This window comes from Novosphingobium sp. BL-S-34 (assembly GCF_056857015.1).
The window spans coordinates 956,914-1,014,584 of the sequence record NZ_CM166473.1; the positions used below are offsets into that span (position 1 = coordinate 956,914).

Sequence of the window (57,671 nt, forward strand, 5' to 3'; positions counted from 1 at the left end):
GCGCTCGACGAAGTGAACGGCGTCGCCACGAACTACACGCTGGACGGCTCCTGGGATCGCTTCGACCCGATGGTGAACCTTGCCTTCGACGTGACCCAGGACGTGCACGTCTACGGCAAGTGGAGCACCGGCTACAAGGCAGGCGGCGCGAACAGCCGTTCGCTTACCTATCGCAAGTTCGATCCGGAATCGGTCTCCACGTTCGAGATCGGCGCGAAGACCGAGTTCTTCGACAATCATGCCCGCTTCAACGTCGCGGCCTACACGTCCGCCTACAAGGACATGCAGATCGACTTCATCGCGCCGGTCCTGAACACCACCCGCACGACGCTGGAAACCACCAACGCCAGCGGCAATGGCCGGATCAAGGGCATCGAGGCCGACCTCACGATCACGCCGTTCCAGGGCCTGACGCTCATCGGCTCCTATGCCTATACCGACGTCCATCTGCCGCCGGCGCCGAACCCCTTCAACGGCGACGCACTGACCCGGGTCTATGCCGTCTACACGCCGAGCCATGCCGCCAGCGCCGCGATCGACTACGAACTGCCGGTGGCCGACGCCATGCTGCGCTTCCACCTCGACGGCAACTACGCCACCGGTCAGTACTCGATGGCCAGCGATCCCACCAAGACCGGATCGTCCTTCATCGTCAACGGCCGCGTCGCCCTTGCCGACATCCGCATGGCGAGCGGACCGAAGCTGGAACTCTCGGTCTGGGCGCGCAACCTGTTCAACGAGGCCTATACGTTCGTGAAGGCCAATGGCGGTTCCTCGCTCGGCTACTACGGGATCTTCAACGATCCGCGCACCGTCGGCGTCTCCGCGACCGTCAAGTACTAAGCTCAGGACATTGGAAAAGAATATGAACTGGCGTTTCTCCGCCGGCGCCCTCATCGCGCTCGGCCTGTTCGCTCAGCCGGCACTCCATGCAGCGGCGAAAGTCGCAGCGCCGGCTCCTGCCGCTGAAACGGCGCACCAGCGGCTCCTGCCGCTGGAAGGCGGCCGCAACTTCCGCGACCTCGGCGGCTATCGCACCGCCGATGGCCACACCGTGAAGTGGGGCCTGCTGTTCCGCTCGGGTTCGATGGTGGACCTGACGGCGCAGGATCTGGGCTATCTGAACAAGCTGGGCATCCGAACGATCTGCGACTACCGCGACCGGGGCGAGCGCAAGGCCGAGCCGATGCCCTGGGCCGCCGGCACCGGCCCCACCATCTTCGCCGACGACTACGACGGCATGGCGGTCGGCCTCATGCCCAAGGACATGAGCAAGATCACACCGGAAGCGGCCACGGCTGTCATGACCAGGACCTACCCGGCGATGCTCAAGACTTTCGCGCCGCAGTTCAAGCGGATGTTCGCGCAGCTCCTGGCGGGCAACGCCCCGCTGGCGTTCAACTGCTCGGCAGGCAAGGACCGCACCGGCGTATCGTCCGCTCTCCTGCTTACCGCGCTCGGCGTGCCGCGCGAAACGGTGATCCAGGACTACCTGCTTACCAACCAATATCTTCCTGCCGCGCTTGCCAAGGCCAAGACCGGCGCCAGCGCTGCCACGGGGCAGGCCTTCCTGTCGCTGCCGCCCGCCGTGCAAGCCGCTTTCATGAAAGCCGACCGGGCCTATATCGAAGCGGCGTTCAGGGCTCTCGACGCCCATCGGGGCGGCGCCATGGGCTACCTCAAGGACGAAATGGGTCTCGACAAGCCGCAGATCGCCAAGCTGCGCGCGGCCTATCTGGACTGAGCATGAAAAGGGTCGGCGCGGTCACTGCATCGCGCCGATCCTTTCCCTTACCACCTGCAAAGGCACATCGCGCGCCGCCACGGCCTCGCCGATGAGCAGCAGAGTCGGATCATCATCGCTGATCGCGGCGACAAGGAAGGCCAGCGCCGAGAGCTTGCCGCGGATCATGCGTTCGTTTGGCAGCGAGACATTGACCGCGATCATCACCGGCGTATCCGGATGGCGCCCCGCGGCGATCAGCGAGCGGCTGATCTCACCCGCCGCCGCGCGGCCCATGTAGACGCCCAGGGTACCGCCCGGCCGGGCCAGCGTTTCCCAATCGAGCTTCAGGGGCTCGCCCGCCTTGAGGTGCGCCGTCACCAGCGTCAGCCCGCGCGCCACGCCGCGCAAGGTGAGCGAGGCCAGCCCGCTCGCCGCCGCCGCGCTGGCGGTGGTGATGCCGGGACAGATGCGCACCGGAATGCCCGCTGCCATGAGATGATCCATCTCCTCGGCCGAGCGCCCGAATATCGAGGGATCGCCGCCCTTCAGCCGCACCACGCGCTTGCCGGCCTGCGCCGCTTCCAGCAGCAGATCGTTGATCGAGCCTTGCGCCTTGCTGTGCCGGCCCGATCGCTTGCCCACGCTTACCCGCTCGGTTCCGGCCGGGATCAGGTCCAGCACGCCGGGCCCGACGAGGGCGTCGACGAAGACCACGTCCGCCGCCTCGATCAGCTTCTGGGCCTTGCGCGTGAGCAGGTCCGGGTCCCCCGGCCCGGCCCCGACGAGCCAGACCTCGCCCCGCTCGATCAGATGGGGCCTGATGGGATTGCCCCCCATGGGATCGCCCGCCATCAGGCCGCCACCCGCAAGCTTTCCGGGTGCGCGATCAGGATGCGCTCGCCTTCAAGGCGCACGGCAATCGTCGGCGTGCAGCCCTTGTCCTCGCCCTGGGCCTCTCCGCTGGCGAGCGCGATGTTCCAGTTGTGGAGCGGGCAGGCAACCGAGTGGCCATGGACGATGCCCTGGCTGAGCGGCCCCTTCTTGTGCGGGCATTCGTTGACGAGCGCGAAGACCTTGTCGTCGCCGGTGCGGAAAACCGCGATTTCCTTTTCGCCCGCGATCTGCACGGTGCGCGCCCCGCGCAGGGGAATGTCGGACAGGGTGCCGATGTCGATCCAGTCGTTCATATGCGTTACTCCGCTGCCGCCAGTTCCTGGGGTGCCAAAGGTTCAAGGTGCTGATGCAGTTCGGCCTTGTGACCCGCCGCGCGTTCGGCCCAAGGGTCTTCCTGGCTGAAGCTCTGCGAGTAGAGGAAGCGGGCGCGCAGTTCTTCGCGGCCGGTGTCGTCCTCGACGATCCGCTGCTTGATGTATTCCACGCCGACGCGCTCGATCCACGGCGCGGTGCGTTCCAGATAACGCGCTTCCTCGCGGTAGAGCTGGGTGAAGGCGGCGCAGTAATCGAGCGCCTCCTGCTCGGTCGCGACCTTGCAGAGGAAATCGGTGGCGCGAACGTGAATGCCGCCGTTGCCGCCGACATGGAGTTCGTAGCCCGAGTCCACGCAGACCACGCCGAAGTCCTTGATCGTCGCCTCGGCGCAGTTGCGCGGGCAACCCGAGACCGCGATCTTGAACTTGTGCGGCATCCAGGATCCCCAGGTCATCCGCTCGGTCTTCACGCCCAGCCCGGTAGAGTCCTGCGTGCCGAAGCGGCACCATTCGGAGCCTACGCAGGTCTTCACCGTGCGCAGCGACTTGCCATAGGCATGGCCCGACACCATTCCGGCCGCGTTGAGATCGGCCCAGACGGCGGGCAGGTCTTCCTTCTTGATGCCGAAGATGTCGAGCCGCTGGCCGCCGGTCACTTTCACCATCGGCGCGTCGTACTTCTCCACCACGTCGGCAATCGCGCGCAGTTCGCGCGGGTTGGTAAGGCCGCCCCACATGCGCGGGACCACCGAATAGGTGCCGTCCTTCTGGATATTGGCGTGCATGCGCTCGTTGACGAAGCGGCTCTGCTGGTCGTCCACATATTCGCCGGGCAGCGCGCAGAGCAGGTAGTAGTTGAGCGCCGGACGGCAGGAAGAGCAGCCGTCGGGCGTCGACCAGTGGAGCTTGTGCATCACTTCGGGGATCGACTTCATGTGCTGCGCCACGATCTCGCGCCGAACGTCGTCATGAGTGAAGCTGGTGCACTTGCACATCGTCTTCGGGCCGGACTTGACCTCTTCGCCCAGTGTCAGCGCCAGCAGGCTCTCGACAAGGCCGGTGCAGGAACCGCAGCTGGCCGAGGCCTTGCAAGTGCCGCGCACGGCATCGAGACTGCATGCGCCCGCCGCGATCGAGGCCACGACCTGCCCCTTGGACACGCCGTTGCAGCCGCAGATCTCGGCATCGTCAGGCAGCGCCGCGACCGCCGCCAGCGGGTCGGCGCTGCCGCCCGAAGCGAAGGCCTGGCCAAGAATGAGGAGGTCGCGGATTTCCGAGACGTCCTCGCCCTTCCTGAGCAGATCGAAGTACCAGTTTCCATCCGCCGTATCGCCGTAGAGCACCGCGCCCACGACCTTACCGTCCTTCACGACCACGCGCTTGTAGACCCCGCGCGAGGCGTCGCGCAGCACGATGTCCTCGCAGCCCTCGCCGCCCGAGAAGTCGCCCGCCGAGAAGACGTCGAGCCCGGCGACCTTCAGCTTGGTCGACGTTACCGAGCCGCGATAGCCGCTGTGCCGGTCGGTCAGGCCGTCAGCCAAGCTGCGGCACATGTCCCAGAGCGGCGCGACGAGGCCGTAGACGTTGCCGTCATGCTCCACGCATTCGCCCACGGCCAGGACGTGCGGGTCGCTGGTGACCATGTGGTCATCGACCTTGATCCCCCTGCCCACGTCGAGGCCCGCCTCGCGCGCCAGCGCCGTGGAGGGACGGATGCCCACCGCCATGACGACGAGGCTGGCCGGGATCTCACGCCCGTCCTTCAGACGCACGCCTTCGACTTTGCCCTCGCCCATGATCTCGGCAGTGTCCGCGCCGGTCAGGATGGTCTGCCCGCGCGCTTCGAGCGCGCTCTTGAGCAACCAGCCCGCCGCTTCGTCGAGCTGCCGCTCCATCAGCGTGGGCATGAGGTGGATGACGGTGACTTTCATGCCCCGCAGGGTCAGGCCGTGCGCGGCCTCAAGGCCGAGCAGCCCCCCGCCGATCACCACCGCGTCGCCGCCGTCCGCCGCGGCTTCGAGCATGGTGTCCACGTCTTTCATGTCGCGGAAGGAGATGACGCCGGGCAGGTCCTTGCCGGGAACCGGGATGATGAACGGATCGGAGCCGGTGGCGATCAGCAGCCGGTCGTAGCGAACCTTGCGGCCCGACTGCGCGGTGACGGTCCGCCCCGGACGGTCGATGGTGACGACGGGATCGGACGTGACCAGTTCGATGCCGTTCTCGTCATACCATTCGCGCGTGTTGATGACGATCTGGTCGAAGGTCTTCTCGCCCGCCAGCACCGGCGAGAGCATGATGCGGTTGTAGTTCACATGCGGCTCGGCGCCGAAGATGGTGACGCGGTAGCGCCCCGCGTCGCGCGCCAGCAGTTCCTCCACCGCGCGGCACCCGGCCATGCCGTTTCCGACCACCACCAGATGTTCGCGCACATCGGCCGAAGGCACGATAAGCGCGGCCTCATAGTCCGTCGAACGCTCGATCCCGTCCTGAAATTCCATCCCCGTGACTCCAGAAAACTGAGGGAGAAAAAGAAAAAGGCCGCCATCCGGACCCTCGGTTCGAAAACCGAAAGTCTGGATGGCGGCCTTGCCATCATTCGCGCTTCTGCGGCCCGTCAGTGGATCGCATCGGCTATGGTTTGGAAGGACAGCGTCGTCCTTTGCACTGCACCATACGGCTAAACGGCATGGTGCTCAAGCGATTCCGTCGCGCCTGACGTCAATAGGCCCAATCGAGCTGAATCCAGTACTTATCCGTGTCTGTTGCCATTTCCCGCGCGTCGTAATGGGCATAGCGCAAGGAAACGGCCGTCTTGCGCACCTTCGCAGATGCGAGAAGATCGATCTCGTTGCCGTAATGCTGGTCCAGTCGATCGCTGTCGAAACGGTGCCAGGTCGCCTGAACCGACAGGCCGGAGAGCGGCCCCGCCTGTTTCCAGCCATAGCCACCGCCGAAATAGAGATCGCGCAAGCCATTCGCCGGAGTCGTCAGGAACTTGTCCGCCCACCCCTGGAACTTGAAGTTGGTGCCGAGCGGCGTCTGGAAACTGGTGAAAGGCAAGCCCTTGCTGGCGCCCAGCACCTCGTAACCGGCATTGAGCTTCCAGCCCTTCACATCGAGCAGGCCGTCCGCAAGCCAATAGTCCGCCGCGTAATCGTTGGGGTTTCGGTGATAGTCGGACTGCCGGGCGTAGCTGGCCTGATAGGCAAGCTTCACCGCCGGGCCGAACGCATGGCTTCCCGCGAGCCGTGCTCCGTAGGTCTGGCTGGACTGCCGGAATGCCTGCACGGCCGCCTCGTCCTGATCGACGAGATAGGCAAAGCCGGTCAAGGTGCCGAGCGGCGTGACGTAGGAGAAATTGCCGAGGACGTTGTCGCCTCCGACTGCCTGCTGACGTGCGCCCGCGCCGTCGATACCCCAGATCGTGCGCACGCTCCAGGCGTAGGAGATATCCAGCTTCAGTCCCCTGATAGGGGTGATCTCGGCGCGCACCGCATCGAAAGTCTGCGCATTGTCGCGAAAACCGACATTGCCGATGAAGCGCTCGTCATCGAGCGTGATCTTCTGACGTCCCGCCGTAAGGCTCAGCGCCTTCGTGCGATATTGCAGCTGCGCGACATAGAGCGCCACGTTCTGCGGATCCGCGACCAGCGGCCGCGTCGCCGCGCCGTTCAAACCGTCGTAGTAGTGATCCACCGCAGCCAGCGTGCCCTGGCCGATGACGGTCGCGCTGATCGCGCCGCTGGCGGCAGTTACGCCGCCTCGCACCCGCAAGGTCAGGGCGTCGGCTGCCTGGGAAAGCCCGTCCTGATCGACATGTTCGTAGCGCGCCCGGGCTTCGGCCACGGGCTTCAACGTCATTTCCTGGGCGCAAGCCGGCCCCGCGGCGGCCAATGCGGCCGCCGTTCCGATGAGATATCGCATGAAGTTGACGTCCCCCCTTCGAGACGAACGGGGCGGCGGCCTTGCCCGGCCGCCGCCGCCTCTCCGATCAGATGCGTGCTGCGGTGTTCCAGCGCGCTCTCCAGCGGCCCTTGACCGCGGCCACGCTCGCCAGTGCCATCACGGCCAGTCCTGCGAAGATCAGGAAGCCGGGCGCGAAGCTGCCGGTCATCTGCTTGGCAAGGCCGAGCGAGCTGGCGAGATAGAACCCTCCGATACCGCCCGCCATGCCGACAAGCCCGGTCATCACGCCGATCTCGGCCTGGAAGCGCTGCGGGACCAGCTGGAAGACCGCACCATTGCCCGTGCCCAGTGCCAGCATGGCCAGCACGAACATGCCCAGTGCGCCCGGCAGGCTCACGGCGTTGGCCACGCCCGCCAGGGCCACAGCGGCAACGAAGTAGACCGCCATCAGCGCCTTCACCCCGCCGATGCGGTCGGCCAGCGCGCCGCCCATCGGCCGCACGAGCGAACCTGCAAAGACGCAGGCAGCCGTGCAGTAACCCGCCACGATCGGCGTAAGGCCGAACTGGTCGGTGAAATAGATGGGCAGCGAGGCGGCAAGGCCCACGAAACCCCCGAAAGTCACGGCATAGAAGGCCATGAGCCACCAGGCGTCGGCCTGCTTGAGCGGTTCGAAATAGTCGACCAGCTTTCGCGGCGCCGGCTGGTTGGGCGAATCCTTTGCCATGAGCATGTAGACGACGAAGACCAGTGACAGCGGGATGCAGGCAAGGCCCAGCACGGCATTCCAGCCAAACATCTTGGCAAGCATCGGCGCGAAAAGCGAAGCGAGCACGGTGCCCGAATTGCCCATGCCGGCAAGGCCCATCGCCTTGCCCTGGTGCTCGGCCGGATACCAGCGGCTCGCCAGCGGAAGCGCGATCGCGAAGCTCGCCCCTGCAAAGCCCAGGATCACGCCGAGCGCCAGAGTTCCCGCGAAGCTGTTCACGCCCATGAACCAGGCGAAGAACAGACCGGCAATGACGATAAGCTGGCTGATCGCGCCTGAACGCTTGGGTCCGATACGGTCGACCAGCAGCCCGTTGACCACCCGCAGCAAGGCGCCGGCGAGTGTTGGCGTGGCGACCATCAGTCCCTTTTCGGCCGAAGTCAGCCCCAGCGTCCTGGCGATTTCCGGCGCCAGCGGGCCGAGCAAGACCCAGACCATGAAGGCAAGGTCGAAATAGAGGAAGGCTGCGATCAAGGTCGGCGCGTGACCGGCCTTCCAGAAGCTGGTCCCGGCTTCCGATGCGCCGCCGAGATCGGCCGATGCGTTGTCGGCCTGTCGGCCCTCTGCGTCACGTTTCCAGTAAGCGGTTGCCATCGTCGGTTCCCCATAGAGCGGGCACGAAAAAAGCCGCAGGCCGGACGTCACCCTTGGGTGAGCCCGGTCAGCGGCTTTGCTGCGAATATCGGTGAGGATGGCGCCCCGCCCTTGGAGCAGCGCATCCGGTAGTCACGCGTCTTCGCGTGAGGCCCTCATCATCATGCGATTCGCGTCATGTTGCAAGGCACAAAATTCGGCGCCTGGTCAAAGGATGCCTGACCAGCGTTGCCCAGGCAGCGAATCCGCCACTTTCCACTGCCTTCGGTAAGGCGATCAACGCAGTTGCACAAAACCCGCAAGGTAATCGTCGATACGCTCGGGATCAAATACGCGCCCGTCGAAGAACCTGTCCGGCCCCAATGTCAGGTCGCCCTTGCGCGATCCCACGGCCAGCGGCGAATGGACGGCGCCTTCCAGTTTCATGCTCGCACCCGGCATGGGCACATCGCTTCCAGCCAGGGCGCGGCGGAAAACATCGGGACGGAACACCGCTCCGGCGCGCGCGGCGCTGTCGGCCGAGTGCTCTACCATGCCCCAACGCACCAGTTGCGAATAGATCCAGAGCGCCTGGCTGCGCCAGGGAAACGGCGTGGCCTCGCGCGAGAACAGCATGAAGTCGGGATTGGGGATCGCCGGTTCGCCTGCCCGGTTCACCATTTCACCGGCCAGGGCGCGGCGGATCAGGTCCGCGGGCTGATCCACATAGCGCGGCGCGGCGAGCAGATCCGCCAGCGCGCTGTGATTGTCCGGCTCGTCGCACCAGGCTGCCGCGCGGACCAGCGCCCGCAGGAGCCGATCGACGGTCTCGGGGTTCTCCTCCATCCAGTTCTGGCGGAAGGCGAGCACTTTCTCCACGCCGCGCCGCCAGATCCGCTCGCCCACGGCGACGGTTTCGGCAAGCCCGGCCTCTACCGCCGCGCTGCCCCAGGGTTCGCCTGCGATGAAGCCGTCGATCTCCCCGGCGTGGAGCGCCTCGACCGTCAGCGACGGCGGCAGCACCCGCAAGACGACATCGCGGTCGGGATCGACACCGGCGCTGGCCAGCCAGTAGCGCAGCATCAAGGCATGGCTCGAAAAACGATGGACCACGCCGATCACCGGCTTGCGCCGCCAGAGGCCGATCGCAGCGGCAAAATCGTGCGCCGTGCCCAGCGGATCGGCCAGACGTCCGGCAAGGTCCGGGTCCAGCGCGGCCGCGAAGTCCTTGGCCATGACCAGCATGTTGCCGTTCACGTTCAGCTTGTAAGGGGCGGCCAGCGCGGCGGGTTGCTGGCTGAGGCCCAGCGTCACCGCCACGGCCAGCGGCGCCAGCATGTGCGCGGCCTGCACCTGGCCATAGACCAGACGATCGCGCAGGGTCGCCCAACTGGTCGTGCGAACGAGGTCGAGCGAAAGCCCCTCTTCCTCGGCAAAGCCCCGCTCCTGCGCCACGGCGAGCACCGCCACGTCGGTGAGCGGCAGGAAGGCGATGCGCAAGTTCGTCGTCATAGTCCCCCTCCCAGAAGGTCGCTGGCGGTAATCAGGGCCTGCGCCACGTCCACGATCTTCTTCCCCTGGTTCATCGCGCTCGACCGCAGGAGCGTATAGGCGTCCTGTTCCGACAGGTTGCGCTGCGCCATCAGGATGGACTTGGCGCGATCGATCACCTTGCGGTCCGAAAGCGCATTGCGCGCCTCGTCCAATTCGGCCTGGATCCGGGCGAAAGCATTGAAGCGCCGCACCGCCAGTTCAAGCACCGGCTTCACCCGCTCCTTGCGCAACCCGTCGACGACATAGGCCGAGACACCCGCATCGATGGCCGCACCGATCATCGCCTCGTCGGACTTGTCCACGAACATCGCGATGGGCCGCGCGAGCGCACGGCTGACGCTGAGCATTTCCTCCAGAGTGTCGCGGCTGGGACTGCCAAGGTCCATGAGCACCACGTCGGGCGCCATCCGTTCGAGGCGGGCCACGAAGGCGCCGCGCGGCGGGACGATATGGATATCGTCATACCCGGCCTCGCGCAGGCCCTCTTCGAGAACCGTCGCGCGCAATCCGCTGTCGTCGATGATGACGATTCTCATCGAGTGCCCAAATTCCATCGAAGTGAAGCCCGTCTTTCGCGCCGCACATTGCCGAGGCGGCTTGCCACGTCAACGACAGAGCAGAAATAGCGGCGAACAGTCTTCCCGTTAAAAAGCCGTCCCGCAATATGTAAAAACATTTGTCTTTTTCCCGGAAGCCGTGTTTCTTGGTCAAACAAGGCCGAAGCGGCATAGAGGGGCAGGGGATGATGAAACGGACGAAGCGTTCTGCGCAAGCAGTTCTGGGCATGGCATGCGCGGTTTCCTGGCTGGCGGTGTCCGCTTCGGCAGGGGCGCAAGTGGCCGGCCCCTTCGATCTCCAGCTTATTCCCGCGGCGCCGACGTGGTCCAGCGACCTCTCTTTGCCCGCGGGCGATTGGACGCTCTCTTTCCGCGCCGCGCTTGAAGCCGGCAGCGAAGGCACTCTGGTCGCGTTGGGAGACGAGACGGCGGCGCAGCTTTCGCTCTCCATCGCGGCGGGACGGCCCGTTCTTTCCGCCGGCGGGCAGACTGCGCGGGGCGGCGCCCTGAGCAAAGCGGACGCCTGGCACCACTACGCCATCGTCTCCGCAGGCGGCAGCCAGCGCCTCTTCGTGGACGGACGCCTGGCTGCGACCCTGACGCAGCCGCTTGCGGGAGCACCCGGCAAGCTGCTGGTGGCGCCATCGACCCAGCCCTCCGGCGGCATTGCCGCGCGCCTCGTCGGGCTCCGTATCGATGCCGGAGTGATGTCGCCTGCCGACTTGCGCAAGGCCGCCGCAGAGGGCCGCGATCCGGCTCTGGTCCAGTTCACCGAAACGAGTGCCCGCTGGCCGCTTCAGGTGAAACAGATGCAGGGGCAATTGACGCCCCAGCCCCCCGCCACACTCCCGCGCAGCGCGGCCGCGCCGGACAAGCCCATCGCGAAGCCCGTCGCGCCAACGTCCGCGCTCGTCGCCAAAGGCGATGCCGCGTGGACGCTGCAGAAATGGACGCTCGCCGAAGCGCCGGCCGTGTCCGGTGACGGCAGCACGATCTCGCGCCCCGGCTTCACCAGCGGCAAGTGGTACGCCGCAACCGTTCCCGGGACGGTGCTGACCACGCTGGTCGATCGCGGCGTCTATCCCGACCCGGCCCATGGCCTGAACAACCTCGTCATTCCCGAGAAGCTGGCACGGCAGGACTACTGGTACCGCACCGAGTTCGAACTGCCCTCAGAAACATCGGGCAAGCATCTGGAATTGTTGCTGAACGGTGTGAACTTCAGTTCGCAGGTATGGGTCAACGGCATCGAGGTCGGCACGACCCGAGGCGCTTTCGTGCGCGGCCGCTTCGATGTTTCGGCCTACCTCAAACCCGGCCGCAATGCCGTGGCGATCCGCGTTTCGCCGCCGCCCCATCCGGGCCACGCCCATGAGGAATCGCTGACGTCCGGCGTGGGCGAGAACGGCGGCGCCATGATGCTGGACGGCCCGACTTTCGGCGCTTCCGAAGGCTGGGACTGGATCCCCACCATTCGCGACCGACAGACAGGTCTCTGGCAGGACGTGCAACTGCGCGCCTCGGGAGACGTCCAGATCGGCGATCCGCAAGTCGTCACCACCCTGCCCCGCGCCGACAATTCCGTGGCGAATGTCGAGATCACGGTTCCTGTCGAGAACTTGTCCGACCAGCCCCGCACCGCAACCGTGCGCGCCGCTTTCGATGACGTGGCGGTCGAGCGGTCGATCACCATTCCCGCGCATCAGTCCGCGGCGGTGCGCTTCTCGCCAGACAGCGATGCGGCCCTTGCGGTACGCAATCCGAAGCTCTGGTGGCCGAACGGCTACGGCGACCCGGCGCTGCACACGCTGCATCTGACCGCTTCGGTGGACGGCGCCAGGTCCGACGCGAAGGACCTGCGTTTCGGCATGCGGCAGGTGACGTACGAGATGTCGCTGGTGGACGATGCCGGCAACCTCGACCGGGTCGTCATAGACTTCGAAAAGGCCCGCGCGCTCGGCCAGCAGATCGTCGACGAGCGACACGAGGCGATCCGGCAGGTGCGCGGCGGCTGGGCCTATTCCTTCGCTCCCGGCGCCGACAAGTCCCCAGCCGTCACGCCGATCCAGGGCGACGAAGCGCTCTCGCCCTTCCTCGTCCTGCGCGTCAACGGCGTGCGGATCGCCGCGCGCGGCGGCTCGATCGGCATGGACGATTTCATGAAGCGGGTCGACCGCCAGCGGCTGGAGCCGTTCTTCAAGCTCCACAAGGACGCCCACGTCAACGTCATCCGCAACTGGGTGGGCCAGAACACCCAGGCCAGCTTCTTCGACCTGGCGGACGAATACGGCCTGATGGTCATGAGCGATTTCTGGGAATCGACGCAGGACTACAACATCGAGGCCGAGGACGCCGGGCTGTTCCTCCGCAATGCCACGGACGTGGTCCAGCGCTTCCGCAACCACCCTTCGATCATCCTGTGGTTCGGCCGCAACGAAGGCGTGCCGCAGCCGATCCTCAACGAGGGCCTGGATGCCATGCTGCGCCAGGAAGACGGCACCCGGCTCTACATGGCCTCTTCCAATCGCATCAACCTGCACGATTCCGGGCCCTATAACTGGCGCGCGCCCGAAAAGTATTTCACCGAATATTCCAAGGGCTTCGCGGTCGAAGTTGGCACGCCTTCCTTCCCGACGCTGGAATCCTGGGAACGCGCCATCCCGGCAAGCGAGCGCTGGCCGATCAGCGATACCTGGGCCTATCACGACTGGCATCAGACCGGGAACGGCGCGGTGAAGAGCTTCACCGATGCCATGGACCGTGAATTCGGCAAGGCCACCAGCCTGCCGGACTTCGAGCGCAAGGCACAAATGCTGGAGTACGAAAGCTACCGCGCGATCTTCGAGGGCATGAATGCCGGACTCTGGACCGAGAATTCGGGACGCATGCTCTGGATGACGCAGCCCGCATGGCCAAGTTCGGCCTGGCAGATCCTGTCTTCCGACTATGACACCCATGGCGCATTCTACGGGATGAAGAAGGCCTCCGAGCCGGTCCACGTCCAGATGAACCTGCCGGACCACAAGGTGATCCTGGTGAACAACCGGATGACGGGACTGAGCGGCGTGACGGTGCGCGCGGTGATCCAGGCGCTTGATGGCCGGCAGCTCGCGGCGCAGGAAAAGAAGCTCGACCTCGTCGGCGGCAAAGTCGGCGATGCCTTCACGCTCGACCTGGCGCCATTGACGGCATCCGGGCCGGTCCTGATCCGCCTCGAAGCGCTCGACACAACGGGAACACGCCTTTCCGACAATTTCTACTGGCAGGCCGCCAGCGACGAGGCGCTTCAGGCCCTCGGCACCATGGCCCCCGTCCCGCTCACGGCGCAAGCGCGGGCCGCGCAAGCTGGCGACGAAGCGAAAATCGAGGTCACCTTGAGCAATCCGGGCAAGACGGCTGCAATCCAGACCAAGCTGACCTTGTTCGACGCTGCCGGCAAACAGGTCCTTCCGGCCTATTTTTCAGACAATTACATCTCGCTCCTGCCAGGCGAGACGCGTAACGTGACGATCACTGCCCCCAGGGATGCAGCCGGAAGTTCACCTTCCGTCAAGCTCCGCGGTTGGAACGTCGCACCCCGGACCATCGCCACAGGAAAATGACCTTGCGACTAAAGACCCTGCCCGCTTTTTCCGTTGCCGTCGCCGCCCTTGCCATCGCGCCGCCCGCCCTGGCCCAGGCCCCGGCCGTTTCGACCCTGCCGGTCCAGACCGCCGCGCAGGCCGCGGACCTGCGTTTGCGTACGGACTGGGCCTGGAGCGCGCGCTACCGCGAGGCGAATGCCACCGATGTCGTGGGCACCGTGAAGCCTCGTATCGTCCTGATGGGCGATTCCATCACGCAGGGCTGGTACGATCTCGATCGCGCCTTCTTCACGCCCGGCAGGATTGGGCGCGGCATCGGCGGGCAGACCACCTCCCAGATGCTGCTGCGCTTCCGGCAGGACGTGATCGACCTCAATCCACAAGTCGTCCAGATCATGGCCGGGACCAACGACATCGCCGGAAATACCGGACCGATGACCGACGAGCAGATCCAGGCCAACTTCCGCTCCATGGTGGAAATGGCCCAGGCCCACGGCATCCGCGTGATCCTGGCCTCCATCCCGCCCGCCGATCTGTTCCCCTGGCGCCCCGGCCTGGATACGGGTCCGCGTATCCAGCGGATCAACGCTTGGCTCAAGACTTATGCTGCCAAAACCGGATCGGTCTATGCCGATTACTGGACGGCCATGAAAGGCACCGGTCTCGGCGCACGCGAAGGGCTGACGTCGGATCACGTCCACCCGACCCCGGCCGGCTACGAAGTGATGAACAAGGTGGCCGAGGCCGCCTTCACCCAGGCGCTCGCGCTACCCGCCCCGCGGCCGCTAGCCGCCGCCCGCATACCGTGATCGCCGCAATGCTGCTCGCGGCTTCGGCTGCGAGCACCCCCGCCCCGGTCGTCGAAACCGATGCCGGGACGATCCAGGGCGAAGCGACGCCGGACGGCCGCAGCCTGTTCCGCGGTGTTCCCTTCGCCGCTCCGCCGATCGGCGACTTCCGCTGGCAGCCGCCCCAACCCGTCGCGCCGTGGCAAGGCGTGCGAGAAGCGGTGCGCTCGGCTCCGGCCTGCATGCAGGTGGACTATGGGTGGAACCACGGGGCGGCCGCAAACCAGTCGGAAGACTGCCTCTACCTGGACGTCGCCACGCCTTCCCTGAAACCGAAGGCGCCGCTGCCGGTCATGGTGTGGATCCATGGCGGTGGCAACCGCGCCGGTAGCGGCGCGGGAACGGTGGCCTCTCCCATCGTGCGCCGCGGTGTGGTGCTGGTGAGCCTGCAATACCGCCTTTCCGCGTTCGGCTTCCTCTCGCATGCCGCCTTGGGCGCGCATTCGGGCAATTATGGCCTCATGGACCAGCAGGCCGCCCTGCGCTGGGTCCGCGCGAATATCGCCCGCTTCGGCGGCGACCCGGCCAATGTCACGATCTTCGGGGAATCGGCAGGCGCTCAGGATGTCGGGCTGCAGATGCTCTCACCCGGCGCGAAGGGGCTTTTCACCAAGGCCATTGCCGAAAGCGGCACGCCGGGCTTCGGTCTGCCACCGCGAAGCCTGGCGCAGAACGAGGCGCTGGGCGAAACCATCGTGCGCGCGGCCGGAGCGCCGCCTCACGCCAGTGCCCGGCAGCTTCGCGCGCTTCCCGCCGAGGCCCTGCTCCGTGCCAGCGACGCCGCCGACGTTCCCGGCCTGGACGACAAGAGCTTCATCTGGCTGCAGGCCGTGACGGACGGCACGGTCCTGACCGAGACGCCCGCGGCCGCCCTGTCGCGCGGCGTGGGGCGAGAGATTCCTCTACTGATCGGCAACAACCTCTACGAACTCGGGCTCTACGGCGCACCGGAGCGTGCCATCGCACGGGGTTTCGGTGCCAATGCCGGCAGGGCCATGGAGACCTACGGACTTGTCCAGGGCCAGGCACCTCCGGCCGACCTCAACTTGCGGCTGGCCAACGACCTTACCTTCCGTTGCCCTTCGCTCCATGTTGCCGCGGAGCGCGGGCGATCGGGCGGCGCAACGTGGCACTACCAGTTCGACCTCGATGGGCCGGACGCCAAGCCCGTGACCCATGGCTCCGAAATCCGCTACGTGCTTGGCGATGAAGGCGCTTCCGATCAGGCCCTCGCGCCGCTGGCCGCCTATTGGGTGAACTTTGCCCGCAGCGGCGATCCCAACGGCGGCGCCTTGCCCGCATGGCCGCGCTTCTCAAACGAGGCCCGCTCAATGGAATTCACCGCCGCCGGGGCCAGGGTCGTTGAGAAGCTCTCGGCCGAAGTCTGCGCCCTTCGCACGGCGCCCTGACACGTCACGAAGGCACCGGTACTTCCTCCGGATCCCAGAGCAGCGCCGCGCCGCGCACGCCTGAGCTGTCGCCCCAGCGCGCCGGAACCACCGCTCCGGCCCACGCGCGCGAGAACGTTCGGGCCTGAACCGCTTCGGCCAATCCTTCGTAGATCTGGCCGACATTCGACATTCCGCCGCCCAGCACGATCACGTCCGGATCCATGAGGTTGGCCACCACCGACAGCCCGCGCGCCAGCCTGTCTCGGTAGCGCCGCAGCGCTTCCTGCGCCGCTGCATCGCCATCCCGCGCGGCCGCAACGATTGCGGGAGGATCGAGATCGCGCCCCGTCGCGGCCTTGAATGCGCGCTGGAACCCCGTTCCCGAGACCCAGTTCTCAAGGCATCCGCGCAGCCCGCACCAGCAGGCCGGCGCCGGCAGTTCGTCCGGGCCGGGGTCCGGCAACGGCATGTGCCCGACTTCGCCGGCCAGCCCATGCGCACCGCCAACCACCTTGCCGTCCAGCACATAACCCGCGCCGCAACCCGTGCCGACGATCAGCCCGAAAACGGAGGCTTTCCCCGCTGCCGCGCCGTCGATGGCTTCGGACAGGGCGAAACAATTGGCATCGTTGGCAAGCCGGACCTCCCGGCCCAGCGCGGCTTCGAGATCGCGCTGGAAAGGCTGACCGTTCAGGCACGCCGAATTGGCGTTGCGGATCAGTCCCGTACCCGGCGTGAGAGACCCCGGGGTGCCGATCCCGACAGTCCCCCGGCGGCCAACTTCCGCCTCCACAGCCGCCACCAGATCGCGCAGCGTCGTCAGCGCCAGATCGTACTTGTCGGGTGTCGGTATGCGGCGGCGGTGCAGGACCTCACCGTCCTTCGAGAGAGCGGCAGCCTCGATTTTCGTCCCACCGTAATCGATTCCAATCCGCATGGTCACGCAGCAGCCCGCTGCATGGGTGGGATCTTCGGCATATTCCTCTCCGGCATTGGATCATGTCATGGGACGGAGATGGAGCTGGCGCGCCGGTTCACCCGGTCATGCCCCACACCGCTTCGATGTCGCGGCATGATGGCATGGCGGATGAATAAGACAATTTCTTTTTTATAACTCTTCGGATCGACCCGCCTGCATCAGGATGGCATCCGAAGGAAGCAGTTGATCGAGGAAGGGCAGGATCGCCGCGCCGATCGCAGGGGCCTCCGCGGGCATCTGCCCGGGATGGACCGGCACCCGGTTGGGCATGGGAACCTGCGCCAGAGCCGCGTCGATCCGGGCGCTGAGCCGCTCGATCAGCGGCACCGGAAGGCGCCCCCCAATCACCACCGCATCGGGATCGAGCAGGCAGGACACCGCCACCAACGGGCCGGTCAGCGCGCGGGTGGCATCGGCGATCCATTGATCCACCGTGGTCGCCATGACCGGATCGAGCGCGAGGAGATCATCGAGCGATTTCAGCGGACGACCTTCGCGCAGAAGACGCTCCTCGATGGCGGACAACGAGACAGTATCCTGCACCACCGCCCCGGGCTCCGCGCCGCCGGCATCCGGCATGAGCCCGATCTCTCCGCTGCGCGAGCGCGCACCGCGATAGTAGCTGCCGTCGACCACCGGACCGCCGCCCAGACCAGCGCTGATGAGCAGATAGAAGAAGCTCGGCCGCTCCTGTCCGCCCACCCCTTGCGCCTCGCCCAGTGCGGCTGCCGCCGCGTCGTTGTCGACGTGGATCGGCCAGGGCAGAACCTCCTTCAAAAGCGCGGAAAAGTCGACTTGCGACCAGCTTTCGTAACCCTCCGGCTTGTGCGGCAGGACGATCCCGCCCAAGTCGTCAGGGCGCGCGACGCCGACGCCCAATATGCGTTCACGGTCGATCTTGCCCGCGGCCAGCACGCCTTCCAGCTCGGCCGAGATGATGTCCACCACGTCGGACGGCATGGCGAAACGGACTTCCCGAGTCACCCGGCTGCGGACTTCGCCGGCGAGGTCGAGCGCCACCAGGGTAATATGGTCGCGATCGACATTGAGGCCGATGGCGAAGGCGCCGTCGGGGTTGATGGCAAGGCGCAGCGCCGGCTGCCCCCGGCCGCCATGCTTGCGGCCGATATGCGCGATCAGTTCCATCTCCCCGAGGCGCGAGGTGATGTTGGCGATCGTGGGCGCCGTCAGCCCGGTCTGCTTCGCCAGGGCGATACGCGTAGTCTCTCCGCTCAGGCGAATGGCCTGGAGCACGATGCGCTGATTGTAGTCGCTGGCCCGGGCCAAATTGGTACCGGAAAGCGAAACGGCCAGTCGCTTGCCGCGGGTTTCTCCCGAATCGGGAGCGGTTACAGTGCGATCCTCTCTTTTCATGGTGCCAAGGACTACAACCGGAACAGTCCCCTAACTAACAAAAAAGAAAAAATTTAAGTTGACCGCTTTTTGCTTTGAGCGGATGTGTACCGCAACACGAGTCACAAAGAATGCTCGTACCAGGAGAGGAAAGCGGCGCTCATGACCGCTGGGTCGACGCCCCTCTCCGAACCAGCGAGGCACGCATAGCGCGTGAGAGGAGAGGAAATGAGGGGAATGAATCAGCACAGTTTCGTGCGTCGCAGTGTCCTGATGGCCGCGACGTCGATGGTCGCCCTGGGTTCGGCGCATGGCGCCTTGGCTCAGGACGCCGCGCAGCAGGGCGCGCCCGTCGTCACTGGATCGGCCACCAGGCTGGCCGTGGCGGAACAGGCCGGCAGCCCCGCCACCGCCCAACCGGGCAGCGAGCCCACGGGAAGCGACATCGTCGTCACCGGTATTCGCGCCTCGCAGGAACGCGCCGTCAACATCAAGCGCAATGCCACCTCGGTGGTCGATTCCATTTCCGCCGAAGACATCGGCAAGCTGCCCGACGTCACCATTTCCGACTCTCTCCAGCGCATTCCGGGCGTACAGATCCTGCGCAGCGCGGGCGAAGGCTCGACCATCAACATCCGCGGGTTGCCGCAGGTGACCACGCTGCTCAACGGCGAAGCCTACCTTGGCGCGCAGTCGATCACCACGATCCAGCCGAACTTCAACGACATCCCCTCGCAGCTCTTCGCCGGCGCCGATGTCATCAAGTCCGCCACGGCCGATTCGCTCAATGCCGGCATCACCGGCACGGTCAACTTGCGCACGCGGCGCCCCTTCGACCTGAAGGAGGGCGTGACGGTCGCTCTTGCCGCGGAAGGCGCCTACGGGGACAAGACCAAGCACAAGTTCGATCCGAACTTCAACGGCCTGCTGTCCTGGCACAACGACCGCTTCGGAGTGATGGTCTCGGCCGCCTATTCCGACGTGCGCCTGTCCAATTCGCACAACGGCATCCAGGAAGGCTACGGGGCCACTCTGCATGACGAAGGCACGCAGGACGCCACCTCCACGAACGGCTTCTCGCCCGCGAACCGCCCGCGCGGTACGGTGGTGGCCGGCGGCGTGGACGTCAACGGCAACGGCAATTCCAACGACGCCTTCATCGTTCCCCAGGGCTTCACCGGCTGGAACAAGATCAACCAGCGCCAGCGCCTGGGCATCAACGGGTCAGCGCAATGGATGATCAACGACGCCCTGACCCTGACGGGCGACGCCTTCTTCACCAAGCAGACCGAGCATGACCGCACGGCCGGCTTCCAGATGCAGGACGTCAACTGGCAGGCGGCGGAATTCGTGCCCGGCCAGTCGCGCGACACGGGAACGACCGTGGTGGGCAAAGACGGCCGGACCTACAATCTCAACACCACGCAGGTCTACAACTACGACCTCGGCAACTTCGATTCCTACGCCCAGACCGACCGCTACAAGTCGCAGTCGCAGAACTACAACCTGGAACTGAAGTTCGACAACGGCGGCCCCTTCAAGGGCAGCCTGCGCGGCATCTATGGCAAGGCTCACCAGTATTACGACCAGAGCTACTTGCAGTTCAGCATGTCGGACGGCCAGCAGTGGCAGCCGGGCGGCATCGGCCACTATCCGGGCGGCGACCGGGTGTTCAACCCGAACGGCTACACGGTCAATACCATCGCCGGCCTGAACTCGCTTCCGGCCGTGGTGGACTTCACCGGCAACAAGCCAGTCTTCACCCTGCCCTCGCAGCTCCTGAGCGAACTGGGCGACATCAGCAACTATGCGCTGAAGACAATGTCTTCGGAAGGCAACTATCGCCGCAACGGCGACCTCAAGGTCGTGCGCGCCGATGGCTCCTATGAAGCATCGCCCGAACTGACGGTCAGCTTCGGCGGCCGTTATTCCGAGCGTTCGGTGAACGACTACGAATTCGACCGTGCGGCACCGCTCTATGCCGGGCAGGCCAGCGATCCCAACGGCTGCCTCGTCAAGTGGAAGGCCTTCGACGTGCCGATGAGCGACAGCTCCTGCAGCGCGGGCGACGCTTCCGGCTTCTACACGGCGGGCCTGACGCGCCTTGCCAACGACCCGACCCTGGGCGGCCGCGTCAAGCTGTTCAACCCGGGCGTGGCCGGCGTGCCGAACATGTATGTGCTCGACCCGAAGGCGATGGACAACGCGCTGGCCTTCCAGAACGAGTTCTACCCCGGAAACGTCGAAGTCATGAACCCCGGCGCTTCCTTCAACGTCGGCGTCAAGCAGATCTCGGGCTACGTCCAGACCGACTTCCACGGCGATTTCTTCGGCGTGCCTTTCTCGGGTAACGGCGGCGTCAAGGTGATCAACACCCGGCTCGACATCACCCAGTACGTCACCGGCGGGCCGCAGCCCTACGGTCTGGCCAACGAGCTGGGAGGCTCGGTCGACACCAAGCGCAGCTTCACCGACATCCTTCCGGCCTTCAACGTCGCCTTCGACTTCGCGCAGAACCTGAAGTTCCGCTTCGCCTTCTCGAAGACGATGACCCTGCTGGACCTCAACCAGTGGGGCGGCGGCCTGAACCCCACTTACGCCATCGACACCAGCGTACCCGGAACGCCGATCTTCCGCGTGACCGGCGGTAGCCAGACGGGCAATCCCAACCTCGATCCCTGGCGTGCCACCAATGTGGAAGGCTCCCTCGAATACTATCTCGGCCGGGGAAGCCTGCTGAGCGTCGGCGCCTTCTACATCGACGTCGACAGCTTCATCCAGGCCGGCAACGAGAACCGTACCGACCTGCCGGACAACGACGGCGTCGTTCGCGGCCGCACGGTCTCCATCAGCACCCCGGTCCAGGGATCCGGCGGCTCGCTGAAGGGCATCGAGGCCGGCGCCAAGATCTCGTTCACCGATCTCGGCTTCGTCCCAGGGTTCCTGTCGAACTTCGGCATCGACACGAACTTCACCTTCTCGCCTTCGAACACCGGCGACAAGGACCTGGCCGGCAAGAAGATCCCGTTCCAGGACAACTCGAAGATCCAGACCAACGCTGCGCTGTTCTACCAGGACTCGCATTTCCAGGCGCGCGTGGCCTGGAACTACCGTTCGGAGCGTGCGGTCCAGTCCAACTTCGGCGGCATCACCGGGCTCGAACTGTACCAGGCGCCCACCAACTACGTCGATGCCTCGGTCAGCTACGACATCACGCCGAACATCACGATCTACGGCCAGGGTTCCAACCTGACGGGCGAGTACGAGAAGTACTACCTCACCTGGAAGGACCAGAAGGCCTACAACAATATCTTCGAACGCCGCTTCACCATGGGCGCGCGCGTCAAGTTCTAGGCTCCTCCCTTTCTCCCCCGCCCACCTCCTCCGGGCGGGGGGGATCCTTTTCCGGCTCGGCCCGACACGGTAGACCCAGCCCGGGGAGTTTCCTGCGATGACAGACAATGCGATCCGTTCCATCCTGATCGTCGGCGGCGGCACCGCCGGATGGATGACGGCCAATCTCCTGGCGACCCGGCTGCGGCGCCTCCCCGTGCAGATCACCTTGGTGGAATCTCCCGATATCCGCACCGTGGGCGTGGGCGAAGCCACGGTCCCGGCGATCCGCGATTATTTCCGCGCCATCGGCGTCAGCGAATTCGACGTGATGCGCGCGACCCAGGGCACGGTGAAGCTCGGCATCGAGTTCCGCGACTGGTCACGGCCGGGCACGAACTTCTTCCATCCCTTCGGCCGCTACGGCGTCGATGCCTTCTCGGTGCCGTTCCACCAGTTCTGGCTCAAACGGCGCATGGCCGGTGACGACACGCCGCTCTCGGCCTATTGCCTGGCGACCGAGGCAGCCATGCGCAATCTCGTGGTCCTGCCGCCCGAGCAACCCGCCAACGATCTGGGCGTGTTCGACTGGGCCATCCATTTCGACGCCGGACTTTTCGCCCGCTTTCTCTCGCAGCGCGCCCGCGAGGAACTGGGCGTCGCCCATGTCGAAGGCACCATTGCCGGCGTCCATCGCGGCGGCGAAGACGGACGCATCGCTTCCGTCACCCTGAACGGCGGCGACACCCTGAAAGCGGACCTGTTCATAGACTGCTCGGGCTTCCGCAGCCTGCTGCTGGGCCAGGCACTCGAAGTTCCTTACGACGACTGGACCCACCTGCTTCCCTGCGACCGCGCCGTGGCCGTGCCCTGCACCCATGGCGACGCACTGACGCCCTATACCCGCAGCACGGCCCTGTCCGCCGGATGGCAATGGCGCATTCCGCTCCAGCACCGCGTCGGCAATGGCTACGTCTATTCGAGCCGCCACATCTCCGACGACGAGGCCACCGCCACCTTGCTCTCGCGCCTCGAAGGCGAGCAACTGGCCGAACCCAACATGCTGCGGTTCCGCACCGGGCATCGCACCCGCGTATGGGAAAAGAACTGCGTGGCGATCGGTCTGGCGGCGGGGTTTCTCGAACCTCTGGAATCCACCTCGATCACCCTGATCCAGAGCGGGGTCGAGCGGCTGCTGGCCCACTTCCCGGACCGGGATTTCGAACCCTCGCTGGCGGACGAGTTCAACCGCATCACCAGCCTCGAATATGCGCGTATCCGCGATTTTCTGCTGCTGCACTATTGGGGCAATCGCCGGCATGGCGAACCGATGTGGGACGCATGCCGCGCGCTGGAACTGCCCGAGACCCTGGCCAGCCGCGTGCGCGCCTTCGCCGGGGGCGGGAAGCTGCCGCGCTACGAATGGGACTCCTTCCAGCCGCCGAGCTGGCTGTCGATGTACGCCGGGCTGGACATCCTGCCCCCACGCCATGATCCTCTGGCAGACCAGCTCAGCGCCGAGGAACTCGGCGCGTCTTTCGCCAAGATGCGCGAAGCCATCGGCCGGGCCACGGCGCTCGGCATTCCGCATGACGAATTCATCGCCGAACATTGCGCCATGCAGACGGACATTGCACGATCCGCGCAACCAGCGCCCGTCTCCATAATCTAGGACCACTCGATGCCTCGTACTCTTGCCGTGTTTCTTGCCCTTGGCGCTGCGAGCCTGCCGATCGCCAGCGCGCTCGCGCAGGAGGCATCGCCTGCCGCCACTGCACATCCCGAACTCTGGCCCAAGGCCAGGAGCACCGGCCTCGTCGATCCGGAAACCGAGGCGAAGATCACCCGGATGATGGCCGAGATGTCGGTGCGTGAGAAAGTCGGGCAGATGATCCAGCCCAGCATCGCCTCGATGAAGCCGGAAGAACTGCGCGAATATCCGGTCGGCTCGATCCTGGGCGGCGGCAACGATCCGCCGCTTTCGGGCAACGACCGTGGCCCCGCCAGCGACTGGATCGCAACGGCCGAAGCGTTCCGCCAGATCTCGATCGAAAAGCGCCCCGGCCATGTGCCGATCCCGGTGATCTTCGGCATGGATTCGGTCCACGGCAATTCCAACGTCTTCGGCGCCACCATCTTCCCGCACAACGTCGGCCTGGGCGCTATGCGTGACCCCGCGCTGATGGAGAAGATCGGGCAAGTAACCGCCGCCGAAAGTGCTGCCTCCGGCTTCGATTGGGCCTTCGGGCCGACCGTCACGGTGCCGCAGGACGATCGCTGGGGCCGCAGCTATGAGGGCTATTCCGAGCGGCCCGAAATCACCCGTGAATATTCCGCCGCCATGGTGCGTGGGCTTCAGGGGGTGCCCGGCAAGAGCCGCATCCAGAACGGCAATGTCGCCGCATCGATCAAGCACTTCCTCGCCGACGGCGGCACCCATGGCGGCATCGACCAGGGCGACGCGCAGATCCCCGAAAAGGACCTGATCGCGCTTCACGTACCCGGCTACGTCAGCGGTATCGATGCCGGGGCGATGACGGTCATGGCCAGCTTCTCCTCGTGGAACGGCGTCAAGAACCATGGCAACAAGACACTGCTGACCGATGTGCTGAAAGGCCGCCTCGGCTTCCAGGGCTTCACCGTCGGCGACTGGAACGCGCATGGCCAGATCCCCGGCTGCACCAACGGCAATTGCCCGCAGACCTTCAACGCCGGCCTCGACATGGCGATGGTGCCGAACGACTGGAAGGACCTGTTCAACAATACGCTGAAGCAGGTTCAGGACGGCACGATCCCGATGGTGCGCGTGGACGATGCGGTGCGCCGCATCCTGCGCGTGAAGTTCAAGCTGGGCCTGTTCGATCCCGCGCGTCCCTATGAGCAGCGCACCGAACTCGGCACACCAGAGCATCGCGCGGTGGCGCGTCAGGCTGCGGCGGAATCGCTGGTGCTGCTGAAGAACAACGGCGCGCTGCTGCCGATCAAGCCGGGCCAGAAAGTGCTCGTCACCGGCACCCATGCCGACGATATCGGCATGCAGACCGGCGGCTGGACGATGTCTTGGCAGGGCACCGGCAACACCAATGCCGACTTCCCCGGTGCCACTTCGATCTGGGGCGGGCTCAAGTCCGCGATCGAGGCTGCGGGCGGCACTGCCACGCTGAGCGCCGATGGCAAGGCGACCGGGCCGAAGCCCGACGTCGCCGTGGTCGTCTTCGGCGAGACGCCTTACGCCGAAATGGTCGGCGACATCTCCACGCTGGAATTCCAGCCGGGCGACAAGCAAGCGCTGGCGCAATTGAAGGCACTGAAGGCGGCGGGCATTCCGGTCGTCTCGGTCTTCATCTCGGGCCGCGCGCTCTGGGTGAATCCGGAAATCAACCAGTCCGACGCTTTCGTCGCCGCGTTCCTGCCCGGTTCCGAGGGCGAAGGGTTGGCCGACGTGCTGGTCGCCAGGAAGGACGGCACGCCGAACAAGGATTTCCGCGGCAAACTCAGCTACTCCTGGCCGAAGAACGCGGGCCAGTTCGCCAACAACGTGGGCCAGCCGGGTTACGATCCGCAGTTCGCCTATGGCTATGGCCTGACCTACAAGGACAAGACCGCGGTCCCGCAGCTGAGCGAAGTGGCCGGGCTTGATGCCTCGCTCTCGAACGTTTCGGTCTACTACCTGCCGGGCAAGGTGCTCGCCCCGTGGAAGCTCGCCACAGGCGGTGCGGTCGCGGTGAAGAACGTCGATGGCGGCGGCACGCAGGAAGGTGCGCGTCAGCTCACTTTCTCCGGCCCCGGCGAAGTGCGCATCGAAGGCCCCACGGTCGATCTCAATCGCCAGAGCAATGCGATGCTCAGCCTGCGCATCGACTACCGCGTCGATGCCAAGGGAGCCGCTGCGCCGAAGCTGGCGGTAGGCACCACCTTCCTCGACGGCGGCAAGGTCTTCACCGGCGCGCCCGGCCAATGGAGCAGCGTCAAGGTCTCGCTCTCCTGCTTCGCCAAGGCTGGCGCGGACATGACGAAGATCGCGCGTCCCTTCGTGCTGCAAGGCAATGCGGGCGACACGATCTCGGTCGCCACCGTCAAGCTCGATGCCGATCCCACTGGCGCGATCTGCCCCAATTAAGCCGAAAAGAGAGAACGCCTATCATGCCGCGTTTTGCGAAGTTCGCCGCGCTCGCCCTGAGCCTTGCTCCCGTGGCGCTCACCTGCCCCGCTCTGGCGGAGGAAGTCGATCAGAACCGGCTTCCGCCTTCGCAGGACCCGGCGCGCGTGGCCAATGGCTTGGTGCAGACTCCGCCGATGGGCTGGAATAGCTGGAACAAGTTCGCCTGCAATATCTCGGAAAAGACGATCCGCAATACGGCGGACGCGATCGTCGCCACCGGCATGAAGGACGCGGGCTACAACTACCTCGTCATCGACGACTGCTGGCATGGCGAGCGTGACGCCAAGGGCTTCATCACCGCCAATACCAAGGCTTTCCCCTCGGGGATCAAGGCCACGGCGGATTACGTGCATTCCAAGGGTCTGAAGTTCGGCATCTATTCGGATGCCGGCACTAAGACCTGCGGCGGCCGCCCCGGCAGCCAGGGCCACGAATATCAGGACGCGATCACTTACGCGTCGTGGGGCGTCGATTACCTGAAGTACGACTGGTGCAGTACCGGCAGCCGCAACGCGGAAGAAGCCTATGCGCTGATGTCGGACGCGCTGCGCTCCACGGGGCGCGATGTGCTCCTCTCGCTCTGCGAATGGGGCACGAACAAGCCGTGGCTCTGGGCCTCGAAGATCGGCAACATGTGGCGCACCACCGGCGACATTACCGACAAGTGGTCCGGCAAGCACGGCTATGCGCTGGGCATGCTCGATATCGTCGATCTCAACGAGCCGCTCTGGCCCTATGCCGCGCCGGGGCACTGGAACGATCCGGACATGCTGGAAGTCGGCAACGGCGGCATGACCACCACCGAATACCGCAGCCACTTCTCGCTCTGGGCCATGATGGCCTCGCCGCTGATTGCCGGCAACGACGTGGCAAACATGACCCCGGAGACGAAGGCGATCCTGCTTAACAGGGATGTCATCGCCGTCGATCAGGACAAGCTGGGCCGCCAGGGCCGCCGCATCGCCAGGGATGGGAACGGCGAAGTCTGGGTCCGCACCCTGGCGGACGGCAAGCGCGCCGCACTGCTGTTCAATCGCGGCGAGGCGCCTGTAAAGCTGACGGTGAACTGGGCGCAGCTGGACTATCCGGCCGACCAGTCGCTCAAGCTGCGGGATCTCTGGGCCCACAGGGAGCTGGGCGCGATGAAGGGCAGCTATTCTGCCACGGTCGCCCCCCACGATGTGGTGATGGTCACCTTGACGCCGTGATCGGCCGGCGCCCGCTCAATAAGTGACCGTGATCGTCACGGTATCGGTATAGGCCCCCGCGCGCACATACTGATGCGCGGGGATGCGCCCGTAAGCCGTGACGGTGGCGGCATACGTCAGCAGCCCATTGAACGGGAGGCTCACGCCGGTAGTGCCACCTGAACCGTCACCCCAGAGTGTGGTATAGTTGGAATCCGAATAGATGTTGTAGGTCAGCCTGTCCGCGCCCTGGATCAGCCTGCGGTTCGGAATGCTGTTCGATCCTCCGGGGCTCAGCGCAATATCGATCGTCCCCAGCAAGGCCGCCACGCCTGTGCAGTTGATCGAGACCGTCGCGTTGGAATCGCGCGGACTGTTCGATGTCGGATCGTAAGGACCGAAAGCAAGCCCCGGTGTCGACGCCGAACACGAGCAGAGCACGCACAAGGCCCAAGCCGAGCCTTCCGGTGCCATGACGGCAAAAAATGCTAATATCATCATAAACTTGCGCGTCATTTATGCGACTCCGTCGAATACGATCGGCAGATGACCTGCGTCGCCCTTGCCAGGGGATCCTGCACCATCGCTGCGGGAAGCACTGCACGGCAGGCGGTCACGCCGCTGCGCAGGACCACCAGCGGGGCGCCAGGCTCGAAATCGTTCAGGAACACTTCGCCGTCATAGCCCGTAACGGTCGGCTCCTCCCCCGATCCCAGGCTCACTGCCAAGCCCGGTGGCAGGGTCGAGCCGTTCTCGTCCACGAGCCGCAGCCGCGCGGGATGAACCTCGCGAGCACCGAACACGACGCGGGCAGCCTGACGCCACCCCGGCGCCACCACTTGTTCCACCCCGCCCAGTTCGCCGGTGATCGGCAAGGCTTCCGGGTCGACCGAGATCCGGTTGGCGACATAAGGCTGGAGACCGGTGACGATCGCCGGCCGGCCGCCGCCCGCTCTTGCGGCCACCGGCTGGTTCTCCAGGAAGACCGGAATGCGCTCGCCTCCCGGCACCTCGACGATCGCCAGTCCATCGTCGACACTGGGCGTCGCCATCAGCAGGCCGCCGCCGGTCGCCACGAGCGCGCCGCGCGCTTCCACGCGCGTCATGACGGCGCCGCTGCGCCGCGTCGCCGCCATGTCCAGCTGTCCGGTCGACGAACGCAGGGTCGCCGCGCCCTCGAACCATGCCCCCCTTCCCGTTTCGCGCCCGACAGCCGCTCGATAGCCCAGCCCTGTCCCCGCCGGAGCGACTTTCTCGAACGTGGCGGCCATGCGGTCGTTGTCGGCGAAGAACCCGGCATGTCGGCGCCCCCCGAGCGGCAGGGTAAGGCTGCCGAAAACGGACATGTCGGTGCCGTCCCCGCGATCGAAACGCTGCGCGCCGATGGAGAGGAACGCGCGCCCGAGATTGACCGAATAACCGGCCGAGGCGATCGAACGCCGGATCTTGCCTTCCTCACTACGCAGATAGCTTGCGTTGAACCCTCCGAACCGGCCCATCACGATGCTGCCGGATATGGCCAGTTCGCGTGTCGCCGCTCGACCCCGGCGCAGATCGCCTACCTGGCGAAAACCGGCCCCCGCCCCGCGGTAGCTCGCCGTTATCGAGTAACCCGGCGCAAGCCTTTGAAACTGCACCTGATAGAGCCTACCCCACCCCGCCTCGCCTTGCGATCCCGCCGCATCCACACGCAGTTCGCCGAGCGGCTGAATCACCCAGGTCAGGCCCGCCCCGGCCATGCGCGTGGCAGCACCGGCTTCGGCGCGCCCTTCCAGCGTCACCACCGTTGACAGCCCGCGGCGGTAAGACGCCGCCACGAAGGGCGCGCCGTAGGAAAGGCTGCTCCAGCCGTAGTCCTGTCGGAGGGCGCCGGCCTCCAGCGAGAATTCGGATATGTCGGGACGTAGGAGCGCGGTGCTCGAATAGAAGCTGCGGGTAACGGTGCGCTCGGTTCCAGCGAGATCGCGCACGATCATGGTCACCTCACCCGCCCCGGTGAAGCGCGGCCGATAGTCGAAGGCGAAGCGGCCCGGCTCGACGGACAGGGATTGGCGGGACGAGCGCGATGCCAGTTCGACGGTCGAGGGCAACAGCGCACTGCCCGCCAGCGACGGAACCGGATAAGTGATCAGCGAAGGGTCCAGCGAGAAGTCCGTGCCGAACCGGATGCCGCCGAAGCGGGCGGGCTGGCTCCAGGGCGAAGCGCGGGTGTACGTATCGCCCACGGCGAGGCGCAAGTTTCGCTCGGGGAAATCCCGGACGAAAGCCGTGTCGAGGCGGACCACGCGCGTACGCTGGCTGTCGATCAGTGCGCTGCTGCCGATCACTCCCCAGGCGCCGGAAACACCGGCATCGAGAACGGCGGATGCCTGGGTATGGCCGCGCTGGTCGGAGAAGTTGAGGTCGTAGTCGATGAACGCCACGGGAACCGCCGCGGCCACTGGCACGCCCCGTTCCTTCGCGGCAACATGCCTGCGCGGCAAATGGCGAGGATCGACGTCGAGAAGCAGCGCGGTGCCCTGCGGATCGAGCCTTGCCGACAGTCCGGCTTCCCCATCGACATCGAGATAGCGCTCACCCTCGATCAGGAGATCATCGTCGAAGACCGTTACGATGCCGAGATCCCGTAAGTCCTCGATCCGCACAAGCACGCGTCCCGCTTGCAGCACGGCCAGCGCTGGCCGCTGCATGTCACGCCCGTTCAGCACGACGTCGACCGGCAAGGGGCCGGTACTCTCCTGGGCGCGAACCGCGGGAACCGCGACGCCAAGCGCGAGGGCCGAGACCGCCAGCCCCGGCCAGAGCCGCGAAGGCAGCCGCATGCCGGCTGGCCCTCACTGGCCCGTGCCGGTCGCTTCGGCGAGCCGGGTCGGAATGAGGTTTCCTTCATCCGTCTGCACCCGGAGTTCCGCAATCGAGACGGGGAACGAAGGTGGTAGTGGAAAGGCGAGGCGGCCGCCCGCAAGGATGTAGCCGCCGCGGTCGAGACGGACTGTCTCGCCCGAAGTCGCCGTCATGGAGATGGACAGCACCCTGACGTGACGCTGGCCGCGATTGACGATCACGGCCGCAATCCCGCCACCGGGATCGTGCCGGAAAGTCCAGTCCAGCGCGGGTTCGGCGCCGCGCGGCGCCCGGAAAATCGGCACGCTGATGCGAAGAAGAGTGCGAATTTCACCCGGCCCGACGGGCGTGTCAGGCGTGGCGAGTTCGTCGAACAACAAGCGCCACGTCTGCTCCGCCGGCCCTTCGGCCACCGGCAGACTGCACCGGATCAGGCGGGTTTCCTGTCCCGCCAGGGTGACGATCGTGGGATTGATCGAAAACCCGGCCACGGGTTCTAGCAGGTCTTCGCCCTGCTCGCCGCGAGACCAGCGAAAGCCGCGCACTTGCACGCTGACGGGAAGGTCACCGTCGTTGGCCAGGGTCAGGGCGCAGAACCGCTTGTCCGGCTGCAACTCGATCCGGATCGGCGTTACCCGCAAGGCGCTGGCGACCGCGGATGAGCCCGACGCGAACAGTCCTGCCGCGAGGGCGAGCGCAGCCAGAATCCGCCGCAAGAGACGCCGGTACCGGGACGGGGCGGGGTTCATCGTCAATAATTGACCGTGACGGTAACGCTGTCGGTATAGGCCCCCGCCGGGACGTTCTGGGAGGCGCCGACACGGCCATAGACGGTGAGAATGCTCGGCACCGCGGTGGCCATGGTGGCAGTCGGCGTGTCGCCGCCAGGGGTGTTGCCCCAGTTGGTCGAATGGCTGACGTCGCTATAGAGGGCGTAGTTCAGGCGGCTGGCGCCATTGACCATCTGGCGCGTCGTGACCGTGGCGCCGCTGGTCGATCCGCCATTCAGTCCCACCGTGAAGGACGTGCCGCTGGTGCAGGTCACCGTTATCGTGCTGGTGCCGTCCTTGGCCGAACCCGATGTGGGGTCATAGGCCCCGAAGGCCAGCGGGGTGACGGCGACGATGCAGGCAGACTGCACCGTGGCCGTCACGGCCATGGGGGCCGTGGCCGTCGCCGCGAAGGCATTGGTCGAAATCGAGGAAGCGAGCACGGCCGCGAATGCTGCCGCAGCGGCGCCGGCTCCTCGGCGAAGTGAGATGCGGTCCTTGTTCATGAGGACGCATCTATTGGAAAGCCCTTGAGAATCCGTGGGGCCGGCATTTCGGCTTTTGCGGAGTTCCCGGTAGGACTTGCTTCAGATCGAAGGCGCGCGGCTCACGATCCGGCGGGCGCTGTCGCCCCCTTGGGTGTGCTTGCCCCGGGCTTCGATGCGCCGCCGGAATCCTCGCCTTCTCCGTCTTCGCCATCGTCATCGAGACCGGCACTGCTTTCGGGGCCCTTCCAGCTGGGGTCCTTGTCCAGCCGCGCGATCATTTCCGTGGCGCGCTGGGCCATGCCGCCGCCGTGCGGATTGAAGGCCACCGGCGCCAGAATGATCTTGGCATCATCAACGCGCCCCAAGCGGATCAGCGCCCAGCCCAGGTTCATGCGCAGGCCGAAATCGAAAGGCGCCAGTTCCACGGCATGGATCAACCCGTCGATGGCCAATTTCGGGGGCTGCTCCCCCTGCTCCACGAAGCTGCGATAATAATAGATCAGCGGCAAGGGATGATCGTTCTCCAGCCTGTTGAGCGCCACGAACGGCGCCCGGGCACGGCGATAGGCAAGCGCCTTGTCTCCATCCGTGTCCTGGGCCTCGCGAAACAGCGCATAGCCTTTCTGGATGTAGGCATTCGTCTGCGACGGATCGACCGCCAGGGCCGCATCGGCCGCGGCAATCGTTTCCTTGTCGTTCCCCGCGTCATATTCGGCTTCGGCGAGTTCACCCAGCACGGCGACGTCGCGCGGATATTGGGCAGCGATGGCCCGGGCCTCGGCGACCACGCTCTTGGCGCTGTCCTCGTCCACGCCGCGCTTGGACCGGATCCGCACCGGCATGATGGCGGCTTCGCCAGCAGTCAGCCTGCGTACGGTGATCGGGCCGACGATGAGCCTGTCCCCTGCTATCGGCAGAGCGCTCATCTTCGGGCGCATGAGGTAGCGCTCGACATCCTTCTCAAGCTTTTCGAAATCGCCGAAGGCCTCGGCTGCGGCTTCGCGCTGCCCCTTCCCCTGATCGAGCAGCTGAAGATAGCGCGAGAACTGGCCTTGGCGGGACGGGTCGAAGGTCAGGTAATGATAGAGCAGCCAGCTCTTGCCGTAGAATGCGTCATAGTTGCGATGAGTGCGCTTGTCGTAAGCGGTCGGATCCAGAAGATCGGCCACCTTGACGTCGGGCGCGTAGAACAGTTCCCCGGCACGGTGAAGCGCCGGGCGGCCCACCACCATGCTGCCGTCCGACGAAAAGCTGCTGGAAGAAAAGAACTCCGCCGCGCCCTCCGTAAACCACTTCGGCCGCTGCATCGCCGTGGCCGAGATCATGAAGTGGTGGGCATATTCGTGAAGCAGTGTGGTCATCGACCCGTCAGTGGTGCTTTTCGCGGCATCGACCCGGGGTATGATCGCCAGCGATCCACCGGCGCGCGGAAGATAGAAACCGCCGATGTACTTGCTGTTGGCGCCGTAGATCTTCCTGACCGCCTGCTCGCTGCCCACGACATAGACCGTGACCCGGTTCGATGGACTGGGCGGCGGCGCCTTGACGTGGAACAGCAGCGCCATCGCGGCGTGGTAGCGTTCGAGCTGGTCGGAAAACTTGCGCAAGTCGCGCTCGTTGTCCTCGGCATAAATGACGAAATGGTCGCTGGATGCTTCCAGCCATTCCGCGCGCGCCGCGCCCGGAAACAGGAACAGGGCCAGCAGACAGGCCATGATCATCGATCGCATTACTTGAATCACCCCCCGGTAATATCCGTGGGTTATTTACCGACCCGTCGAAGGCATGCAAGCGGCGATGGATCCGGTTTGAACAGCATCGGCTGCGCGGCGCCGGCTCAACTGCCGAGCGCGACCTGGCCGAGATCGTCTGCTGTGGGCTCAGGTTCGTCCAGCAGGCGAATGGCGACCTGGTCCCGGCCCTGTCGCTTCGCTTCATAGAGCGCCTCGTCCGCCAGGCGATAGAGCGAGCGAAAATCGCCGCCCGTGGAGGCTTCCGCGATGCCGATGCTGACCGTGACCTTGCGCTGGCCGATGAGATCGCCGTGCTCGCAAGCGGAGATCTCCTGGCGCAGCGTCTCGGCGAAGCGTATCAGCGCGAAACCCTCTAGCCCGGCGACCATGACCGCGAATTCCTCGCCGCCAAGGCGGGCGACCGTGCAACTGGGGCTTTCGTAAGGCGCGATGCGCCGCGCGATTGCTGCGAGCACCACGTCTCCCGCCTCATGGCCGTAGACGTCGTTGATCGACTTGAACCAGTCCACGTCGATCAGCAGCAGACCCACGACCTGCCCCTGCTCCTGCGAGGTTTCGAGCACAGTGCCGACCCGTTCGATGAAGCCGCGCCGATTGGGCAGGCCCGTCAGCGCATCCCGGCGCGCCAGTTCCTGGGCCTGGGCTTCCGCGCGGCGCGCCATGTCGCGCTCGATCCGCAGGCGGGCATGGGAGCGCGATGCCGCGATCGAGAGCCAGAGCGTCTGCCAGGCTGCGGCGAAAAGCACGAGGATCTGCGATCCGCCGCCCCAGAACATCCTGTCCGTGTCGACGAATTCGGTGGAGGCGAGCACCAGCATCGGCACCGACCAGGCGCCTGCAAAGCTGCGCGCCTCGGCGCTTCCGCGCCTCCAGGCCTGGCCGATGCAGCAGGCCACCGCAAGCAGGTTGGCCAGGATCAGCACCCCCAGCAGGCTGCCGAGTGTCTCGATCGGCCCGGAGCGCATGAGCGAGAGCGGCAGGCCCAGCGCGGCAACCCCGCCCGTCAGCCAGAGTGCGGCGCGCCGCAGCCAGCGGTTGACGCTATGGCTGTCAAGCGCGGTGACGGCGCTCAGCGTCGCCAGACAGATCGCCAGGCACGACAGGCCCGTGCAGATCTGTGAGGAAAGCGCGCCGGCCATGCGCGGAAAGAAGAACAGGTGGAGCTGCGACCAGCAGCCGCCCCAAAGGATCATGCAGGCCGCCCAGCCCGCCTGCCATGCCGAGAACTGCCGCCGCACCGCCACCGCCAGCGAGGCATTGTAGATCGCCCCCGCCAGGAGCAGCACCAGCGCGGCACCGATCGACGTGGCAAGGCCGGTAGTCTGCGTGCTCTCTTCGCCGCGTCCGACCAGGCGCATCCGCAGAAGCCCGGCGCTCGCCACTTTGTCGAAACGCATGGTCACGCCGACCAGCGGCACGTCGCGGTGCGGCGCGCGAAAGGCCAGCTGACCGCCGGCGCGCCAGTGCGTGCCGAAATCGCCGCTGCGCACATCCTGTCGCTCGATCGCGCCATCGGCATAGGAGAAGTAGACGACCAGTCGGTCGAACCGGGAGCTGTGAATGATCAGCGAAAGATCGTCGCGCTCGTCCGCCCCCGGCGGGAGGAGCGCATGAAGCCAGAGCGTGCCCTTCTGGTACCCCTCGGGCTGACCGTCGCAGGCGAAATTTTCGGGAATGGCATCGCTGCCCGGCACGGCAGGGCTCACGGCATGGCACAGGGGATGGCCGATACGAAGCACCTCGGCCGACGCCGCGCTTGTCCATCCCATGGCCGCCACGGCGCAAAGGAGGGTCAAGGTACGCATAAAAAAGCGCAAAAAGGGCGAGTCGCAAACCATTGCGCCGCGACCTATGGCACATTTGCGCCTTCAACAAGGTTACCGGATTAACCAGGTTCGGCTAATTGTCAGCCTCCGCCGATGACGCTGGACTGCTGCGTTCCGGCTTCGGAAATGACCTGGGCCCTCACCCTCCTTGCGCCATATCGCCAAGGCCGATCCGTCATGCGGCACCGCCTGCGCTTTCGAGCATTTAGCGTCTGTACCGGACGACCGGCCGAACCAAAGCGAGATAGAATGACCCTGAACCAGTGGCTTTCCGTCGCCACCCTATGCGGCATGATGATTCTCTTCATCTGGGGTCGTTTCCGCTACGACGTCACGGCGATCATAGCCCTGATGGCGGCGCTTGCGCTGGGGCTGGTGCCACCGGAAAAGGCGTTTACCGGCTTCGCGGACGATATCGTCATCATCATCGCCTCGGCGCTGGTGCTCTCGGCGGCCGTGCAGCGGACCGGGCTGGTGGAGCGTGCGGTCACGCTCGTCAGCCAATGGGTACACAAGCCGGGCTCGCAGCTGTTCGTGCTGACTTCGGCCGTCGGCGTGGCGTCGGGCCTCATCAAGAACATCGGCGCGCTGGCGATGATGATGCCTGCCGCGTCCCAGCTCGCGCGGCGCAGCAAGACCAACCCTTCGCGCTTCCTGATGCCGATGGCCTTCGCCTCGCTGCTGGGCGGCCTGACGACGATGATCGGCACTTCGCCGAACATCATCGTCAGCCGGGTGCGCGAGGAAATGACCGGCGAACCGTTCCGCATGTTCGACTATCTTCCCACCGGCCTGGGCATGCTGGTGATGGGCCTGCTGTTCCTGCGCTTCGGTTACCGCCTCGTCCCGGCCGACCGCCGCGCCGCCGCGACCATGGGCGAAGCGCTGAACATTTCCGACTACACCACCGAGGCGACCGTCTCGGAGGAATCGAAGGCCATCGGCGAGACCATCGAGGATTTCACTGCCAGTCACGACAACGAAATCGAAGTCACCGCCGTCCTGCGTTCGGGACTGCGCGGCGACGTCCATCCGGCCATGCACATAGTCGAAGGCGACGTGCTGATCCTATCCGGCGATCCAGACGCCCTGGAACGCGCCATCGCCCGCTCGCAGCTCACGCTCGACGATCACGAGGACGACGACGAACATGCCGGCGCCCGAGACGAGATCGGCGTGATCGAAGGCGTGATCATGGCGGAATCCGCCTTCGTGGGCAGCACCGCGGGACGGCTGATGCTGAAGGAGAGGATGGGCCTGCGCCTCGTGGCCATTTCCCGGCGCGGGCAAATCCTGCGCAACAAGCCGGGCAATGTCGTGATCCAGGCCGGCGATGTCATCGTGCTTCAGGGCGTGCTCAGCGAGATGCCCGGCCGCCTGCGCCAGCTCGGCGTCCTGCCGCTGGCGCAGCGGCAGATCCGGCTCGGCATGAATCGCAGCAGTTGGCTGGCCCTTGTCATCCTGGCCACGGCGATGCTCACCACGGCGCTCGGGCTTGTGCCGGTGGCCGTGGCGTTCTTCGCCGCAGCGGGCGCCGTGATCATCACCGGGGCACTGCCCGTGAACGATGCCTACGAGGCCGTAGAATGGCCGATCCTCATCATGCTGGGGGCGCTGATCCCGGTCAGCGAAACGCTGCAGACCACCGGCGCCTCGAACATTCTGGCCACCGAACTCTCGCACCTGGCACGGGATATGCCGCCCTGGGGCGCCGTGGCGATGGTGCTCGCCGCCTCGATGGCGGTGACGCCCTTCCTCAACAATGCCGCGACGGTCCTGGTCGTGGCGCCTATCGCGGCCGTCTTCGCCAAGGACCTCGGCTACCGGCCCGACGCTTTCCTGATGGCCACGGCGATCGGCGCGGGATGCGATTTCCTCACGCCGATCGGCCACCAGTGCAATACGCTGGTAATGGGGCCGGGCGGCTATCGGTTCGGCGACTATGCCCGGCTGGGGGCGCCCCTTTCGGTGCTCGTGCTCCTGCTGGGGACGCCCCTCATCATGTATTGCTGGCCGCTGTGACCGCAGCCACTCTCCTCACGCCGCGAAAGGACGGTCGATCGAGACCTGCGGCCGGGTGAACCACTGCGCGCCGGTTTCGGTGACGTACATGTGGTCTTCCAGGCGCACCCCGAACTTCTGCGGAACGACGATCATCGGCTCGTTCGAGAAGCACATGCCGGGCTCCAGCGGCGTCTTGTCGCCGCGCACGAGGTAGGCCGGCTCGTGGATCGAGAGCCCGATGCCGTGGCCGGTGCGGTGCGGCAGGCCCGGCAGGGCGTAGTCGGGGCCAAGTCCCGCCTTTTCGAGCACCAAGCGGGCGGCATAATCGACCGACTCGCAAGGCTCGCCGGGACGCACGGCGTCGAAGGCGGCCTGCTGCGCCTCCTTTTCGATATCCCATATGCGGCGGATCTCGTCGGAAACCGCGCCGAACGCGTAAGTGCGGGTGATGTCGGAATGATAGCCCTGGATGGTGCAGCCGGTATCGACCAGCACGAGCTGGCCTTCCTGAAGCTCGCGGTCGCCCGGAAGCCCGTGCGGATAGGCCGTCGCTTCACCGAACTGGACGATGCAGAAGCTGGAGCCGCTGGCGCCGAGCTTGCGGTGCGCCGCATCGATGAAGTGGACCACTTCGCTCTGCCGGATACCGGGGCGCAGGATGCGGGCTGCAGCCTGATGGACCAGCAGCGTCATGTTCTTCGCCTGCTGCATCAGCGCCAGTTCCGCGGCCGACTTGACCATGCGGCACTGCTTTATCACCGGCATGGCGTCGACCGGCCGGGCCGGGCTGCCCTGGCGGATGCGCTCGGCGAAATGGAACGGCAGTTCAGGATCGATCGCCACCGTCTTCGCGCCCAGTTCGGCCAGGACGCCGACCACCAGCGCGACCGGATCCTCGTCTTCCTGCCAGGAGCGGATGTCCACGGGGATCGCCAGATCCGCCTCCAGGGTACCGATCTCGAAATGCGGACAGATCATGATCGGCTGGCGACCGGGCGCCACGATCATGGCCACCAGGCGTTCGGTCTGCCCCCAGGGCAGCCCCGAGAAGTAGCGCAGCGAGGCGCCTGCATTGACGAGCAGTGCATCGGCGCCCAGTCGGTCGGTCAGTTCGCGGGCGCGCTCCATCCGCGCCTCGCGCTCCGGCACGGCGATGGCCGGGGCGCGGTCGGCCCAGGCCGTGAGGCCGGCCAGTTCGATGTCTGCGGTCGATCCGCCAATCATGTCATTCTTCCTTTATGCGAAACGCTGGATGTCGAAGGGCGCGAGCGGCAGTTCCGGCTGCCCGCCTGCGACCATCGCCGCGACCAGCCGCGCCGTGATCGGCGCCAGTGTAAGCCCCAGGTGCTGATGGCCGAAGGCATAGAAGAGATTGGATGCCTTCGTCGAGCGGCCGATGGCAGGAAGATAGTCCGGCAAAGTAGGGCGGCAACCCATCCAGCGACGGAACGGTCCCTCGATCGGCAGGCCCAGTTCCGAAACGTGGCGCTCCAGGCGCTCCCATTTGCGCGGATCGGCAGGGGCGTCGACCTTGCCCAGTTCCACGAAGCTCGCGGCCTGAACCGCGCCGCGATAGCGCGTGACGATCATCGAGCGCTCCTCGAAGACCACGGGCGGCAGATCCGCGGGCCAGCGGCTGGCATCGGCGCGGACATGATAACCGCGCTCGGCGATCATCGGCACCTTGTGGCCAAGGTACTCCATCAGTTCGCGTGAGCGCACGCCCGCGCAGACCAGCACCTGATCGGCATCGACCCCGCCGATCTCCACCCTCTGGCCGGCAAGGCGCAGTTCGCCGCGCTGCGCTACGAGGATACCGCCGCGATCGGTGAAGGCCTTGCGCAGGGCCTGCCGCAACTCTCCAAGATCGGCGATCTGGCCGCTTCCCGAAAAGCGGATCGCGCCGGCCGCCGGTCGATCGGTCAAGCCGGACAGCAGCGCCAGTTCGGCCTCCGTGGCGGCGTGGACCTCGGCCGAGCCGGTCTCGGACGATTGCCACGAAGCATGGCCCTCGCGTGCGGCGCGCGCGTCATGCCAGACGACGAAGTGCCCGTCCTGCCGCAGCAGATCGGGTGCACCGATGCGTTCGGCGGTCGCGACCCAGGCCGGCATCGATCTGGCCAGCAGCGGCGCCAGAGCCTCACAGCCCTTGCGGAAGTTGGCGGGACGAGCAGCCGAGAGCAAACGCAAGCCGAAAGGCACCCACTGCGCCAGAGCCGACGGAGGAAAGGCCAAGGGGCCGCCGCGCAGGAACAGCCGCTGCGGAAGACTGCGCACCATGCTCATAGAGGCCAGCGGCTCCACCTGCTCCACCGCGATATGCCCGGCATTGCCCCAGGAGGCTGACGCGCCGGCGGCGTCGTCATCGACGATCGCAACCTGGCGCCCGGCATCGAGCAATTCGATGCCCGCGCAAAGCCCGACCACCCCGCCACCGACAATTCCAATCGACGCCACAAAAACTCCGTTGCATAAGTCAGACTATATCGTATACCATATATCAATCACCGCCCGTTCGCACAAGGCTTTGCACCGCGCCATGAACGTCTCGATCCACCGAAATCTCCGCCCCCCGGTTCGCCGGGGCGGTGTCCGGTCGGGACTAACAAAAGGCAATGGCTCGGCAGAAAAGGTCCGATTGCAGCACCATTGGCGATCATCTACCGTATACGTTAGATCGACGGCGTTTCGCGCCGTCGAGACCTGTATGGAGATTCACTGGTGACAATCGTCGTCCGCACCCTTGCCGAACGCATTTTCGACGTGATCCGCGAAAGGATCGTCGAAGGAAAGCTCCCCGTCATGGAGCCGGTCCGGCAGGATGCCCTGGCTGCCGAACTCGGCGTCAGCAAGATACCGCTGCGCGAGGCTCTGGCACGGCTCGAACACGAGGGATTGCTGACCAGCCAGGCCAATCGCGGCTGGTTCGTGCGCCCGATGTCCAGCGACCAGGCGGAGGAGATCTACCTGCTGCGCCTCGCGACCGAACCGGCCGCCGCGGCCTATGCCTGCACCCAGGCCGACGACGAGGACCGCAAGGCCGCGGTCAAGGCTTTCGAAGTGCTCGACGCGGCCGCCAAGGACAATCTCAGCGACGTCGCCGTCCGCAACCGCGAATATCATGTCTCGCTGGTGCGCCCCGGCAAGCGCCTGCTGACCACGCAGCTCGTCGAACGCCTCGAAGTGCTCGCGGAGCGCTATGTCATCGCGCACCTCGAACCGGCCGGGCGCGGCGACCGCGCGCATATGGAACACCGTGACCTGCTCGACGCCTGGCTCGCCGCGGATGCGGAGCAGGTGAAGACACTGCTCACCCAGCACATCGCCAGCACGCTCGACGACTTGCGCGCTCATTTTACCGCCAGCCAGACAGGCTGAGACCATAACCAGGGGGATCCATGCTCGGACCGCGTAAATCGATAGAAAAACTCTCACAACGCGAATCCGGGCATTCCCTGGCCAAGACCCTGAGCTGGCCTCACCTGATTGCACTCGGCGTCGGCGCGATCGTCGGCACCGGGATCTACACCCTCACCGGTGTCGGCGCAGAGCGTGCCGGCCCGGCCGTGATCCTGGCCTTCGCGATCGCCGGGGCCGTCTGCGCCTGCGCGGCGCTGGCCTATGCCGAAATGGCGACGATGATCCCCGCCGCGGGTAGCGCCTATACGTTTTCCTATGCCGCCATGGGTGAGACGATTGCCTGGATCGTGGGCTGGAGCCTCATCCTCGAATATTCGCTGGCCTGCTCCACGGTGGCGGTCGGCTGGTCCGGCTATCTGGTCGGCTGGATAGAGTCGGCAGGCATTCACCTGCCCCACGCGCTGCTGGTCGGCCCGCATGGCGGCGGCATCGTCAACATGCCTGCCGTGCTGGTGGCCCTGGCGGTGATGGGCATGCTGATTGCCGGCACGCGGGAAAGCGCGACGCTCAACATCGTTCTGGTCATCATCAAGCTCGTGGCGCTGACGATCTTCGTCGTCATGGCCCTGCCGGCCTTCCATGGCGGCAATCTGGAGCCCTTCATGCCCTACGGCTTCGGCAGCACCGAAGTGGAAGGCCAGAAGCGCGGGGTGATGGCGGCCGCCGCCATCGTCTTCTTCGCCTTCTACGGCTTCGACGCGGTCGCCACTTCGGCCGAGGAAGCGAAGAACCCCGGGCGCGACCTGACCATCGGCATCGTTGGCTCGATGGTGGTCTGCACCTTCATCTACATGGCCGTCGCCATCACCGCCATCGGCGCCCTTCCCTTCCAGCAGCTCGCCAATTCGCCCGAGCCGCTGGCTCTCGTCCTGCGCCAGCTCGGCCAGCCCGTCGCCGCGCACCTGATCGCGCTGGCCGCCGTGCTCGCCCTGCCCTCGGTGATCCTCGTCATGATGTATGGCCAGAGCCGCGTGTTCTTCGTCATGGCCCGTGACGGCCTGCTGCCCCGCAGCCTCGCGAAGATCAGCCCCCGCACCGGTGCGCCGACCCGCATCACGCTGATGACCGGCATTTCGATCGCCATCGTCGCCGGCATCTTCCGGCTCGACGAGATCGCGGAGCTGGCCAATGCCGGCACGCTGATCGCCTTCATCTCGGTCGGTGCCTGCCTGATGATCCTGCGGCGTCGTTCGCCTGAACTGACCCGCCTGTTCCGCTGCCCGCAGCCCTATCTTATCGGCACCCTGACGATCCTGGGCTGCGCCTACCTGCTGTTCAGCCTGCCCGAAAGCACCCTCGTCCGCTTCGGTGCCTGGAACGTGATCGGCCTGCTGGTCTACTTCCTCTACGGTCGTCGCCGCAGCGAGGCAGGCCGGGAAGCCGCCGCGACCGTCTGACGCGGCAAACCTCGAATCCTTCTCAACAGTTCCCTGCAAGTCTCCAGGAGATCGCGATGAAACGCGCCCTTTTCATGGCCGCTGCCCTTCTCGGCACCAGTCTTTCCCTTGCCTCGCCTGCCCTGGCGAAGACCGCCTATGACGGTGTCTGGGTGTTCGACGATACCCCGCCCACGCCCGGCGTGACGATGATGGAAGTCACCTCCCGGGGCGGCAGGATCGAGGGCAAAGTCACCACCAAGTGGTACGGCCCGGTCGAGATGATCAACCCGCGCGTCGAGAACGGCGAGCTGAAGTTCGAGGCCCGAAACCTCAACGACAAGGAACACCTCACCCGCCCCTGGAGCGTCGCGCTGGAGGACGGCCAGGCACACCTCAAGGGGCGGATCTGGGAAACCGATGTCGACAGCAAGGGCCGTCGCGGCAAGGCTGCCGAGGCGAAAGCCCGCGCCTTCCAGTTCGCGGCACTGCCACCGCTCGGCGCCCCGATCCCCAGCCCGCTCGCCGCCACCCCGCCGATGGGCTGGAGCAGTTGGAACAAGTTCGCCGAACATATCGACGACAAGACCGTGCGCGCCATGGCCGATGCCATGGTTTCATCGGGCCTTCGCGATGCCGGTTACATCTACGTCAACATCGATGACGGCTGGCAAGGCAAGCGTGACGCCAATGGCGTACTCCAGCCCAACGCCAAGTTCCCGGACATGAAGGCCCTGACCGACTACGTCCATTCCAAGGGCCTGAAGATCGGCATCTACTCTTCGCAGGGCCCGCGCACATGCGCTGGCTTCGAAGGCAGCTACGGCCACGTCAAGACCGACGCCCAGACGTTCGCCGACTGGGGCTTCGATTACCTGAAGTACGACTTGTGCTCCGGCGAATGGTTCTATGACGACGCGGACACCGTGAAGCGCAGCTACTATGAGATGGGCGCGGCGCTCCAGGCGACGGGCCGCGAGTTCATTTTCTCGCTCTGCGAATATGGCCGCTTCGACGTGGGCAGCTGGGGCCGCGATGTTGGCGGACAGCTCTGGCGCACGACGGGCGACATTACCGATGACTATCCGACGATGGCGAAGATCGGGTTCGACAAGAACGGCAAGCCCGAATGGGCCGGTCCGCATGGCTGGAACGATCCGGACATGCTGGAAGTCGGCAATGGCGGGATGTCGGCGGACGAATATCGCACTCACATGACACTCTGGGCCATGTCCGCCGCGCCGCTGATGATGGGCCATGACTTGCGCGAAACCGATGCCGCCACGCTGGCCATGCTTACCAATCGCCGCGTCATCGCGGTGGACCAGGATGCCAAGGGCGTACAGGGCAAGGCCGTGCGCAAAGTGGGCTCCATGGAAGTATGGGCCAAGCCGCTGGCCAATGGCCAGGTCGCCCTGGCCCTGTTCAACCGCGGCGATACCGCCGCTTCGCTGGCCCTTACCCCGGCCGATGCCGCTCTTGCCACCGTTTCTCAAATCGAGGATCTTTGGACCGGCGCGAAATCGTCCAGGCTGCCCTCCAGCTACACGGTTCCACCCCGCGGCGCCGTGATGCTGACTTTTAAACAATGACTTTAAATCAGCTGGTTCAGGTTGGTGTCTAACTGACTTTCTAAATCGACATGCCGACCCGCGCAGGAGCAAGTCCTCCTTGCGTGGGTCGGCATGTCACCTTGGTCCAGGGTCGCAGCAGCGATCCTCATCATCACAGCAGTCTTTGTTATTGCGAGGCATTCGCACTTGCAGTAATGGCTCGGCCATGAGGGGGCCGGGATTCGATATTCGCATCGCCGCGCATGCCCCCTCTTCATGAGGGAAACGAGCGAGTTGGGCGGCCAGGGCGAAACTCTCGAAGTGCTGGACAAAGTGGACCCGGCGTCCTCCGACGGTCTCGGCAAAGCATCTTCGCCCGCGTCGCACGCATCTTCCGGTCGCTCGACGAAGCCTGCCCGGCAGAGCGCTTCGAGCAAGAAGAAAAACAAGAAGGCGCGTGCCTTCTGGCTCAAGCAGTTGCATACGTGGCATTGGGTAAGCGCGGCCGTTTCGCTGGCCGGCATGTTCCTTTTCGCGATCACCGGGATCACGCTCAACCACGCCGCCTCGATCGGCGCCGAACCGCAAGTCGTGCAAAGCCAGGGCAAGATCGCACCTTCCCTTCTGCGCCGCCTGCCGCCCCCGGGCGACGGGAACGGGGCACTCCCCCCCGAGGTGGCGAAAGCCGTGGCGGCAGCCGTTCCTCTCGATCCCTCGGGCTTTGCGGCGGACTGGTCGGCTGAAGACGAGGTCTATGTCGCCATGCCCGGCCCGGGCCGCGATGCCTGGGTCAGCATCGACCGTTCGAACGGCACCGTTTCCGCCGAAGTGACGCGGCGCGGCGCGATTTCCTATCTGAATGACCTCCACAAGGGTCGCAACACCGGCTCCGTGTGGTTCTGGTTCATCGATCTCTTCGCGGCGGCCTGCGTGATCTTCACGGTGACGGGCCTGTTCCTGCTCCAGCTTCACGCCAGGCATCGGCCCTCGACCTGGCCGCTGGTGGGGCTGAGCCTGCTGATCCCGCTCGCGATCGCCCTGATATTCATCCACTGAGACAAGAAGGCACCGATGACGACATCGAAGGTAATGCCCGCGCTTTCCCTGATGGCCCCGGCGCTCGTCGCCGGCACGATGGCCGCCCCGGCCGCTGCTGCCACGGTCAGCATCACCATCCCGCGCGTCAAGGTCGCGGAATACCACCGGCCTTACGTGGTCGGCTGGCTGGAGCCGGCCGCCGGAGGCGCCGCGCGAACGGTCTTCGTCTGGTACGACGTCAAGAAGGCCGGTCGCGAGTCCGGCACCAAGTGGCTGGCCGACTTGCGCACCTGGTGGCGCAAGGGCGGCCGCTCGATGCAACTCCCCGCCGATGGCCTGAGCGGCGCCACCCGCGCACCGGGCACCTACCAGGTCCCTCTCCCCGCCAACCTTGCCCCCGGCGATTATGTCCTCAAGGTCGAAGCTGCGCGCGAGACGGGCGGACGCGAACTCGTTTCGGTGCCGATTTCGGTTCCCGTAAAGAAGGGCGGCTCGGCCTCCGGCAGCAGCGAGCTGGGTGCCGTCACGGTACGCTGATCAACGCGATTTTCCCTATTTTCCAGTATAATGGAATACGATCTTCAAGGATTTTCAATGCGTAGAAACCATATCCTGATCGCCTCCGCCGCCGTCGCTGCGGTTCTCGCTTCGCCCGCCTCGGCCCATCGTCAGTGGCTTCTGCCGTCCACGACCACCGTAGCGGGAACCGATGAATACGTGACCGTGGACGCCGCCGTCTCCAACGACCTGTTCTATCCCGATCACTTCCCGATGAGCCCCGACCAGGTCACCGTCTGGGCACCGGACGGCAGTGTGGGCAAGCTCGAGAACCCCGCCACGGGGCGTTACCGTTCGACCTTCGACGTGAAAATCGACAAGCCCGGAACGTGGAAGATCGGCACTCAGCGCTCCGGCGTGATGGGCACCTTCAAGGTGAACGGCGAGGAATGGCGCCTCGGCGGCCGCGGCAGGCCGATGGGTGCGCCCGGTGCCGGTGGCCCCGGTGGCCCCGGCGCACAGGGAGCCGCTCCTGCCCGGCGGGTCGAGAATGTCGCCGACATCCCCGCCAATGCCACCGACGTGAAGCTCGTCGAGACGCTTGCCGCCAACTACATTTACGTCACCGCCGACGCCCCCACCAAGACCGTGTTCACGGCAACCGGCAAGGGCCTCGAGATCGAGCCGATCACGCACCCCGACGAACTGGTCTCCAACGAAGAAGGCCAGTTCCGCTTCCTGGTCGACGGCAAGCCCGCCGCCGGGGTGAAAGTCACGGTCGTTCCGGGCAGCAAGAAGTACCGCGAAGCCGAGCAGGCGCAGGAACTGACGACGGGCGCCGACGGCGTGCTACACGTCAAGTGGCCGGTTGCCGGGATGTACTGGATCAACGCCAGCGCCGCAGACGCCAAGCCCAGCGAGAAGCGCGCGAGCGAGCGCCGGATGAGCTACACGGCCACCGTGGAAGTCGTCGCGCCCTGATCGGCAACGACGCTTCCATGCCGATCGCACCAGGCGCGGGGACGATCCCGCGCCTGGCCGTTCCGCTCGAGATCGACGCCGCCTGCCTGGCCGATTGGCTTCAGGACGCTCCCGTCGTCGATCTCGCCGGAGAGACGATGGGGACGAACTGGCGCCTGCGCCTCGCCGCTCCCGCCGGCTTCGACCGGGCCGGACTGGACGCCGCCATTGCCGCCCGGCTTGAAGACATTCTCGCGCAGATGAGCCACTGGCGGGCGGACTCCGTGCTCGGCCACTTCAATCGCTCTGCAGCCGGAACCTGGACCGCGCTGCCGCAGGACTTCGCTGCCGTGATGACAGCGGCCTTGGCGGTCGCCGAAGTCTGCGCGGGCGCTTTCGATCCGGCCATCGGGTGCCTCATCGATCTCTGGGGCCATGGGCCAGTGGGGGTCGCCGGACCACCCTCCGCCGAGGCCTTGTCCCATGCGCGCCAGCTCTCGGGCTATCGCCGCCTGGACTTCGACCACGATCGGCAGCGGCTCCGGCAACCGGGCGGCCTGCGTCTGGATCTCTCGGGCATCGCCAAGGGCTATGCCGTCGACGCGCTGGCCGCGCTCCTGCGGCGACGGGGTTGCAACCATTTCCTCGTCGAGATCGGCGGCGAGCTGGTGGGCGCCGGGCTGCGGCCGGACGGCGATCCCTGGTGGGTCGACCTGGAGATGCCCGCAGCCGGGGTCGCGCCTTTGCGCATCGCCCTGCACCAACTCGCCGTCGCCACATCGGGCGACTACGTTCGCGGGCGTCATACGATAGATCCGCGCACCGGGATTCCGGTCGAGACGGCCATGGCGGTCAGCGTCATCCATCGCTCCGCCATGCTCGCCGATGCCTGGGCGACCGCGCTCTGCGTCGAGCCTGCGGAGGCCATGCGCGCTCTGGCCTTGCGGCAGAACCTTGCGGTCCGTGCGTTGATCCGCAGTGCCGATGGGATCCAGGAATGGCTCAGCCCGGCGCTTCAAGAACTCATCGTAGACGACAACGAAACCGCCCCTTCCTGAAGCGTCAGCCAACGCCGGGGCGCGTTTGCAACAAAAGCGATACAAATGTAACAAAGCATATTGCGAATGCGAATGACTCTCATTATCGGAAGCAGCAACGGAATTATCCGGTCATGAGGGGAATTATGTCTTTCAAGCCTTCGTCGGCGGCTGCGCGCCGCACTTTCCTCGCGCTTTCGTGTATCGCCCCGGCTCTTGCCCCCGCCGCGCAGGCCCAGCAGGCTGATGGACAGCGCGTGCTGGGCGGCGTGACCGTCAGCGATACCGCAATCGACGAGAAGCCCGGACGCGTGCTGGAATCGCCGAAGCGCACCCGCCCCGTCCTCGACACGCCGCAGACGATCACCGTGCTTTCGGGTGAAGTGATCGAGCAGCAGAACCTGCTCACCTTGCGCGACGTCCTTTCGACGGTTCCCGGCATCACCTTCGGCGCCGGCGAAGGCGGCACCGGCCCCGGCGACAACATCACCTTCCGCGGATACAGCGCCAGCAACGACATTACGGTCGACGGCGTGCGCGACAGCGCCCAGATCACCCGCACCGATTCCTACAATCTCGAACAGATCGAGGTGACGAACGGCGCCAATTCGGTGATTTCCGGCGCCGGTTCGACGGGCGGCAACATCAACATCGTCACCAAGCGGCCGAAGGCCGACGATGCGTACTTGGCGACGGCCGGGATCGGCACTGACAATTACTATCGCGCCACCGTGGATCTCAACAAGCGCGTCAACGACCTCGTGGCTTTCCGCCTCAACGCCATGTGGCACCGCAACGACGTGCCAGGCCGGGATGTCGAGGACTACAAGCGCTGGGGCGTGGCGCCCTCGGTCACGATCGGCATCGACAGCCCGACCAGCCTCACGCTGCAATACAACCACCAGGAAGACCGGAACATTCCCCAGTACGGTGTGCCCTACTACGCGGGATCGGGTCTGCCGGGCGTTCATCGCAGCGACTATTTCGGCTTCCGCAATGTCGACAAGCAGCGCATCAACGTCGACCAGCTCACCGCGATCTTCGAGCATGAGGTGAGCGACACCGTCTCCGTCCGCAACCTTGCCCGCTGGCAGGATTCGCGCCAGCTGACGCAAGTCGATCCGCCGCAGGGCACCTGGTGCCTGGCCAGCGGCGTGACCCCGACCGGCGCGGCCTGCACGGTCACCGGGATCTCGACACCGGTTCCGGCGGGCTACTACTATCCCACCGGGCCGCGCGGCACGACGCGCGATACCCGCAACCAGCTGATGTTCGACCAGATCGACCTCAAGGCGGTGTTCAACACCGGCGCGATCGAGCACACCATCGACATCGGCGGCGCGGCGACCTGGGAGAAGTACGACCTCTACAATGGCAATGTCCTGCGCAATGCCGATGGCACGGCTGCCTTCGCCCGCCTGCCGCTCATGAATATCGACAATCCTAACGAGGTCATCGCCGGTCCGGCCTCCGCGAACTTCACGTATGGCAGCAATGTCTACACGGGCCCGGTCAATTTCATCCGGACCGGCCACACCGTGGGTGAGCAGACCAACGTCGCAGGCTACCTGTTCGACACGATGAAGCTGGGCAAGTTCGAACTCAGCGCGGGTGCCCGCGTGGAGCGCAATGTGGGCACCACCCGCACCGATGCGATAGCGCCCTCCACCACGGCGACCGTGACCCAGGGCCAGGTGACGCCGGGCATCAGGACCCGCAATGCCGACACGCTGTTCTCCTACCGCGTGGGCCTGAACTACAAGCCGGTCGAAGACGTCAGCATCTACGCGGCCTACGGCAATTCCCGCACCCCCTCCAAGAACTCGGTCAACGGTGCCTGCACGAATTCCGGCGAGAACGGGGCGACCTCCTCGACCTGCAACGTCAATCCGGAATCGGCGAAAAACTATGAGATCGGCGTCAAGGGCGAGCTGTTCGACGGCGGCCTGCTGCTGACCGCCTCGGCCTTCCGCAACGAGCGCGACAAATACGCCGTCATCTCCGGCGATCCGACCGTTCCCGACCAGCAGCTCGATGGCAAGTCGCGCGTGGACGGCATTGCGCTCGGCGCCTCGGGCACGATTACCCCGGCCTGGACGATCACGGCGAACTATACCTATCTCAAGTCGAAGCTGCTGCAGTCCGTCTCCGATGCGTGCCTCGCGAACCCCGGAACCGGAACCTGCACCAACAGCCCCGCCAATCCGAACCCGGGCGGCGGGCAGTACCTGCCGCAGACGCCCAAGAACTCGGGTAGCCTCTTCACCACCTATCGCCTGCCCTTCGGCCTCACCGTGGGCTACGGCCTCACGTACCAGGACGGCTTCGTCCTAGCCGTGGCAACGCCGACCGCAGGCGCCGTCAAGTCCGACGACTTCCTGATCCACCAGGCCTACCTGGCCTATGACTTCTCGCCCAACTTCTCGGCGCAGCTCAACGTCAAGAACATCGGCGACAAGCTCTACTACACCCGCATCCGCGGCAACGGTGTGGGCTGGGCCACGCCCGGCGACGCCCGCTCGGCAGTGCTGACCCTCACCGCGAAGATGTAACAGGTCCCAACGGCCCGGCGGGCGCCTTCGGGCGTCCGCCGGGTTCCTGCAATTCATTCGCAGCGATTGCCAGCGCCCGGGAATTCGGCAAGAGAAGCCGCATGGTCATCGAAATTCCAGAGCTTTTCTCGCCCCAGGAAGTGCGCGAAATTCGCACAACACTCGAAGGCGCCGATTGGGCGGACGGCCGCGCCACCGCCGGTCACCGCGCGGCGCAGGTCAAGGAAAACGAGCAGCTTCCGCTCGGCCACCCCCTGGCAAAGCAACTTGCCGACCGCGTGCTGGCGCGGCTCATGCAGACGCCGCTGTTCATCGCCGCCGCCCTGCCGCAGCGGGTGCTCCAGCCCCGCTTCAGCCGCTACGACGGGCGCGGGCATTACGGCAACCACGTCGACAACGCGATCTTCCCGATCCCCGGCACCGGCGAGCACTTGCGCAGTGACATCTCCGGCACCCTGTTCCTCAGCGACCCCGAGACCTATGACGGCGGCGAGCTGGTGATAGAGGACATGTTCGGCACCCACAGCGTCAAGCTGCCGGCCGGGCACCTGGTCGTCTATCCCGGCAGCAGCCTGCACCGCGTCGCCCCGGTGACGCGCGGCACGCGTCTCGTTTCGTTCTTCTGGACCCAGAGCTTCGTCGCCTCGCCCGAACGCCGCCGGCTGCTGCTCGAACTCGACGGCGCGATCCAGGGCGTCGTCGTCGATCATCCGGAACACGCCTCGGTCGACACGCTCACGCAGGTCTACCACAACCTCCTGCGCCAATGGTCCTCGACGTGAGCGAGGGCCCCTTGCCGCCTTTGACGCAGATCCCGGCGAACTTGCGCAGCCTTGCCGACTATGCCCGCCGCGCGGCCGATCACTTCACGGTCGAGGCCTGGCGCCATCTGGAGGAAGGCTCGGGCGAAGGGCAGACGCTGCGCCTCAACCGCACCGCTTTCGCCCGCCGGGGTTTGCTCCCCCGCGCCATGGCGGACCTGCGCGGCGGCGAGACTGCGCTCGACCTGTTCGGACGCCGTCACGCAGCCCCGCTGATGCTGGCCCCGCTGGCCTATCAGCGCCTGGCCCATCCCGACGGTGAACTGGCGGTCGTCCGCGCCGCCACGGCGCTCGACACCGGCATGATCGTCAGCACGCTTGCCAGCTTCACGCTGGAGGAGATTGCCGAAGCGGGCCGTTCCTTCGCCGGGGAACTCGGCAAGGACGGAGCGCCCTTGTGGTTCCAGCTCTACCTTCAGCCGGACCGCCGCCACAGCCTCGATCTGGTCCGGCGCGCGGAAGGCGCCGGTTACGAAGCGATCGTGCTCACCATCGATGCGGCGATCAAGCTCTCCGGCATGACCCTGCCGCCGGGGGTCTCCGCGGCGAACCTCGCCGGCATGCCGATGCCCCGCCATACCGCCACCCCAGGCGGGCGCATCCTGCTCGGCACGCCGCTGGCCGATGCCGCGCCGCGCTGGGAGGACCTGGCCTGGCTTCGCGAAGCGACGCGCCTGCCGATCCTGGTCAAGGGCATGGTCCTGGGCGAAGACGCCCGCCGCGCCGTGGACCTCGGCGCGGACGGCCTGATCGTCTCGAACCACGGCGGCCGGGTGCTCGACGGGCTGCCGAGTGCGCTCGACATGATCGAGGATGTGGCGGCCGCGGTGGACGGCCGCATACCGCTGTTGGTGGATGGCGGATTCCGGTCGGGCACGGACATGGTCAAGGCTCTGGCGCTCGGCGCCCGCTCCGTGCTGATCGGCAGGCCGCAGATGCACGCCCTGGCAGTCGCCGGAATGCCGGGGGTCGCCCATGCGATCCACCTGCTGCGCACCGAGCTGGAAGTGACCATGGCAGGGCTCGGCTGCCCCAGGCTTGCCGATATCACGCGGGAGCGAGTCATTACCCTTTCCAGCGCGTGATACCGCGCTTTCCCGCGCCCACTCATCTCCCGTAAATCTCCGCAAAGGCATGCCACCCCCGCCGCTCGGTTAGGCGAGGCGGCAAGTGGTGCGGCGCTGTCACCAATTAATACAAATTGAGACGCCCCAAAGGGCGCGAACTTTGTCATGGCAGCAACAAAACAAGATGAGGGAATTACGAAAGTGGTGCGACTCCGTTTCGGTCTGCTGGCGTCGGCCGCCCTGGTGGCATGGCCTGTCGTCTCTGCTCATGCGCAATCGACTTCCGGCACTGCCGCGAATTCGACGTCCACACCGGCCCAACAAACACCTGCGACGAATATACCTGCGGCGAATGCTCCCACGACGAGCGCCCCTGTTACGAGCGCTCCTGTAACGAGCGCTCCGGTCCACACCGCCCCCGAAGAAAGCGGCGAAGAATTCGAGATCGTCGTCGCAGGGCAGAAACCGCGCGGCTCGGTGATCGGCGATATCGCGCCCGAAGTGACTTTCAATGCCGGCGACGTGCGCGCCCTGGGTGTTTCCAGTGTCACCGAGCTGCTCGAAGAACTGGCGCCGCAAACCGAGAGCGCGGGCGGCGGTGCGCCGGTCGTGCTGCTGGAAGGCCGTCGCATCGCCAGCTTCCGCGAAGTTGGAACGATCCCGACCGAGGCGATCCAGCGCGTCGAGATCCTGCCCGAGGAAGTGGCCCTCAAGTACGGTTATTCGGCCACTCAGAAGGTCGTCAACATCATCCTGCGGCAGCGTTTCCGCGCCTTCGCCGTCGAAGGCGGCGGCAAGCTGGGCACCCAGGGGGACGGCCTGGGCGTCAATACCAAGGGCGATTTCCTGGCGATCCGCCGCGGCGAACGCGTCAATATCGACGCCAACTATTCGCACGCCAATCCGATCACCGAGGCCCAGCGCGGCCTGGCCACAAGCGGCGGCGACGGCAACAACCGCACGCTTCGCCCGGAATCGGAAGCGCTGACGCTCACCGGAACCTGGGCCAAGCCGCTATCCCATGTCTGGATCGCCACGCTCAACGGCGAGGCCACCACCACCGACACCCAGGCTTTGCGCGGTAGCGCGGTGCCCAACGTCACTATCCCCGGCGGCAGCCCTTATGCCAGCGGCACCGCGGACGAGACCTTCCTGCCGACCGTCGACGGGCTTTCGCCCTTGCGCAACAGCAACAGCACCCAGACCGGCCACCTCGGGCTGACACTGAACGGCACCACCCAGAAATGGCAGTGGAGCGTAATCGGCAACTACGACCACAGCGACACCCGCTCGATCCAGCAGCGGCCGCTGAACCTGGCCGACTATGCTGCAGCCGTAGCCGCGGGCGATCCGCTGGCCGATCCCTCGCTGCCGGTCGCCGGGGAATTCCTCGACTTCCTGCCGGTGAACCAGACGCGCAATTCCACCGACAGCGCCGAACTCAACCTCGTCGCCACCACCTCGCCCCTGCAACTGCCCGCGGGCGCCGTGAACACGACGATGAAACTGGGCGGCAATCTCGACCGTTCGGACGGCACGGTGACCCGCCTCGGCATCTCCCAGCCCACCAGCGTCGGCCGCGACCAGGGCGAGGCCTCCATCAACATCGACATTCCGCTCAGCAGCCGCGCCGTGCCGCTGTTCCCGGGTGCGGGCCGGATCTCGCTCAACGCCAATGCCGCCGTGCGCCAGATCGGCGATTTCGGGACCTTGCGCACGTTCGGCGGCGGCCTGACCTGGAACCCCACGAGCCAGTTCAGCCTGATCGCCAGCTACCGCGACGACCAGAACGCCCCCACGGCCGCACAGCTCGGCGGCGCCGTTATCACTACGGCCAATGTCGACATCTTCGACTATACGCGCGGCGAATCCGTGCGGGTGACGGCAGTGACCGGCGGCAATCCCGACCTGAAGGCGGCGGGCATGCGCAATTTCAGACTGGGCGGGACGTTCCGGCTGAACGATCCCAACATCACGCTCAACCTCGACTATAATCGCACCTGGCAGCGCAATCAGGTGACCGCCCTGCCCGGCGCGACCCCGGCCGTGGTCGCGGCCTTCCCCGAACGCTTCGCCCGCGATGCCGACGGCGAACTGGTCGCCGTGGACTTGCGACCGATCAACATCGCCAGCGAGGACAAGTCCCAGCTGCGCATGGGCATCACCTTCACGAAGTCGCTCAAGACGCCGCAATCGCAGATCGATGCCATGCGCGAAAGCATGCGCAAGCGCTTCCCGAACGGCTTTCCCGGTCGCCGCGGGGGTGACAACGACGCGCCGCCGCCGCCGCCCGGCGAGGGCGACACCGCCGCAGCCGGGCGTGACGCGCCGGGCGGCGCCTCGCCCGATGCAGCGGCGAGCGCTCCCGGCAACAGCGGCGGGACGGAGGCCGGCGGCGGCGAAGGGCGGAGTGGCGGCGAAGGACGCGGCCCGGGCGGCGGTGGTTTCGGCGGTCGCGGTGGTTTCGGCGGCGGCGGGTTCGGCGGTGGCGGCGGACGCGGCGGACGCTTGACGTTCTCGCTCTATCACACCTGGGTCTTCTCGGACCGCGTCGTGCTGCGCGAAGGGCAACCCGAGATCGATCTGCTCGACGGCGGCACGATCGGCGCCAGCAGCGGCGGCACGCCGCGCCACAAGCTGGAACTTCAGAGCGGCTATTCCCAGAGCGGCCTGGGCCTGCGCCTCACCGGCAGCTGGCAGAGCGGCACCACGGTCGACGGCGTGGACGGCTATCCCACCACCCAACTCCGCTTCGAGGATTTCGCCAAGTTCGACTTGCGCCTCTTTGCAGACCTGGGTCAGCAGCCCAAGCTGGTGGACAAGATACCCTTCCTGCGCGGGGCGCGGGTGACATTCTCCGTCGCCAACCTGTTCGATGCGCGCCAGAAAGTGCGGGACGGCAACGGCAATACGCCGCTGGCCTATTCGCCTTACTACCTCGACCCGGTAGGCCGGGCTTTCCAGATCACATTCCGCAAGCTCTTCTTCACGGGACCTCCTGGAGGCCAGCAGCGCTCGGGCGGGAACACCCGGTTCTGAACGGCGAGGCGAAGGCGGCCCGATCCGCCGCCTTCGCCTCGCCGGATCGAAGCCCGAAGCGAACGACATCGGGAAGGGAAAGTTAAGGCTGGTATTTGCGAATGATTTGCAATAGCATTGATTTGGCGATCTGGAGTGCCTGACGATGACCTTCCACTTTCCTTCACCAATCCGGCCTTCACCAATCCGGCCTGCACCTGCTCCGCTCGCACCTGCTCACCTCTCGGCCATGCTGCCACCGAGCGTGCTGGTCGATGCGGCGCGGTGCTGGCGGCACGCTCGCGGACAGGATCGCCCCACACAGCCGTCCCTCGCCTCGTGCCTGGACACGCTGGACTGCGTCGTGCTGGCGCCGGTGATCGACAGCTTCTGCCTCCTGTTCGAAGGCGCGCTCGGCCGCCCGTTCCGGGTGGGCAGGTCGCATAGCCTCTCCTCGGACGAACGGCTGATGGTGGCTCTGCTGGAAGGACCGGCCACCCGCGCCGCCGCCCTCCCCTGCGAAGAGCCGCGCGGTCGCTTGCTGGATCTCGCGATCCGCTCGACGCGGATCATGGTCGCCTTGACGCTCAAGCAGACCCGCCGGGCCAGAGCGCTCACCGAAAGCCCATCCTGACCGATCAGAGGCTGATCTGTGCCATGATCATCACGAAGAAGATGATCAGCGCCGTCGAGGAGAACCAGACGAGCAGCACCGTACGCCACAATGCGCCGAAGCGGCCAAGGCCGTAAGCCCCGCGCAATTGCCTGAACATGTGGATCGGCGGGAGAAAGAACAGCACGGCCAGCAGTGCATTGGCGCCGAGCCAGTCCATCACCATGCCGAGAATCACCAGCATCGTCATGAAACAGAGCGAGTAAGTGACGAAAACCGTATGGTCGTAGAGGTGAAACCGCCGACTGAACGGGAAAAGCAACCACAGGAACGGCACAGAAATCGGGATCAGTGCCCAGCTGTACTTATAGGCGTAAGTCTGAAGCTTGTAGGCGGCGAGTTCGGGGTTCTTCTTGAACTTCCTGATGGCCTTATCGATCTGGTGGAAATCGCTGAACCGCCGGGTATCGGGAATATTTTCGGCAATGGCGGAGCGGGTGTCCTTCATCGCCTCCAGCGCCTGCTCCCTGCCGTCGATACGGCGGTCCAAGTCGCCCGTATCGGCACGGCCGTCCTTCAGTTTCTGCCGCTGTGCCTTCAGGACGCCGAGTTCGGCCTCGGTGCCGCTGATCGCCTTGTCGAGATCGCCGCTCCGAACGGCCGGCGTTTCGCCGCCCTCACTGCCTTCGAGCGCGTGGAAGACCGCGAACATCAGGAACACGCTGAACAGGAACAGCGCGATCGGCGAGACATAGCTGGCGCGCCGTCCGTCGATATATTCGCGGGTCAGCCGCCCCGGCCGCCAGGCGAGCATCGGCAGCGTCCGCCAGATCCTCCCCTCGAAATGAAACACGCCGTGCAGCAGGTCGTGGAAGAAAGCGCCCAGACTGCGATGGACATGGGCCGCCTGGCCGCAAGCGTGGCAATGCGTACCGATCAGAGGCGTGCTGCAATTGAGGCAGGCCGTCTCATGCGTATGGCCCTGGCTCCCTTGCGCCGGGTCCACGGCAGAGGCAGTCAAAGTGCCCTGGCCGATTTCCGCGAGACTTTCCGAGATCCCGTTCATGCGTTTCCCCCTGAAACGCCGATGAACCTACCGCGTTGTCGCCGCCCTGAACAGTCGTTCCAGAGAAGCCCGCGTCAGACCCGCCGCTCGGCGAGTTTGGCTTCGATGGCATTCCACAGCCGGGCAAACTGCTGCGCCGCGGGGCTTTGCGGGGAATGCGCGCCGACGGGCTGGCGGTGCACCGCGCATTGTTCCACCGCACTGGCATAAGGCACGGTCGGCCAATTGGGGTTGGCGTCGCGCGCCTGCTTGTGAAGGGCGCGCCGCAGATCCAGCATGGACAGCACGGGCAGGATCGGCGGATGACGCCGGGTATTGCCTGCAATCTCGCGCACGACCAGATCGAAGGCGCGTGCCGAAAGCGGCGATGGCGGCAGCGGCACGATCACCAGATCGGCCGCGCGGACCACTTGCGCGGACAGCTCGTTCATCACCGGAGGGCAATCGAGCACGATCCGGGCGTAGTTTCCGGCCAGTTCCTCCGTGAGCTTGGCCAGGCGCCGACGTTTGCCGATGCGCACCAGCTGGGCGTCAAGCGCGCGAATGCTTTCGTCTGCAGGAAGAACGTCGATCCCGTCCCAGGCTGTGCGCTGGATCAGGCGCGTAGGCGATCGATCGCGCGAGAAGACATCCTCGGCCAGTCCCGAACCCTTGGGTTCGAGGCCATAGAGAAACCCGGAACCGCCCGCTGCGTCGAGGTCCCAGAGCAAGGTCGAATGCCCGTCCTGCGCCGAACACCAGGCCAGGTTGGCAGCGAACGTCGTTTTACCGACGCCGCCTTTCACGCTGTAGATGGCGATCGTTGCGCTGTTTTCCGGACGTGGCCCCTCATCCTCGTCCTCACGCGCGGCTGCCGACAGCATCCGCGCCCGCACCGATCCGCCGGCGATCCGGGGCAACTTGTTCTTCTTTCCAGCCACGCGGAGATCGTTGCCCGTCACGGCCCATCCGTCAACCGCGAACCTTGGCATTATGGCCCAGGGCATTCGAACGGAACGAATGGCCACCCAGCCAAACGGGCACGGCCCGCGCTTTCATCCGGTCTCCCGCAGTCTGCACTGCATGGGAGAACCGGAAGGAAGCGCGGGCCGAAAATGCCGCAGGATCGACTGAAAGGGCTGAATCCGGTTTCCCGGTCAGCCCGGAAAATCAGCCGTCGTAGTCGCCGCCCAGCGAGGTGTTGCGGGTCGGAGCCGAGGCCGTGATGCGCAGGGCTTCGGCCGACTGGCTGAGCGAGCCGATTTCGTCCATCTCGTCGTCGTCGTCCGGCAGGACGCGCTGCATCGAGGTGACCAGCGTTTCCTTGAGGATCGAAGGGGTGACGGTTTCCTCGGCGATTTCGCGCAGGGCGACGACCGGATTCTTGTCACGATCGCGCTCGAGGGTGAGTTCCGCACCGCCCGAAATCTCACGCGCGCGCTGCGCGGCAAGAAGGACCAGATCGAAGCGGTTGGGAATCTTGTCGACGCAATCTTCGACGGTAACGCGCGCCATGGGCACTCCGTATAAAATCTGGTGGATCGGTGAACCTGGCCCGATAAGCCCCGATCCGGGCAAAGTCAAGAAATCTGCGCGCCTGCCACTGCGTCCCTGCGAAAGCACGTCGTCTCGTGGTCGTTGACCACGCCCACCGCCTGCAGCCAGGCATGGACGACCACCGGGCCGACGAAGCCAAAGCCCCGTTTCTTGAGCGCCGCCGACAGCGCATCGCCCGCAGCCGACCGCGCCGCGCTGCCGGTCCCGTCACCCATGGCAGGATCGCCGTCCACGAAGGACCAGACGAAAGCCGAAAAATCCTCGCCCCGCTCCTGCATGTCCAGAAAGCCGCGGGCG

General features: G+C 65.9%; 43 protein-coding genes (2 of these 43 only partly in view). 22 read left to right on the plus strand and 21 right to left on the minus strand.

The features are described 5' to 3' along the window. Together AC1VV3_RS18180 and AC1VV3_RS18185 are read left to right on the plus strand one after the other, a co-directional pair. A protein-coding gene (locus tag AC1VV3_RS18180) for a TonB-dependent receptor (protein ID WP_465127026.1) crosses the window boundary here: on the plus strand, positions 1–843 show its end. The gene continues 1,437 nt to the left of window position 1, outside the view; only the last 843 of its 2,280 coding nucleotides appear in the window; the start codon falls outside the window, past its left edge; its stop codon occupies positions 841–843. 22 nt (positions 844–865) lie between these two features. Continuing rightward, entirely contained in the window at positions 866–1,744 is an 879-nt protein-coding gene (locus AC1VV3_RS18185) for a tyrosine-protein phosphatase (RefSeq protein ID WP_465127027.1), read from the plus strand. Positions 1,745–1,765: 21 nt separating this feature from the next. Here AC1VV3_RS18185 and cobA read toward each other — a convergent pair whose 3' ends face one another. The 7 genes from cobA to AC1VV3_RS18220 form a co-directional block, all read right to left on the minus strand. Then, a complete protein-coding gene (gene cobA, locus AC1VV3_RS18190) occupies positions 1,766–2,578 on the minus strand; it encodes a uroporphyrinogen-III C-methyltransferase (protein WP_431567618.1) in 813 nt (270 codons plus the stop codon). Beyond that, positions 2,578–2,913 carry a nitrite reductase small subunit NirD gene (gene nirD / locus AC1VV3_RS18195; protein WP_132265797.1) on the minus strand — a complete coding sequence of 112 codons (336 nt, stop codon included), beginning with the start codon at positions 2,911–2,913 and terminating at the stop codon, positions 2,578–2,580. Before nirD ends, cobA begins: the two co-directional genes overlap by 1 nt. Positions 2,914–2,918: 5 nt before the next feature. After that, complete coding sequence (gene nirB, locus AC1VV3_RS18200) at positions 2,919–5,435, minus strand: nitrite reductase large subunit NirB (protein ID WP_465127028.1); 2,517 nt, start codon at positions 5,433–5,435, stop codon at positions 2,919–2,921. Between the two features lie 220 nt (positions 5,436–5,655). Next, a complete protein-coding gene (locus AC1VV3_RS18205) occupies positions 5,656–6,861 on the minus strand; it encodes a hypothetical protein (protein ID WP_465127029.1) in 1,206 nt (401 codons plus the stop codon). Positions 6,862–6,928: 67 nt separating this feature from the next. Continuing rightward, positions 6,929–8,206 carry a nitrate/nitrite transporter gene (locus AC1VV3_RS18210; protein WP_132265802.1) on the minus strand — a complete coding sequence of 426 codons (1,278 nt, stop codon included), beginning with the start codon at positions 8,204–8,206 and terminating at the stop codon, positions 6,929–6,931. Between the two features lie 276 nt (positions 8,207–8,482). Beyond that, entirely contained in the window at positions 8,483–9,697 is a 1,215-nt protein-coding gene (locus tag AC1VV3_RS18215; protein ID WP_132265804.1) for an ABC transporter substrate-binding protein, read from the minus strand. Further along, a complete protein-coding gene (locus tag AC1VV3_RS18220; protein WP_465127030.1) occupies positions 9,694–10,275 on the minus strand; it encodes an ANTAR domain-containing response regulator in 582 nt (193 codons plus the stop codon). The genes AC1VV3_RS18215 and AC1VV3_RS18220 overlap by 4 nt, the downstream gene beginning before the upstream one ends. A 248-nt stretch (positions 10,276–10,523) precedes the next feature. Here AC1VV3_RS18220 and AC1VV3_RS18225 point away from each other — a divergent pair, with 248 nt between their 5' ends. The 3 genes from AC1VV3_RS18225 to AC1VV3_RS18235 are packed head-to-tail and all read left to right on the plus strand — an operon-like array spanning position 10,524 to position 16,137. Further along, a complete protein-coding gene (locus tag AC1VV3_RS18225) occupies positions 10,524–13,898 on the plus strand; it encodes a glycosyl hydrolase 2 galactose-binding domain-containing protein (RefSeq protein WP_465127031.1) in 3,375 nt (1,124 codons plus the stop codon). A gap of 2 nt (positions 13,899–13,900) precedes the next feature. Next, entirely contained in the window at positions 13,901–14,689 is a 789-nt protein-coding gene (locus AC1VV3_RS18230) for a GDSL-type esterase/lipase family protein (RefSeq protein WP_465127032.1), read from the plus strand. After that, entirely contained in the window at positions 14,686–16,137 is a 1,452-nt protein-coding gene (locus tag AC1VV3_RS18235) for a carboxylesterase/lipase family protein (protein WP_465127033.1), read from the plus strand. The genes AC1VV3_RS18230 and AC1VV3_RS18235 overlap by 4 nt, the downstream gene beginning before the upstream one ends. Before the next feature lie 4 nt (positions 16,138–16,141). Here the strand turns inward: AC1VV3_RS18235 and AC1VV3_RS18240 are convergent, their stop codons facing one another. Both AC1VV3_RS18240 and AC1VV3_RS18245 read right to left on the minus strand, forming a co-directional pair. Then, on the minus strand, positions 16,142–17,056 hold the full coding sequence (locus AC1VV3_RS18240; RefSeq protein WP_465127434.1) for an ROK family protein: 915 nt from the start codon (positions 17,054–17,056) through the stop codon (positions 16,142–16,144). 171 nt (positions 17,057–17,227) lie between these two features. Continuing rightward, positions 17,228–18,472 (minus strand): ROK family protein, encoded by a 1,245-nt coding sequence (locus tag AC1VV3_RS18245; RefSeq protein ID WP_465127034.1) that lies wholly within the window; start codon positions 18,470–18,472, stop codon positions 17,228–17,230. 216 nt (positions 18,473–18,688) lie between these two features. Between AC1VV3_RS18245 and AC1VV3_RS18250 the strand changes: the two genes are divergently transcribed. From AC1VV3_RS18250 to AC1VV3_RS18265, 4 genes are all read left to right on the plus strand, one after another. After that, a complete protein-coding gene (locus AC1VV3_RS18250) occupies positions 18,689–21,805 on the plus strand; it encodes a TonB-dependent receptor (RefSeq protein WP_134095581.1) in 3,117 nt (1,038 codons plus the stop codon). Positions 21,806–21,902: 97 nt separating this feature from the next. Then, complete coding sequence (locus AC1VV3_RS18255) at positions 21,903–23,456, plus strand: tryptophan halogenase family protein (protein ID WP_465127035.1); 1,554 nt, start codon at positions 21,903–21,905, stop codon at positions 23,454–23,456. A gap of 9 nt (positions 23,457–23,465) precedes the next feature. Beyond that, complete coding sequence (locus AC1VV3_RS18260; RefSeq protein ID WP_465127036.1) at positions 23,466–25,904, plus strand: glycoside hydrolase family 3 protein; 2,439 nt, start codon at positions 23,466–23,468, stop codon at positions 25,902–25,904. 23 nt (positions 25,905–25,927) lie between these two features. Further along, entirely contained in the window at positions 25,928–27,154 is a 1,227-nt protein-coding gene (locus AC1VV3_RS18265) for a glycoside hydrolase family 27 protein (protein ID WP_465127037.1), read from the plus strand. Between the two features lie 15 nt (positions 27,155–27,169). On the opposite strand, the gene AC1VV3_RS18270 is transcribed toward AC1VV3_RS18265, so the two are convergent. The 6 genes from AC1VV3_RS18270 to AC1VV3_RS18295 form a co-directional block, all read right to left on the minus strand. Further along, complete coding sequence (locus AC1VV3_RS18270; protein WP_465127038.1) at positions 27,170–27,649, minus strand: Csu type fimbrial protein; 480 nt, start codon at positions 27,647–27,649, stop codon at positions 27,170–27,172. Continuing rightward, positions 27,646–29,955 carry a fimbria/pilus outer membrane usher protein gene (locus AC1VV3_RS18275; protein ID WP_465127039.1) on the minus strand — a complete coding sequence of 770 codons (2,310 nt, stop codon included), beginning with the start codon at positions 29,953–29,955 and terminating at the stop codon, positions 27,646–27,648. The genes AC1VV3_RS18270 and AC1VV3_RS18275 overlap by 4 nt, the downstream gene beginning before the upstream one ends. Before the next feature lie 12 nt (positions 29,956–29,967). Continuing rightward, positions 29,968–30,693 carry a fimbrial biogenesis chaperone gene (locus AC1VV3_RS18280; protein ID WP_465127040.1) on the minus strand — a complete coding sequence of 242 codons (726 nt, stop codon included), beginning with the start codon at positions 30,691–30,693 and terminating at the stop codon, positions 29,968–29,970. Between the two features lie 35 nt (positions 30,694–30,728). Continuing rightward, positions 30,729–31,253 carry a Csu type fimbrial protein gene (locus AC1VV3_RS18285; RefSeq protein ID WP_465127041.1) on the minus strand — a complete coding sequence of 175 codons (525 nt, stop codon included), beginning with the start codon at positions 31,251–31,253 and terminating at the stop codon, positions 30,729–30,731. Between the two features lie 101 nt (positions 31,254–31,354). After that, positions 31,355–32,956, minus strand: coding sequence for a tetratricopeptide repeat protein (locus tag AC1VV3_RS18290; RefSeq protein WP_465127042.1), 1,602 nt, complete (start codon positions 32,954–32,956; stop codon positions 31,355–31,357). Positions 32,957–33,072: 116 nt separating this feature from the next. After that, positions 33,073–34,794 (minus strand): GGDEF domain-containing protein, encoded by a 1,722-nt coding sequence (locus tag AC1VV3_RS18295; RefSeq protein WP_465127043.1) that lies wholly within the window; start codon positions 34,792–34,794, stop codon positions 33,073–33,075. Positions 34,795–35,064: 270 nt separating this feature from the next. Between AC1VV3_RS18295 and AC1VV3_RS18300 the strand changes: the two genes are divergently transcribed. Then, complete coding sequence (locus AC1VV3_RS18300) at positions 35,065–36,837, plus strand: SLC13 family permease (RefSeq protein WP_132265832.1); 1,773 nt, start codon at positions 35,065–35,067, stop codon at positions 36,835–36,837. Between the two features lie 15 nt (positions 36,838–36,852). Here the strand turns inward: AC1VV3_RS18300 and AC1VV3_RS18305 are convergent, their stop codons facing one another. After that, positions 36,853–38,043 carry a M24 family metallopeptidase gene (locus tag AC1VV3_RS18305; protein ID WP_314466536.1) on the minus strand — a complete coding sequence of 397 codons (1,191 nt, stop codon included), beginning with the start codon at positions 38,041–38,043 and terminating at the stop codon, positions 36,853–36,855. A gap of 12 nt (positions 38,044–38,055) precedes the next feature. Continuing rightward, complete coding sequence (locus AC1VV3_RS18310; RefSeq protein ID WP_465127044.1) at positions 38,056–39,276, minus strand: NAD(P)/FAD-dependent oxidoreductase; 1,221 nt, start codon at positions 39,274–39,276, stop codon at positions 38,056–38,058. Positions 39,277–39,540: 264 nt separating this feature from the next. Here AC1VV3_RS18310 and AC1VV3_RS18315 point away from each other — a divergent pair, with 264 nt between their 5' ends. The 12 genes from AC1VV3_RS18315 (at position 39,541) to AC1VV3_RS18370 (ending at position 54,793) form a co-directional block, all read left to right on the plus strand. Beyond that, complete coding sequence (locus tag AC1VV3_RS18315) at positions 39,541–40,197, plus strand: GntR family transcriptional regulator (RefSeq protein WP_132265838.1); 657 nt, start codon at positions 39,541–39,543, stop codon at positions 40,195–40,197. A 20-nt stretch (positions 40,198–40,217) separates the two neighbouring features. After that, entirely contained in the window at positions 40,218–41,636 is a 1,419-nt protein-coding gene (locus AC1VV3_RS18320; RefSeq protein ID WP_134095591.1) for an amino acid permease, read from the plus strand. A gap of 56 nt (positions 41,637–41,692) precedes the next feature. Next, positions 41,693–43,207 carry a glycoside hydrolase family 27 protein gene (locus AC1VV3_RS18325; RefSeq protein ID WP_482963137.1) on the plus strand — a complete coding sequence of 505 codons (1,515 nt, stop codon included), beginning with the start codon at positions 41,693–41,695 and terminating at the stop codon, positions 43,205–43,207. Positions 43,208–43,444: 237 nt separating this feature from the next. Further along, positions 43,445–44,224 (plus strand): PepSY-associated TM helix domain-containing protein, encoded by a 780-nt coding sequence (locus AC1VV3_RS18330; protein ID WP_465127046.1) that lies wholly within the window; start codon positions 43,445–43,447, stop codon positions 44,222–44,224. Between the two features lie 15 nt (positions 44,225–44,239). Continuing rightward, positions 44,240–44,743 carry a DUF2271 domain-containing protein gene (locus AC1VV3_RS18335; RefSeq protein ID WP_465127047.1) on the plus strand — a complete coding sequence of 168 codons (504 nt, stop codon included), beginning with the start codon at positions 44,240–44,242 and terminating at the stop codon, positions 44,741–44,743. A gap of 57 nt (positions 44,744–44,800) precedes the next feature. Next, positions 44,801–45,685, plus strand: a complete 885-nt coding sequence (locus AC1VV3_RS18340; RefSeq protein WP_465127048.1) for a DUF4198 domain-containing protein — start codon at positions 44,801–44,803, stop codon at positions 45,683–45,685. A gap of 17 nt (positions 45,686–45,702) precedes the next feature. Then, the gene (locus tag AC1VV3_RS18345) at positions 45,703–46,722 is read left to right on the plus strand and encodes an FAD:protein FMN transferase (protein ID WP_465127049.1); all 1,020 of its coding nucleotides are present in this window, start codon (positions 45,703–45,705) and stop codon (positions 46,720–46,722) included. Between the two features lie 125 nt (positions 46,723–46,847). After that, positions 46,848–49,253: a TonB-dependent receptor gene (locus tag AC1VV3_RS18350; protein WP_314466543.1), complete on the plus strand. Its 2,406-nt coding sequence runs from the start codon at positions 46,848–46,850 to the stop codon at positions 49,251–49,253. Between the two features lie 101 nt (positions 49,254–49,354). Continuing rightward, a complete protein-coding gene (locus AC1VV3_RS18355) occupies positions 49,355–50,035 on the plus strand; it encodes a Fe2+-dependent dioxygenase (protein WP_465127051.1) in 681 nt (226 codons plus the stop codon). Further along, positions 50,020–51,159, plus strand: a complete 1,140-nt coding sequence (locus AC1VV3_RS18360) for an alpha-hydroxy acid oxidase (RefSeq protein ID WP_482963138.1) — start codon at positions 50,020–50,022, stop codon at positions 51,157–51,159. The genes AC1VV3_RS18355 and AC1VV3_RS18360 overlap by 16 nt, the downstream gene beginning before the upstream one ends. Positions 51,160–51,618: 459 nt before the next feature. After that, positions 51,619–54,180 (plus strand): TonB-dependent receptor, encoded by a 2,562-nt coding sequence (locus AC1VV3_RS18365; RefSeq protein ID WP_482963139.1) that lies wholly within the window; start codon positions 51,619–51,621, stop codon positions 54,178–54,180. Between the two features lie 229 nt (positions 54,181–54,409). Further along, positions 54,410–54,793: a hypothetical protein gene (locus tag AC1VV3_RS18370; RefSeq protein WP_431567648.1), complete on the plus strand. Its 384-nt coding sequence runs from the start codon at positions 54,410–54,412 to the stop codon at positions 54,791–54,793. Between the two features lie 4 nt (positions 54,794–54,797). Here AC1VV3_RS18370 and AC1VV3_RS18375 read toward each other — a convergent pair whose 3' ends face one another. The 4 genes from AC1VV3_RS18375 to AC1VV3_RS18390 all read right to left on the minus strand — a co-directional run. Beyond that, complete coding sequence (locus AC1VV3_RS18375) at positions 54,798–55,838, minus strand: DUF3667 domain-containing protein (RefSeq protein WP_431567649.1); 1,041 nt, start codon at positions 55,836–55,838, stop codon at positions 54,798–54,800. A gap of 74 nt (positions 55,839–55,912) precedes the next feature. Next, complete coding sequence (locus AC1VV3_RS18380) at positions 55,913–56,701, minus strand: ParA family protein (RefSeq protein ID WP_431567706.1); 789 nt, start codon at positions 56,699–56,701, stop codon at positions 55,913–55,915. Between the two features lie 286 nt (positions 56,702–56,987). Continuing rightward, positions 56,988–57,332 carry a DNA-directed RNA polymerase subunit omega gene (gene rpoZ / locus AC1VV3_RS18385; RefSeq protein WP_132265859.1) on the minus strand — a complete coding sequence of 115 codons (345 nt, stop codon included), beginning with the start codon at positions 57,330–57,332 and terminating at the stop codon, positions 56,988–56,990. Between the two features lie 65 nt (positions 57,333–57,397). Then, a protein-coding gene (locus AC1VV3_RS18390) for a DNA-3-methyladenine glycosylase I (RefSeq protein WP_132265861.1) crosses the window boundary here: on the minus strand, positions 57,398–57,671 show its 3' portion. 320 nt of this gene lie beyond the right edge of the window; 274 of the gene's 594 nt are visible here — the last part of the coding sequence; the start codon falls outside the window, past its right edge — the gene reads right to left on this strand; the stop codon is at positions 57,398–57,400.

Bases quoted from the DNA above. Each gene is read 5' to 3' on its own strand.
- AC1VV3_RS18250 (WP_134095581.1), top strand. From the start codon at position 18,689: ATGAATCAGCACAGTTTCGTGCGTCGCAGTGTCCTGATGGCCGCGACG.
- AC1VV3_RS18265 (WP_465127037.1), top strand. From the start codon at position 25,928: ATGCCGCGTTTTGCGAAGTTCGCCGCGCTCGCCCTGAGCCTTGCTCCC.
- AC1VV3_RS18330 (WP_465127046.1), top strand. From the start codon at position 43,445: ATGAGGGAAACGAGCGAGTTGGGCGGCCAGGGCGAAACTCTCGAAGTG.
- AC1VV3_RS18325 (WP_482963137.1), top strand. From the start codon at position 41,693: ATGAAACGCGCCCTTTTCATGGCCGCTGCCCTTCTCGGCACCAGTCTT.
- AC1VV3_RS18340 (WP_465127048.1), top strand. From the start codon at position 44,801: ATGCGTAGAAACCATATCCTGATCGCCTCCGCCGCCGTCGCTGCGGTT.
- AC1VV3_RS18360 (WP_482963138.1), top strand. From the start codon at position 50,020: ATGGTCCTCGACGTGAGCGAGGGCCCCTTGCCGCCTTTGACGCAGATC.
- rpoZ (WP_132265859.1), bottom strand. From the start codon at position 57,332: ATGGCGCGCGTTACCGTCGAAGATTGCGTCGACAAGATTCCCAACCGC.
- AC1VV3_RS18185 (WP_465127027.1), top strand. From the start codon at position 866: ATGAACTGGCGTTTCTCCGCCGGCGCCCTCATCGCGCTCGGCCTGTTC.
- AC1VV3_RS18295 (WP_465127043.1), bottom strand. From the start codon at position 34,794: ATGCGTACCTTGACCCTCCTTTGCGCCGTGGCGGCCATGGGATGGACA.
- AC1VV3_RS18270 (WP_465127038.1), bottom strand. From the start codon at position 27,649: ATGACGCGCAAGTTTATGATGATATTAGCATTTTTTGCCGTCATGGCA.
- AC1VV3_RS18220 (WP_465127030.1), bottom strand. From the start codon at position 10,275: ATGAGAATCGTCATCATCGACGACAGCGGATTGCGCGCGACGGTTCTC.
- AC1VV3_RS18225 (WP_465127031.1), top strand. From the start codon at position 10,524: ATGGCATGCGCGGTTTCCTGGCTGGCGGTGTCCGCTTCGGCAGGGGCG.
- AC1VV3_RS18260 (WP_465127036.1), top strand. From the start codon at position 23,466: ATGCCTCGTACTCTTGCCGTGTTTCTTGCCCTTGGCGCTGCGAGCCTG.
- nirD (WP_132265797.1), bottom strand. From the start codon at position 2,913: ATGAACGACTGGATCGACATCGGCACCCTGTCCGACATTCCCCTGCGC.
- AC1VV3_RS18305 (WP_314466536.1), bottom strand. From the start codon at position 38,043: ATGATTGGCGGATCGACCGCAGACATCGAACTGGCCGGCCTCACGGCC.
- nirB (WP_465127028.1), bottom strand. From the start codon at position 5,435: ATGGAATTTCAGGACGGGATCGAGCGTTCGACGGACTATGAGGCCGCG.
- AC1VV3_RS18370 (WP_431567648.1), top strand. From the start codon at position 54,410: ATGCTGCCACCGAGCGTGCTGGTCGATGCGGCGCGGTGCTGGCGGCAC.
- AC1VV3_RS18255 (WP_465127035.1), top strand. From the start codon at position 21,903: ATGACAGACAATGCGATCCGTTCCATCCTGATCGTCGGCGGCGGCACC.
- AC1VV3_RS18300 (WP_132265832.1), top strand. From the start codon at position 35,065: ATGACCCTGAACCAGTGGCTTTCCGTCGCCACCCTATGCGGCATGATG.
- AC1VV3_RS18355 (WP_465127051.1), top strand. From the start codon at position 49,355: ATGGTCATCGAAATTCCAGAGCTTTTCTCGCCCCAGGAAGTGCGCGAA.
- cobA (WP_431567618.1), bottom strand. From the start codon at position 2,578: ATGGCGGGCGATCCCATGGGGGGCAATCCCATCAGGCCCCATCTGATC.
- AC1VV3_RS18205 (WP_465127029.1), bottom strand. From the start codon at position 6,861: ATGCGATATCTCATCGGAACGGCGGCCGCATTGGCCGCCGCGGGGCCG.
- AC1VV3_RS18240 (WP_465127434.1), bottom strand. From the start codon at position 17,056: ATGCGGATTGGAATCGATTACGGTGGGACGAAAATCGAGGCTGCCGCT.
- AC1VV3_RS18335 (WP_465127047.1), top strand. From the start codon at position 44,240: ATGACGACATCGAAGGTAATGCCCGCGCTTTCCCTGATGGCCCCGGCG.
- AC1VV3_RS18245 (WP_465127034.1), bottom strand. From the start codon at position 18,472: ATGAAAAGAGAGGATCGCACTGTAACCGCTCCCGATTCGGGAGAAACC.
- AC1VV3_RS18380 (WP_431567706.1), bottom strand. From the start codon at position 56,701: ATGCTGTCGGCAGCCGCGCGTGAGGACGAGGATGAGGGGCCACGTCCG.
- AC1VV3_RS18320 (WP_134095591.1), top strand. From the start codon at position 40,218: ATGCTCGGACCGCGTAAATCGATAGAAAAACTCTCACAACGCGAATCC.
- AC1VV3_RS18290 (WP_465127042.1), bottom strand. From the start codon at position 32,956: ATGATCATGGCCTGTCTGCTGGCCCTGTTCCTGTTTCCGGGCGCGGCG.
- AC1VV3_RS18375 (WP_431567649.1), bottom strand. From the start codon at position 55,838: ATGAACGGGATCTCGGAAAGTCTCGCGGAAATCGGCCAGGGCACTTTG.
- AC1VV3_RS18285 (WP_465127041.1), bottom strand. From the start codon at position 31,253: ATGAACAAGGACCGCATCTCACTTCGCCGAGGAGCCGGCGCCGCTGCG.
- AC1VV3_RS18350 (WP_314466543.1), top strand. From the start codon at position 46,848: ATGTCTTTCAAGCCTTCGTCGGCGGCTGCGCGCCGCACTTTCCTCGCG.
- AC1VV3_RS18275 (WP_465127039.1), bottom strand. From the start codon at position 29,955: ATGCGGCTGCCTTCGCGGCTCTGGCCGGGGCTGGCGGTCTCGGCCCTC.
- AC1VV3_RS18210 (WP_132265802.1), bottom strand. From the start codon at position 8,206: ATGGCAACCGCTTACTGGAAACGTGACGCAGAGGGCCGACAGGCCGAC.
- AC1VV3_RS18215 (WP_132265804.1), bottom strand. From the start codon at position 9,697: ATGACGACGAACTTGCGCATCGCCTTCCTGCCGCTCACCGACGTGGCG.
- AC1VV3_RS18345 (WP_465127049.1), top strand. From the start codon at position 45,703: ATGCCGATCGCACCAGGCGCGGGGACGATCCCGCGCCTGGCCGTTCCG.